Raw genomic sequence first — 56798 nt, 5'->3', positions numbered from 1 at the left:
ATGGACAGCCGCAAGCTCGACTTCGGCATGAATGGCATGTCGATCGGCGACGGCGATGGCAGGATCGAAGTCGCGGAAGCAAGCCTCAAGGGCTTTGACTGGAGTTCGACGATCAAGGGAATTTCCGAGATCATCGCGCTTGACGAGACGCAGATCGAGACCTTCCAGTTCAATCGCCTGATACCGGAACTTGGCCGGGTGCGCCTCGGCGGCATAAACGTCGATATGGCCGCGCCGGAAAAGCCGGAGGAAGAAACGGCCGGAACGCCGGAACGTATCAAATTCTCACTCAAGAATTTCGAGATGGGGCTGACCAAGCCCTTCAACGGCATTCCGACCGATATCGAGATCAGGCAGGACGAGCTCACGCTTCCGATCCCGGCGGACTCGACGGAGGAAGTTTTCGTCGAAGCCCGCAAGCTGGGTCTCGAAACGCTGGCCTTCTCGTATGGCCTCGCCGCCGGCTGGGACGAACCGAACAGCAATCTGGTGATCCGCGACATCTCGCTCAGCAGCAAGGATTTTGGCAGCGTCAATTTTGCCGGTCTGGTAAGTGGCTTTACCGAAGAGTTCTTCTCTTTTGACGTCAATCGCGCGCAGGCCGCGCTCTTCGGGCTCGCCGGCCGCGAGGTGAAGCTCACGATCAAGGACGAAGGTTTGATGGCCAAGGCGATCAAGCTCTATGCCCTGCAGAACGATATGACAGAGGATCAGGTGCGCGCCACGCTGACATTGGTGGCGAGCATGATGCTGCCGCAAGTGGCAGCTGAACAGCCCAAGCTACAAAACGCCGTGGAAGCGCTCGTCCAGTTCATCAGCAAACCCGGGACCCTGACAGTCACGGTCAAATCAACAGGCGCAAATGGCCTCGGCATTTTTGATCTGGTTGCGGCCTCCGATGATCCGATGGGGCTTCTCGACAAGGTCGATATTCAGGCGACGGCCGAATAAATCGCCCAGTCCGCGTCAAACGTCTCAAGCCCGGTTTTCCGGGCTTGAGACCGCCGGGAAGGATATCCTCATCACCATGGTCCGCCCGCTTTGTCCGTGACAAAACGGGAACCTCAGGGGAACTGCCGCTCCCTGCAGGGATTACGACAGGAACGGCTGACGATATCGCCCTCCTGTTTCAACCGGCCTTTGCCGGCGGGCAAAAACAGCGGGCCGAACCATGAGGAGCATCACATGAAAACCGAGCAACTCAATTTCGCTCCCAGCGGGCAGGTTCCCAATAATCAATGCTTTGCCGTCGTGATTTATAGAGAGGTCGGGCCGAATTTCGGTTCCCCCGATTTCGAGGCGCTGTTTTCCCGCAACGGATGGAGCGGCATCTGGCGCAATGGCGTTTTCGGCTACCACCATTATCACAGCGGGGCGCATGAGGTTCTGGGTGTGGGACGCGGCGAGGCGACGTTGCAGATTGGCGGACCGGAGGGGCAAGTCCTGGACGTCAGGCAGGGCGATTGTCTGGTTCTGCCCGCCGGTACGGGCCATATGAAGCTCAAATCATCCCCGGATTTCCAGGTGGTCGGCGCTTATCCGAAAGGACAGAGGGCCGATATTCAGACGTCCGCGCCGGACGACGAGATGCTTGCGAGGATAAAATCCCTGCCGAGACCGGATAGCGACCCCGTGCATGGGGCTTCAGGCGGCATCGTCGATCTGTGGCGTTGACGGCCGGACTGTAAGCGCACAGGAAAACCGCCCGAAGGTTCAATTCCCCGTCTCAGTCCAAGCCGGCAATCCGTGAAGGACGGCGGCAGGATGGACAATATTCATCCATCCCCCACCCTTTTGCCGGACCGCGCCTGCGCGCCGCCCGACGTTTGTGCCGGCGCTCCCGCCTTATCTGCCCTGTGCCGGCTTGCCGAGACCAAGCAGGTGATAAAAGGCGATGGCGCCGATTGTCGCCGTGCCGATGCCATCCAGCGTGAAGCCGGCCACATTGAGCTTGAAGTTGCCGGCGCCCAGGACAAGGGCGATACCCACGGTGATGAGGTTGCGGGGCTCGGAGAAATCGACCTTGTTTTCCACCCATATGCGCCCGGCGGTCGCCGCGATGAGGCCGAAGACGACGACGGACAGGCCGCCGATGACAGGTCCGGGTATCGTCTGTATCAGCGCGCCGAATTTCGGCGAAAAGCCGAGAAGGATGGCGACCAATGCCGCAACGACGAAAACGAGCGTCGAGAAAATGCGGGTTATCGCCATGACGCCCATGTTTTCGGCATAGGTCGTCATGCCCGTTCCGCCAAAGGCACCGGAGAAGATGGTGGCGATGCCGTCGCCGATGAAGGCGCGACCGAGATAGGGATCGAGGTTCTTGCCGGTCATCGCGCCGATCGCCTTGATATGCCCGAGGTTTTCCGCCACCAGAATGACGACGACCGGAGCGATCAGCGCGATTGCCGACGCGGAAAAGACAGGGGTGGTGAAAGTCGGCAATCCGAACCAGGCCGCGGCCGCGACACCTGAAAAATCGACGGGCTTGCCGAGACCGAGGCCGTTCGCCACCACGAGATAGGCAAGATAGGCGATCGCCCCGCCGATGAGGATCGGCAGGCGCCGCGCCATTCCGGGCGCATAGACGGCAATCGCACCGACGGAGGTGACCGTCAGTATGGCAATCCAGCGTGACAGCTGGTCACCGTCGGGATTGCCGGGACCGGAGCCGGAGGCGCTGGCTATGGCGATGGGTGCAAGCACAAGACCGATTGCGGCAACGATGGCACCCGTCAGAACCGGCGGCATCAGCCGTTCGATCCAGTTGTGGCCCGCAACCATGACGATGACGCCGATCAGCGCATAAAGCACACCCGCCGCGATGATGCCGCCAAGCGCGAGCGCGATATTGGGGCTCGCCGCGCCGGCGGCCGCCCCGGTTGCCACCAGAACGGGGCCGATGAAGGCGAAGGACGAGCCAAGATAGCTCGGCACGCGCCCGCCGACGGCAATGAAGAAGATCAGCGTCGAGATACCCGAGAACAGGATCGACACATTCGGATCGAAGCCCATGATCAGCGGTGCGAGAACCGTGGAGCCGAACATGGCCACGACATGCTGCAAACCGAGCACCGCGGTCTGCCCGGCGGGCAACCGCTCGTCCGGCATGATGCGCCCTTCGGTTTTCAGCCGCCAGCGAGGAAAATAACCACCCGTTTCGCTCATCGTCGTCCCCCACGAACCGGCGGGCGCGAGGCAGACGGTTTTTCCCGTCGCAGATCGCAGCCGCATAAAAAGATTTGCCATTTCATGATATGCGCCCGTCGCCCGAGATCGAATCGGTGGCCAGCGTATCTTTTCTCCGGTAGCGCGATTGCTCGCCGCTGTCATCGGGCATGGATTGTTTCCCACTACGTTGGTTTTCAGCCAGAGTGGCGGCAAGCGTGGATCCACAGCGCTCCCGGCCGTCGAGGCGACGTGCTCGCGCCGGTGCAGGCGGTGCGGCAACAATGAGTTCCCGCACCGAAATGATGGACGCCGAAATTCCGTCTGCTATCGCGCCTGTTCAAGCGCCGACAGAATCTCGAAAGCCGCCGAAACACGATCCTCATTGGGATAGTTTTTATTGGCCAGGATGACGATGCCGAGTTTCCGTTCGGGGATAAAGGCGACATAGGCGCCAAAACCATTGGTGGAACCGGTCTTGTTGATGAAGACATCCTGTCCGGGTTTCTCAGGCGGTGAGATTTCCCTGACCGGTACCGTCTTGAGGAGCGCGCCGGAATTCAACTCGACCAGCGTCTTCAGGGCGGCGGGATAGGCATATTGCTCCCAGACCAGATCCTGTGTCATCGCGCCAACGCCGAAATAGCCGGTATGGGTGTTTGCGATCGCCTGCCGGATTTTGCCGTCCAGCTTTTCGAGCCCCATATTCGCGTTCACGAAGCGGACCATGTCGGCCACCGTCGATCTGACGCCATAGGCCTCGGAAGCAAGAATGCCCGGCGTCACGCGGGCCGGCTCGTCATTTCGTTTGTAGCCCTGCGCATAGTCAGCCATTTTCGCCTTGGGCACAACAGTGAACGTGTTCTTCAGGCCGAGCGCGGGGAAGAGTTTGTCCTGCATGGCGCTGTCATAACTTTGCCCTATCGCCTTCGCGGTGATGTAGCCGAGCATGCCGATGCTGGGATTGGCGTAGGTTCTGTGCGTCCCCGCCTGGTAAGAGGGCTTCCAGCTCTTGAGATAGGCGAGAAGCTGCTTTTCCGTCTTGACCTTATCCGGCACCTGCAGCGGAAAGCCGCCCGCAGTGTGGGTGCCGAGATGCATCAGCGCGATGTCACCGAAGGGCTTGCCCTTCATGGAGGGAAGATAATCCGCGACCTTGCCGGAGAGCGAAAGCTGGCCATTCATTTCGGCATAGGTGCTGAGGGTGACGGTAAATGTCTTGGAGATGGAACCGAGTTCGAACAGCGTTTGCGCCGTCACCGGCTCACCCGTGGTCTTGGACATGACGCCATAGGTGAAGATGTGGCTCCCACCATCAACGGTGAGACCAACGGCAAGGCCCGGTATGGCGTTCTTTTCCATGACCGGCTTGATCGCGGCATCCGTTATCGCTTTCAGCCTGCCCTCATCGGCGGCAAAGGCCTGCGTGAACAGACTCGTCGAGAGCAAGGCAGCCAGTGCGATATGTCTGCGATTAAGGTTCATCTTTCGCATTCTCCAAAACCTTGAGTGGATTTTCGGCGTGTTCGCCATCCCCAGCGAAAGACGTTTAACCGCCCTACATTGCACGAACAAATCATGATATCTCGGATGAGATACAAGAAAATCTAGGTCTTATATGGTTCGGCAATTTCTTCCTCTGAACGGTCTGAGAGCCTTTGAGGCATCGGCCCGGCACCTCAGCTTCACCCGCGCGGCAATCGAGCTCTGCGTCACGCAGGCGGCGGTGAGCCAGCAGGTGAAAGGGCTGGAAAAGCGGCTTGGCGTCCCGCTTTTCCAGCGGCTTCCCCGTGGTCTGAAGATCACTGCGGAGGGCGAAGCGCTTCTGCCGACGGTGACCAGCTCCTTCGACCAGATGGCGACGACGCTTGACCGGATCGAGGCAGGACAGGTGCGGGAATTGCTGTTTCTCGGCGCCGTCGGCACTTTCGCGGTCGGCTGGCTGCTGCCGCGGCTGCAGGCGTTTCAAAAGCAGCATCCGTTTATCGACGTGCGGGTTTCCACCAACAATAATCGCGTGGACATGGCGGCTGAAGGGCTGGATTTCGCCATTCGTTTCGGCCAGGGCTCATGGCATGGCACGGATGCCTTCCGGTTGTTCGAGGCGCCTCTCTCACCGCTCTGCACGCCGAAACTGGCGGAGACGCTGAAAACGCCCGCCGATCTGATGGAAGCGACGCTGCTGCGCAGCTACAGGGCCGATGAATGGAGCAACTGGTTTGCGGCGGCTGGCGTCACACCTGCGGCACAGGTGAATGCCGGCATCGTTTTCGACACGTCTCTCGGCATGATGGAAGCCGCGCTGCAGGGGCTGGGGGTGGCGCTGGCGCCGCCATCGATGTTTTCGCGGCATCTCGCCTCCGGCGCCATCATCCAGCCTTTTCCCGTCACCATCTCGCTTGGCAGCTATTGGCTGACCCGGTTGCAATCGAAACCGCCCACACCCGCCATGCAGGCCTTTTCCGACTGGATGTTCGACAGCATCGGCACTGCGCGGTGAGGCCTATGCCAGCGCGAGCAGAACGCCGCCGGCCGCGCAGAGCAGCACCACGACCCATGGCGGCGTTTTCCAGATCGTCAACAGGATGAAGCCGGTGAGCGCCAGAGTGAAATCCTTTGGCGTGAAGATGGCGCTTGTCCAAACCGGATCATAAAGCGCCGCACCGAGAATGCCGACAACGGCGGCATTGGCGCCGCGCATGGCGGCCTGGGCCAGAAGGTGCCTGCGGAACCCTTCCCAGAAGGGCAGCGCGCCGATGAGCAGCAGCATGCCCGGCAGGAAAATGGCGACAAGGGCGATGGCCGCGCCGGCAATGCCGTTTGGCGGCGGACCCACCACCGCGCCGAGATAGGCGGCGAAGGTGAAGAGTGGGCCGGGCACGGCCTGGGTTGCGCCATAACCGGCGATGAAGGCATCTTCCGAGACCCAGCCCGTGGCGACGACTTCCGACTGCAGCAGCGGCAGCACCACATGGCCGCCACCGAAGACCAGTGCGCCGGCGCGATAAAAGGCATCGAACAAAGAGAGGCCCTGTGACGCCGCCACGGCCGCAAGCAGCGGCAGGAGGCCGAGCAGCAGGGCGAAGGTGACAAGCGCGATATATCCGGCGCTTTTCGGCACCCGGAAGGCGAGATGGGTGGCCTGCCGCGCGGCCTCGGCACGACAGAAGACAAGCCCGGCGAGTGCGCCCACGGCAAGCGCCAGGATTTGCCCGAAGGCGCCGGCGACAAAAACGACGCAGACGATACCGGAGAGCGCGATACTGGCGCGCTCACGATCCGGCGCGAGGTTTTTCGCCATGCCCCAGACCGCCTGCGCCACGACGGCCACGGCGACGATTTTCAGCCCATGCAAAAGGCCGGTGCCGACCGGCCCTTCGATGGAGGCGGCGACCGTGGCGAAGAAAAGCAGGAGAATGGCGGATGGCAGGGTAAACGCCGTCCAGGCCGCCAGCGCCCCGAGCGGGCCTGCCCGCAGCAAACCCAGCGCAAACCCCACCTGGCTGGAGGCCGGGCCGGGCAGAAACTGGCAAAGCGCCACAAGATCGGCATAACCGGCCTCATCGATCCATTTGCGCCTTACGACCAGCTCATCGCGAAAATAACCGAGATGGGCGATGGGGCCGCCGAAGGAGGTGACGCCGAGTTTCAGGAAGGCGGCAAAAACCTCGCCGGGCGTGCCGTGTTTCTGGCTGTGCACTTCGGTCTCGATGGTTCGCGTCGACGATTTCACGAAAGAACTCCCTGCGTGCAACGGCCATTCGTCAACACATATCGGCTTCAAAACGGTTCCGGTATCAGATACCATTATGACAGGGATATGAAGGGGCTGACCGCACCCGCCGCCGGAAAGTTAGGGCTCGCCCGGGTTCGAAATGCCGAACATCCAGCGCGAGCTGGCCTATCGGCTGACATTCCTCAGCTGGTGGGCGGGGATCGTGAAAGCCTCACGCTTTCAGTCTCCCGCCAACCCCGAGAGCCTGTCCGGCCGGAATGCCTCCAGCAATCCGTGATAGGGCTTGGCAAGCGGCGTGGCATAAGCGCCGCGCTTTGCGGTCGACAGGCCCATGGAGACCAGCGATTCCGCCTGCTTGACGGCGGCTGCGACGCCATCGACAACCGGCACGCCGAATTCATCGCGCAGTTCGGCGGCAAGGTCCGCCATGCCGGCGCAGCCGAGCACGATCGCCTCCGCCCGGTCCTCTTTCAGGGCGAGCGCGATCTCTTCGCGCAGCCTTTCGCGGGCATTCGAGCCGGGATCTTCCAGCGACAGGACCGGAATATCGGCGGCGCGTACATTGCAGCGGGCGGACATGCCATAACGATGGACAAGATGTTCCAGCGGCAGCCGCGAGCGTTCCATCGTCGTGACGATGGTGAATTTCTGCGCGATGAAGGCGGCGGCGGAGACCGCCGCCTCGCAGATGCCGATAACGGGAATATCGGCCAGAGCACGGGCCGCATCGAGGCCGGTATCGTCGAAACAGGCGATGACCGCCGCGTCGGCTCCAAGCGCCGGGGCCTTTGCAAGTTCCAGCAGGAGGCCGGGCACGGCGAAAACCTCGTCGTAATAACCTTCGATGGAGACAGGCCCCATGGAAGAGGTGACGGCCACTATCTCCGTATCGCGGCCGGCTATCCGCGTCGCGGCGTCGGCGATGGTCGCGGTCATGGATTGCGTGGTGTTGGGATTGATGACGAGAATGCGCATTGTACGTTTCTTTATCCGCGTAAATGGCGGCGATTGAGCGTGACGATCAGGCCGAGCGTGGCCGCGATCACCAGGAAGGAAAACAGGGTTGTAACAGCACCGAGCGCATAAAGCACCGGCGTCGTGACATTGGTGGTCATGCCGTAAATTTCCAGCGGCAGCGTGTTGTAGGTACCCGACGTCATCAATGTACGGGCGAACTCGTCATAAGAAAGCGTGAAGCCGAAGAGACCGACGCCGATCAGGCTCGGCGCGATCATCGGCAGCACCACATGGGCGAAGGTCTGCCAGGAGGATGCCCCGAGATCGCGGGCCGCTTCTTCATAGGACGGCGAAAAACGGTTGAAGACGGCGAGCATGATCAGCACGCCAAAAGGCAGCGTCCAGGTGAGGTGTGCGCCGAAAGCTGATGTATACCATGAAGGTTCAAGTCCAAGCTGCTGGAAAAGAACACCAATACCAAGCGATATGATGATCGACGGCACCACCAGGCTGGCGACCGACAGGTAGAACAACGGCGTCGCGCCGATGAATTTGCGCCGGAAGGCCAAGCCTGCCAGCAGCGAGACGAGCACGGTGACGGCCATGACCATCAGGCCAAGACCGAAGGACCGGCGGAAGGAACCGCCGAAATCGCCGACGGCCTGCTGTTCGAAGAGATTGCCGAACCAGTGCAGCGAAACGCCGTTCAGCGGGAAGGTCAGGCCGCCATTCGGCCCCTGAAAGGCAAGGATGAGGATGGCCGACAGCGGGCCATACAGAAACAGCACGAAGAGGGCGAAAAAGAAGGCGAGAATATAGAATTCGCGGCCGCGTTTTTCCTGATGCATGGGACTAGAGCTCCTTGCGGATATCGACGATGCGCAGAATGCCCGCGACCATCAGAAGAACGAGGATGAGCAGGATGACGGCATTGGCGGCGGCGGCCGGATATTGCAGCAGCGACATCTGGTTCTTCATCATCAGCGCCACCGAGGCGCTCTGGCCGCCGGACATGACCTGAACCGTGGAGAAATCGGCCATGACCAGCGTCACGACGAAAATGCTGCCGATGGCCATGCCGGGTTTGGCGAGCGGGATGATGACGTTGCTGAGCGTTTGCCAGCCCGTGGCACCGGCGTCCCGCGCCGCCTCGATCAGCGATTTGTCGATGCGCATCAGCGTATTGAAGATCGGCGTGACCATGAACAGCGTATAGAGATGCACCATGGCCAGAACCACGGCGAAATCGGAATAAAGCAGCCATTCGATCGGTTCGGGAATGATGCCGGTGCCGACCAGCGCACCGTTGATCAGGCCATTTCGCCCGAGGACGGGAATCCATGAGATCATGCGAATGATGTTCGACGTCAGGAAGGGCACGGTGCAGACAAGAAAAAGCACCATCTGCATCGTCGTGGTGCGGATGTGGAAGGCAAGGAAATAAGCCACCCAGAAACCGCAGAACAGCGTGATGGCCCAGACCATGGCGGCATATTTCAAGGTGTTGAGATAGGTCTGCCAGGTGACCCAGGAGCCTAACGTTTCGCTGTAGTTAAACGTCACGAAATCCGGATACATCTGGGCGAAATCGTAGTCCCAGAAGCTGACGACGGCGATCATCAGGATCGGCAGAGCCAAGAAAAAGCCGAGGATCAGCAAAAGCGGCGCGGCCTGCACATAGGAGACGAGCTTTTGCGGCAGCGCGAAGCTGCGGGGCGGCCTGTCCTTTTTGTCGCTGACGCCGATGAGTCTGACCGTCACCATGGTGGAGCCTTTCGCTGGATTTGCAGAAGCCCGGCGGCAAGGGCCGCCGGATAGCGTGTTGACAGGTCCTCCACACTCTCCACGTCATCCTCGGGCTTGACCAGAGGATCCAGGGCCACACCCGGTTGTGGATCCTCGGGTCAAGCCCGAGGATGACGGAGAGAGGTTTCGGCACCTTTGTCAGGCACCTGACCGGCGGCCCTCGCCGCCGGCGTCGTCCTTGAAAAGCACTAAGCCGCGATGAATTCGTTCCAGCGGCGGACCATGTAGCGGTCTTCGTCCATGACGGAGTTCCAGCACGCCACTTTGCCCATGCGTTCCTCGAAGGAGCCGCCGTCGCGCACGGCACCGGCCTTTTCCATGACCTTGCCGTCGGGCGCGATGATGTCACCCTCAGCCGGCTTGCCTTCGACCCAGTAACCCCACTCGTCGGCGGTCATGTGCTCCTTGGCCGTTTCCATGGCGGCGGAATAATAGCCCTGACGGTTGAGGTAAGCGCCGACCCAGCCGGAGGTATACCAGTTGATATATTCATAGGCCGCATCGAGCTTGGCGCCGGACAGGTGCTTCGCAAGGCCAAGACCGCCGCCCCAGGAGCGGTAGCCTTCCTTCAGCGGCTGGTATTTGCAGGCAATGCCCTTGGAACGGACCGCCGCGACGGCGGGCGACCACATGGACTGGATGATGACTTCGCCGGATGCCATGAGGTTGACGCTTTCATCGAAGCTCTTCCAGAAGGCACGAAACTGGCCATCCTTCTTGGCCTTGATGAGGAAGTCGATGGTCTTGTCGATCTCCTCCTTGGTCATGTTGCCCTTGTCGGCATATTTGATGTTGCCCATGGCTTCCATGATCATCGCCGCATCCATGATGCCGATGGAGGGGATGTTGAGGATCGAGGTCTTGCCCTTGAACTTGGGATCCATGATATCGGCCCAGCTGGTGATATCGCGGCCGACGAGATCGGGGCGGATGCCGAGCGTATCGGCATTGTAGATGGTCGGAACCATGGTGAAATAATCGGTCTCACCCTTGGCGAAGGTCTTGTCGCCGGGTTTTTCGACGAAACCGACGGTGTGCGGCGCGGTGCCCTGCGCCACCACACTGTCCGGCTTCAGCTTGCCGTTTTTGAACAGCGGTACGATCTTGTCGTAATATTTGAGCTTCTTGATTTCCATCGGCTGGATGACGCCTGCCGGATAGACCTTCTTCAGGATCCAGTATTCGATATCGGCGATGTCGTAGGAATTCGGCTGGGTGACGGCGCGCTGGGCGGCGGCATCGGAATCCGTCGCCGTCATTTCCAGCGTGATGCCGAGATCGGCCTTGCACTTTTCGGCAATGGCATTGAGGTTCGAGACGCCGGTGCCGAACTGGCGGATGGTGATGGGGTTCTGCGCCCAGATGGTCGGGAAGCCGGTGATGAGGCCGGAGCCGATTGCCGCACCCGTGGCGGCAGCGCCCGCCTTCAGGAGGCCGCGGCGGGACAGGCCCTTCTTGCTGTTGGTGGTATCGGTCATTTCAAAGTTCTCCTCTGGTTATTTTTGGGGTCACTTCTCTACCCGGCCGAGCACGATGGCATCGGCCGCATTCCATGAAAGCGGTATGGCGTCGCCGGCCTTGACCGGATTTTCGAAGAAGGCGGCATCGCTGAGGATGACGTTGAAATCCTCGATGCCCGCGCCTGTCACGGCGATCTTCACGCTCGCGCCGCGATATTCGACATTCGAGACGATGCCGGTGAAACCGAGACCCGGCTGCTCCGCCTCGCCGACACGGACGCGGTCGGTACGCACGGCGATATCGACCGCGCCGTCCTCCGGGGCCATGCCGCTTGCGGTGAACGTGCCGCCTCCCGCCACTTCCAGCGTGACGAGATCGCCGGCCTTTTCCCGGTAACGGCCGGAAATGACATTGTGGTCGCCCATGAATCTGGCGACGAAAGCGGTTGCCGGGCGCTCGAACACCTCACGCGGGGTGGCTGACTGTTCAATGCGGCCGTCATTCATGACGACGATGATATCGGCCAGCGCCATCGCCTCTTCCTGGCTATGGGTGACGTGCACGAAGGTGATGCCGAGCGAGGTCTGCAGCTTCTTCAGCTCGGCGCGCATGCGGATCTTGAGGAACGGGTCCAGCGCCGAAAGCGGCTCATCCAGCAGCAGCGCCTCGGGATCGGTGATGAGTGCGCGCGCCAGCGCCACGCGCTGCTGCTGCCCGCCGGAAAGCTGGGCCGGACGTCTGGTGGCATAGGGTTCGAGCTGCATCAGCCGCAGCATTTCGAGCGCCTTGGCCCGGCGGGTTTCCTTGTCCACACCCTTCATCTTGAGGCTGAAGGCGACATTGTCGACGAGATCGAGATGCGGAAACAGCGCGTAGGACTGGAACATCATCGCCGTGCCGCGCCGGGCGGGCGGCAGATCGGTCACCACCGTATTGCCGAGCCTGATATCACCGCTGGAGATGCTCTCGTGGCCGGCGATCATCCTGAGCGTCGAAGTCTTGCCGCAGCCCGACGGGCCGAGCAGGCAGCAATAGCTCCCGGCCGGGATCTTGAGGCTTATCGCATGCACGGCGGTGGTATTGCCGTAAATCTTGGATACGGAAGCGATGTCGATTGCTGCGGCTTTGCTCATAAACACTCTCCTGCGACGTCTTTGTCATGCAGGAGCCGTGCCAATTGGCTTAGCCTTTGATGTAAAATGATATTTTTTTGCGCTCCGGAAACCCGTGCGCGGACCTGCCCAATTTTACATCGATTGTTTTCGATTCATTGTAGAAATTGTATGCAATCTGAAAATCCGGGGTCGGGCGCGTTTTAACCGGCCTTGAACCGGTCAAAGGCCGTGAGATATTTGACCATCGGATCGGCATCCCAACGGTAAATTTCGGTCCGCAGGAAATGCAGTTCCTCTTCGAGTTTCTCCTCCGGCAGTTCCACCCACCAGGATTTCGGCCGCCCGTCGGAACCATCCGACCAGCGGTAAGCCCGCTTTTTCAGATGATCCTTCATATCGAACGGGCTGTTTTCCGCATAGATGCGCACCCTTGACCGCTGGCTCGCCTCGCGGAGTTCGGCAAAGGGCGTACCCTCATGACCGGGGCGTGTCTGTTCCAGCACCTCCAGCAGCGCGAAACAATCGTCCACCGCGCGATGGCCGTCGTGGAAATAGCCGGATTGCCCGATCAGGTAGCCAAGCTTGTTGCCCTCGAAACCCCGCGCCCGCCAGTCAATTTCTGAAACGGAACAGGCCCAGGCCTTGTCATGGAAGATGGGTGAGAAGGCCTCGCAAAAGGGACGGTCGAAGCCGGCATTATGGGCGATGATCAGATCGGCCCCGGCGATCAGAGGGGTCAGCCGGGCCATATCTATCGCCTGCCCCGCAACCATCTCATCGGTTATCCCCGTCAGACGGGTGATTTCTTCCGGAATGGCGATGGCCGGCTGCCGCAACCCGCCATAGATGCCGGTCACATCGCCGATCACACCCTGATCGTCGAATGTGAAGGTGATGACGCCGATTTCGATGATCTCGTCGGTGCGATGATTGAGCCCCGTCGTTTCCGTATCGAGGATCACACCCCGGCGGGAAAATTCCGGTCTCGGCCGGTCAACCACCGCGCGCGGCTGCAGCCTGCGCAGAACGCGATAATTGCCGGTCGCTTCCAGATGGCCGGCGAGCGCCTCGTCATCCATGCCGATCTTGGGCGTGGCCTCGCGGCCAGCCGATTTTCGCCCTCTTTCAGCCTGCGGAAGCCGCGCTGCCGCGGAAGCGAAAAAATCCAACTGGGAGGTCATTATGCGCCTGTCCGCCTTGCCCGGAAATCGAGATTCAGTACTGCAACATATGCGCAGAGGCTCACGGGAACAACAGCGCTCACTCTCATCCACAGAAACGGCATATCTCACGGGGTACAGTTGAGGGTTGCGGCTTCAATTTACGATGGTAAAAAAGCGCACCGTTCCCGTGTTCCAGGAGAGAAGAAGAATGCCGCTTCCATCGCCTTCCAACCCGAAAACGCTCGCTGACCAGAGCCGGCTGAAGCTGTTTCCGCTGCAAAGCGGGCCACATTTTTCCGATGCAGGCCTCACCAACGGCGCGAGCGGCATTGTCTTTACGGGCTATACACGCGATGCCAGCGTGGACAATGAGGCCTTCTCCTGCTGCGGCAGCTACACGCTGCGCAATTCCGTCCATGCCGCCATTGCCGGCACGACCAGCGACAATTGCACCGTCTTTGCCCTGAAGAGCATCATCAACCAGCGCCCGTGCCTCGCGGTCGGGAAGTTCGACCCGGATGGCAAGCCATTGGCATTGTCGAAGTCGGAATTCGAAGAGGTCACCAGACCGCTGTTCCAGTTCGCGGACAAGGTTTCGCCAATCCTCGGCAGCGAACCGGCGCCCGGCATTCAGATTCGCAGCGGCGACGCCTCCTATAATTATCAGGTGGATGCGCGCAGCGGCCGCTTCCGCTTCACCTATAAGGACGCCATGAACGGCGGACGTTTCGGACCTTCGGCCGACGGCAATTTTTCCCTCGAACATGACGGCCATCGCCTCGCCAGAATAAGTGCCGGCGGCAGCTATAGCAGTTCTGACAATTCGATTGCCGCCTCGGCCTATCGCGACATCGATTCCCGCGGTTTCGAGACGACGGTGCGCAGCGGCCAGGCCTCCGCCATGTTCGGAAGGACCTACACGGAAAATGCCATTACCCGCAAAATCGGCGTCGGTTACGGCAACACCTCGTTCCGGCGCGAGGATACGCCGGGTGGAACGATCAAGGAAAGCCTTGGGCACAAGGTGGACAAGGTCACGCTTGAAGTATCCCGCACGCGCGACCGGGCAAAGGGCACCGAATATATGCTGACCATCAAGATGGAGCTTTGAGGCGTTCCGCAATCCGGCCGGTCGCAGCAGCGTTTCTCAGGAAGCCGGGCGATTGAGCAGGTTTTCGCAATTGGCCGGATTGCCGATGATTTCGCTCGTCCTGATGGTGGAAGCGGCATCCGCGGTGATCTTGACGATGCAGTCGCGGCGATGTTCCTTGATCTTCATGCCCTCGGTTTCCGAAACCCGCGCCTGCCCGTCGACGGTCTTGATTTCGCGCCTGTTGCTGAGGCCGGCATAGGTCTCCACATCGACTTTCAGCCAGTAGGATTCGGTTTCGCCGTTTTCGATGATGACCTTGTTCGGGCGGCCAAGCCGGGCGATTGCGGCCTCGCGCGGTTGCCCCACGAAACCTGCGACCGTGCGGGAAATCTCCGTCTCTCCCGTGCCGGTACACGCCGCGACAACGACCAGCACAGCCGCCAGACATCCGGTTTCAAGCCATCTCATTTCCAGATCATTCCCTAAAAACGCCGCCGGCTCCGGTCATCGGCCACCGCCCGGGACAATCTAGGCACGATCCTTTTGCACCGAAAGATGGCGCGGCCCAAAAGCCGATCAACTTGTCATGATCGGCCTCCCCGCGGAAGATCACGCCAACATGCGCGACCACTACCTGTTGCGGAACACCGTGCAGGGAACGCCGGCCCGCCGGATATCGCCACAAAGCGTATTGGCTTCGGCTCTCGTTTCGCGGCCGATGCGGGCGGCATAACGCGGGCGCGAACCGAAATTTCCACCCCGCTGCCGCACGATCAGAGCCCGCTCGGCATTGAGCGGCTCCGACAATTGGCCGATCGCGCGGGTGAAAAGCCGGTTCGCCACCGCCGGATTATAATGCGCGGCAAGCTGCACGCCCCAGGGCGCCCAGTCTGCAGACGAGAGGAGGACGGGATCGTTCATGGTGCGGGTATCGGCCAGGCGTATGCAGGCATCGAGGAAGGAACGGCTGTCATCCAGCGCCGGAGCCGCCTTTTCCGGCGGATTGTCCTTCCAGTTTTCGACCGGATAACCGGTGATCGCAAACACATAATCCCGGGTTTCGGTCGGCAGGCGGCCGTTGGCGATGAAGTTGCGCAGGCCCGCCTCGCCCGCATTGTAAGCTGCGGCGGCAAGGCCGAAATTGCCGAACTGCGCGTTCAATTCGGAGAGATAACGCGAAGACGCCTCAAGGGCGGCGATGATGTTGAAACTGTCCTCGAGACCGCGCAGCCGCGCCGTTCCCGGCATGAACTGGGCAATGCCCTCCGCCCCCTTCGGACTGACCGCATTGGGCCGGAACAGGCTTTCCCGCCAGATCAGCCGGGCGAAATAATCCGGCGGAACGGCATGGCGGGCGGCGAGAACCTCGATGGCATGGCAAAGATCGTTATTGTAGCTGCCGGCATTGATGCACAGATCCGGCGCGACATCATGGGTATAGGCGCAGGCGGTTTTTTCCCTGGCGGGCTCTTCGGCTTGCGCCGCCCCCAAGACTGCGATCAGCAGACACAGGGCAAGGGCCATGCGGCTTGTCGATATCCCTGCCAAGCGAAAGTCCCCGAAAACTCCGAACGCCGATTATCGGCCAATCGGGAGGATATGCCCAGCTTTCCGGCTTGTCATCAGGTATCGAACCTCGAATGGACTGACGCCATCGGAGGGGCGAGGACGGCGGGCAGCCCCTTTCAAGTCAGTAATGGAGGGTCAACATTCTCTCGACGTCATCCTCGGCCCTGTGCCGAGGATGACGTCGAATAAAATCGATCGGTTGCAGATCCTCGGGACAGGCCCGAGGATGACGTCGGTGTGACTGCTCGAATTGTCTTCCCATCTGACGACGCTATTCTTCTTTGGTGTCCGGTTCGGCATTCAGGGCGACTGCAGCGTTTAGAAGTCCTGCCACTCCTCATGCCTGACGGCAACCGCAGCGGAACCGCGCGTCGCAAGCGGGCGGGATACGCTGCGATGCGAGGTCGCCGGCGCGGATTGCTGCTCGAAGCCACCGCGCGCGGAGGCGGAAGATCGCGGCGCATCCTCGAACCTGAATTGGCCGAGAAGCTCGAACAGGGCCGCCGCTTCCCGCGCAAGGCTGTGGCTTGCGGCGGTCTGCTCCTCCACCATGGCGGCATTCTGCTGGGTACCCTGATCGACGGTGTTGACCGCCTGATTGATTTCCGCAAGCGCCGTGGATTGCTCGCGCGCGGCATCGACAATCGCCACGACATTGGTGTTGATATCCCGCACCTGCTCGGCGATTTCCTGCAGGGCCGAGCCAGCCCGGGTGACGAGGCCGACGCCGTTTTCCACCTGCGCGCCGGAGGCGTTGATCAGGCTCTTGATCTCCTTGGCGGCGGTTGCCGAACGCTGCGCGAGTTCGCGCACCTCCTGAGCAACCACGGCAAAACCCTTGCCCGCCTCGCCCGCGCGGGCGGCTTCCACACCGGCATTGAGCGCCAGAAGATTGGTCTGGAACGCGATTTCGTCGATCACGCCGATGATGTTGGAAATCTCGCGCGATGATTTTTCGATCTGATCCATGGCGCCGATCGCATCGCGCACCACCTGGCCCGAATGTTCCGCATGGTCACGGGCGCGGGCGACGATCTTGCCGGCCTCTTCGGCGCGGCGGCTTGAATCGTTGACGGCGGTGGTGATTTCTTCGAGCGCGGCGGCCGTTTCCTCGATGGAGGCGGCCTGCTGCTCCGTGCGCTTGGCGAGATCATCGGCGGCAGATCGGATCTCGTTGGAACCGGACGAAATGGCGCCGGCATTTTCAGACACCAGTGTCATGGCCCTTTTGAGCTTCTCCGAAGCCGCGTTGAAATCCGTGCGCAATCTCTCAAGCGAGGGGATGAACGGTTTGTCGATGCTCTGCGCCAGATCGCCCTCAGCCAAATCGGTAAGGCATTGCGCCAGCTTTTCGACGTTTTCGACGCGGCCGGTCACGTCGGTGGCGAATTTGACGACCTTGAATACCTTGCCGTTGAGATCGAAGATCGGGTTATAGGACGCCTGAATGAAGACCTTGCGGCCACCCTTGCCAAGCCGCATGAACTCGTCCGCCACGAGATCGCCGCCAGCCAGCCTTGCCCAGAACTGCTTATATTGCGGCGACTGCGTATAGGCCGGTTCGCAGAACATGGAATGGTGCCTGCCCTGCACTTCCGAAAGCGAATATCCCAGCGCCGCCAGAAAATTCTCGTTGGCGGTCAGAACCTCGCCATCCGGGGAGAATTCAATGATCGCCTGCGCCCGTGACAGGGCGTCGATCTTGCCCGCATCTTCCGCCGCCTTCAGCTTGCGATCGGTGATATCGGTGGCGATCTTGACCACTTTCACCGGCTTGCCGCGACGAAACACCGGATTGTAGGACGCCTCGATCCACACTTCCCGACCGCCTTTGCCGATGCGCTTATATTGCCGCTGATCGAACTGGCCGGACGAAAGCTTGGACCAGAAGGCCTTGTAATCCTGCGAGGACACGACCGCGGGCTCGACGAACATGCTGTGGTGCCTGCCGACGATCTCCGAAAGCTCATAACCGAGCGCCCGACAGAAATTCTCATTGGCGGTGAGAATTTTTCCCGAAAGGTCGAATTCTATGATGGCCTGGGATTTGGAAAGCGCGGCGAGAACCGCAAAGGCATTGGCACCACGATCAAGAATACTCACGCGCGTTTCTCCGGTGAAAAGGGATGATTCCTATTCAAAATCATTCGTGAATATTATCATTACAGTATTAAATAATATTTAAGGATAAAGTTGATGTTCGTCATCTGAAGTTGCAGATACCGTGGCAGTGTGTTGCCTGCCGGTTTTCCCTCGCCGCCGTTTTTCGGGAACGTTCAGGCCCTTGGTCGCATTCTATACCGAGTGGGGGAATGGCAATGGCCGGCGCGTTTACGTGCCGGCGCGACGACGAGTTCAATTTGGGAGGAAAACGCAAATGGAAAAGAACACGATCTGTATCTGGTACGACAAGGATGCCGAGGCCGCGGCCAGATTTTATGCCGAAACCTTTCCCGATAGCGCAGTGACCGGCGTTCACCACGCGCCGAGCGACTATCCTTCCGGCAAGAAGGGAGACGTGCTGACGGTGCAGTTCACCGTCGCAGGCGTTCCCTGCATCGGCCTCAATGGCGGACCGGTCTTCAAACAGAGCGAGGCTTTCTCGTTCCAGATATCGACCGAAGACCAGGAGGAAACCGACCGTTACTGGAACGCCATCGTCGGCAATGGCGGTGAAGAAAGCGCCTGCGGCTGGTGCAAGGACAGATGGGGCGTTTCCTGGCAGATCACGCCGCGCGTGCTGATGGAGGCCATGGCCGCCGGTGGCGCTGAGGCCAAGCGCGCCTTCGATGCGATGATGGACATGAAGAAAATCGACGTCGCCGCCATCGAGGCCGCACGTCGCGGTTGACTGGCAAAAGCTGTTCAGCAACAAGTAGCGACGTGGGACAAGAACAGTAAGAATTTGATAAATAATCTCAAATTCCGATTTTTCGCATTTGTCGCACTTTTTCCGCCGCGCAGAATGGGCTGCGCGGCCAGTCATCATAAAACGTTCAACAAACTGTAAGCCATCCGTCAAAGACGGCTGTTAGCAGAGCCCGTGGCTTCGTGCCGGGGACATGAGGTCCTTGCCGAGCAGGCCATCATTCCATCAACGGGGCTCAACTCATGAAATCTTCCGCTCTGACTTCCTTCGTGGCCGGCGTCGCCATCGCCGCCGCCTTTGGCGCCACGGCTGCCCAGGCAGAAAAGACCAAGTTCGAATTCTGGTACGGTCTTTCCGGCGATCTCGGCGACCGCGTCCAGGAAACCTGCAAGAAGTTCAACGATTCCCAGGCCGAATTCGAGATCGTCTGCACCTCGCAGAACGATTACGAATCCACCCTGCAGAACACCATTGCCGCCTATCGCGCCAAGAAGCAGCCCGCCATCACCCAGATTTATGACGCCGGCACGCTGGACATGATGCTGTCCAAGGCTTTTGTTCCCGCCAAGAAGCTGATGGCCGACAATGGCTACAAGATCGACTGGAACAATTATTTCCCCGGCATCGCCAATTATTACGCGACCGCCGCCGGCGAATTGAACTCCTTCCCCTACAATTCCTCCACCGCCGTCTTCTATTACAATGTCGATGCTTTCGAAAAAGCCGGCATCACCTTCAAGCCCGACACCTGGGAACAGGTCGAAGAGGCCGCCAAGAAGCTGAAGACCGCCGGCTTCGAATGCCCGCTCGCCTTCAATTTCGACACCTGGATGCTGATGGAGCAGTTCTCCGCCATCCATAACCAGCCGATCGCCACCAAGGCCAACGGCTATCAGGGTCTCGACGCGGAACTTTCGATCAACAAGACCAAATTTGTCGACCACGTCAAATTCTTCAAGAAGATGCAGGACGAGAAGCTGTTCGTCGTCAAGACCAAGCAGCTCGGCATGGACATCCTGCCGTCCTTCACCTCGCAGACCTGCCAGATGTTCATGTCCTCGATCGCCAGCCATGGCACCGTCGGCAAGGGCATGCCTGAGGGCGTGAAGTGGGACGTCGCCATGCTGCCGATCTGGAAGGGCACCGAACGTCACAACTCGCTGGTGGGCGGCGCTTCGCTGTGGGTTCTCGCCGGTCGTCCGGACGCCGAATATAAGGGTGCAGCCGCATTCCTCAACTTCATCGCCCAGCCTGACATGGTTGAATGGTGGTCGACCGTCACCGGCTACATCCCGGTCACCAAGACCGGCTTCGACGCCATGAAGGCCAATGGTTTTTACGACAAGGCTCCCTATAAGGGCCGCGAAAAGGCCATCGAAAGCCTGACCTTCACGCCGCCTTCCGAATACACCCGCGGTATCCGCCTCGGCGGTTTCACGCAGATCCGCAAGGAAGTCGCCACCTCGCTCGAAGCCATCTTCATGCAGAACGCCGATATCCAGGCCGAACTCGACAAGGCCGTCGAGCGCTCCAACACCGGTCTGCGCCGCTTCGAAAAGACCTATGAAGGCGCCAAGCTGAACTAAGCGCGCTTTCATTGCTGTCATAAGGCCTGTCCGGACAGTCTCCGGGCAGGCCCGCCGAAATCTCGAACCCCGCCGGACTCCAATGGAAAAACGTACCGTCTTCAAAAGCACGTGGCTGCCTGTGCTCTTCGCCCTGCCGCAGTTCCTGCTGATCCTTCTGTTCTTCTATTGGCCGGTTGCGGCGGTGCTGAACTGGGCATTCACCCTGGAGCCGCCTTTTGGCGGCCCGGCGGAATTTGTCGGTCTCTCCAATTTCGTGGAAACCTTCGGCGATCCGCTTTATTGGCAATCGATCCTCACCAGCCTGATCTTTGCTGTCGCCGGGCCGTTTTTTGCGATCCTCATCGGCCTCGTGCTCGCCCTTGCGGTCGATCGCCAGCTTCCCGGCTCCGGCTTTTTCCGCGTGCTTTATATCCTCCCCTATGCCATTGCCGGCCCCGCCGCCGGCATGGCCTTCCGCTTCATCCTGTCGCCGGAACGCGGCCTCGCCGCCTCGCTGAATTCCTGGTGGCCCGACATCTGGAACCCGGCCAAATACGGCGAACACGCGCTCATCCTCGTCATCGTCATCTTCATCTGGAAATGGGCGGGTTATACCTTCATCTTCCTGTTCGCCGGCCTGCAATCCGTGCCGCGTTCGCTGACGGAGGCCGCCGCCATGGACGGCTCCGGCCCCATTCGCCGCGCCATCGACATCCAGGTGCCGCTGCTTGCGCCCACCCTGTTCTTCCTGACCGTCATCATGATGACCGAGGGTTTCGTCGGCGCCGATACGTTCGGCATCGTCGCCTCCACCACCGAAGGCGGCCCCAACCACGCCACCGAAGTGATGGTCTACCGCATCGTCAGCGAAGCCTTCGAGGGGCTGAACTATTCCGGCGCCTCGGCGCAGAGCCTCGTCCTCATCGGCCTCATCATGGTCTTCACCTTCATCCAGTTCCGCTTTGTCGAGCGGCAAGTCCACTACAAGTGAGGCGGCCATGATCCAGCGCACTCCCTATGCCGACGCCCTGACCTACGCGATCATGGTGGCCGGCTTCTTCCTGCTCATCGGCCCCTTCATCGTCGTCATTTCCGGCGCCAGCCAGAGCGTCCAGCAGGTCAACAGCGTCCCCTTCAACTTCATGCCGCAGGGCGAATTCTTCACCAATGCCGAGGCTGCCTGGCAACGCGCCAATCTCGGCAGCGCCCTCCTCAACAGCCTGATCATGGCGACGCTGGTGACGATCGGCAAGGTGGCCCTTTCGGCCTTTACCGCCTTTGCCATCGTATTCTTCCGCTCGCCGCTCAGGCATCTGTTCTTCTGGACGGTATTCATCACCCTGATGCTGCCGCTCGAGGTTCGCGTGGTCCCGACCTATTCGGTGGCCGCCGATCTGTTCCAGCCGTTCCGCTCCATTCTCGGCCTGTTCGGCATCGAGGTCACGCTCGAATGGAACCTCCTGAACTCCTATGCCGGCCTCACTTTGCCGCTGATAGCGACGGCCACCGGCACGTTTCTCTACCGGCAGTTCTTCATGACGATCCCGGACGAGCTGGCGGAGGCCGCCCGCATGGACGGTTCGGGCGCGGCGCGTTTCTTCGTGGACATGCTGCTGCCGCTGTCACGCACCAACATGCTGGCGCTCACCACCATCATGTTCGTTTATGCCTGGAACCAGTATCTTTGGCCGCTGCTGATGGTCACCGATCCGTCCTACAAGACGGTGATGATGTCGCTGAGGGCGCTTCTGCCCGCCGATGACGGCACGCCGGACTGGAACGTCACGCTGGCCGGTTCCCTCATCATCATCCTGCCGCCGCTTCTCGTCGTGGCCTTCCTGCAACGCTGGTTCGTCCGCGGTCTCGTCTCGTCCGACAAGTGACAGCGCGGCTCTCAACAACAAGGTTTTTATCATGGCTCAGATCGATATTCGTCAGGTCCGCAAATCCTATGGCAAGACGCCGACCCTGCACGGCGTGGACCTCTCTTTCGACTCCGGCGAATTCGTCGTCATCCTCGGCCCATCAGGCTGCGGCAAATCCACGCTTTTACGCATGATCGCCGGCCTGGAGGACATCACCTCGGGCGAGATCGCCATTGGCGGGCGCGTGGTCAATGCGCTGGAACCGCGTGAGCGCGGCTGCGCCATGGTGTTCCAGAATTATGCGCTTTATCCGCATATGTCGGTGGCCGGCAATATCGGCTATGCGCTGAAGGTCGCCGGTGTTCCCAAGGCCGAGCGCCAGCGCCGCGTCGAGGAAACCGCAAAGATCGTCGGCCTTTCCGACTATCTGGAGCGCAAGCCCGCGGCCCTTTCCGGCGGCCAGCGCCAGCGTGTCGCCATGGCCCGCGCCATCATCCGCGAACCTGCCGTGTTTCTTTTCGATGAGCCGCTCTCCAACCTCGACGCCAAGCTGCGCGTGACCATGCGCGCCGAAATCCGCAAGCTGCACCAGCGCCTCTCCGCCACCTCCATCTTCGTCACCCACGATCAGGTTGAAGCCATGACGCTGGCCGACCGGCTGGTGGTGATGAACAAGGGTAATGTCGAGCAGGTCGGCCATCCGCTGGATATCTATCACCGTCCCGCCAGCACCTTCGTCGCGTCCTTCATCGGCTCGCCCGCCATGAACCTGTTCAACACAAGGGTGGAGGTGGAATCCGCTACCGTGATGCTCGCCGGCACGCCGGTCAAACTTTTCCCCGAAACCGCGCTGGAACTGCGCGGCCGCGACGTGACGGTCGGCATCCGCCCGGAACAGTGCGTCGTCAGCACGGATGGCGCCGGCGTGCCGGCGATCGTGGATTTCGTCGAGGAACTGGGTTCGGGCCGCATCGTGCATGCCGATATCGCTGGCGAGACCTTCTCCGCCGCCATCGGTGAGGATCTCTCGGTCAAACCCGGCCAGCGCATCCATCTGGACCTCCCCACCGCCCACCTCCATTTCTTCGATCCGGCCACCGGCAAGCGGATCGAAACGGAGGGCGCCGTCGAAACCACCCGTACCGGCAACGAGAAATTGCTGGCGGTTTAGCGGCCGTGCAAGACGTCTCCGGTGCGGCCACCAATATGGTCCGTCCGCACCGGAACCGGGAACACTATATCCCCGGTGTCAGGCAGTCGGTCCGATCATAGAAATAAGATTAGGAAATTCAGTCAATATTCTGAATTTGCGATATTTTATCATAGACGGCCGCCTGCGGAATATCCGCCACCAGCCGCTTTGCTGTGGCCACCAGCTGTTCCACTTCGAAGATGACCGGCCGGCCGGCAGCCGTGACCAGCCCCCACTGGAACGGGATGTGGAACGAGAGCGGTATGACGCGGACACCCTCCACCGGCAGACCCCAGAGCGTGATCGATTCGACGATTGCGACACCGAGACCCATGCGCGCCAGCGAAAGCGAAACATAGGTCGCATTGCTGTCGATCACGGAGGAAAGGTCGACACCGAGGCCGGAAAGCACGTCATTGATCCGCATACGCAGGCGGAAGGGGTTTACCGAAGCGATAAGCCGGTTTCCGGCAAGATCTTCGGCGGAGATGACCGCCTTCCGGGCCAGCGGATGATCCTCCGCCACCACGGCCACGCAGGGCACTTCCCCCAGCCAGTGAATGTCGACACCGGGATTGTCGAGCGGAAGGCTGACGGCGCCGAGATCAGCCGTGCCCGCCATCACCGCCTGCACGACATTTTCCGAAGAAATGCTCTGGAGATGCACGTGATCGGGAAACCGGTCGGCCGGCAGGGCCGCGAGCGCCCGTGGCAGGAGACTTGCAGCGATCGCCGGAATGGAGGCGACCTCGATAGCCGTGCGGCGCGCGGCCTGAATGCGCCTTGCGCTTTCGCTGATGGTTCTGAGGCCGCCAAGAAACAGTTCCGCCTGCGCGAAAAAGGCCACCCCCTTTTCGGTGGGCGTGATGCGGGGGCCATTGCGATGCAGCAGCGCGAAGCCGATCTCGCCCTCCAGATCCTGAATGAGGCGCGTCACGACGGGTTGCGACTTGCCCAGCGCCTTGGCCGCGCCGGTGATGCTGCCGATCGAAACCACGGCCACGAAAGCCTCGAGCTGCCGCGTATCGAGATAGTCAGACGCCATTTTCCACTCCGCCCCGAGACATGTGCTTTTTCCTGAACCTCAGCAAGCGCTATACCGGCCCGTGATCCACATGACCAGCCGGGCGCCAAAGCGCCTCGCGCCCGTCGAAGGGATCGGGCACGACGTCAAATCCGGCCGGCCCTGCCCATAGAACCCCTGGGTTTTCGGCCTGATAAAGCGGCCAGTCGCCATTCGGCGCGGCCGGTCGGCCATCCCTGATGAACGAAGCCCACAGATCGTGGATCGCGCCGGCGAAGATCGCTTCCGTCACCCGCTGTCTTTCCGGCAATTCGTGGCTGTTTGCGCCATCGCGATACCAGACAAAGCCGACTTCCGCCCCGTGCGGCGCGCCCAGTTCATCGGCCTCCAGCGGGCCGTAGAGATATTTATAGACCGGGTTGCGGCGGGCCTGCAGCCTTGCAAAACGGATCGCCGGAAGCTGGAAGACCAGATCGCCGGCAACCGCGCGCCAGATGCCGCGCGGGCTGTGGCTCGGCAGAGCCCTGCGATAACGCTCGACAATAAGGGAGCCGGTGAGGCCACGCGGCAGAACCCGCTCATGCAGCAATTCCGCGCAGAGCGCGAAATCCATCTCCGGCTGCGCCGTCGCATGGGTCACATATTCTCCCGTCGTGCAGCCGATCATCATCGGCACGGCGGCGGTGCGGCCTTCGCGCGCGGCAGTTTCGGGATGTTCCGGCAGGCTTACCCCATCCATGACGGGAACGAAGGGCACGCCGAGCATCGAGGCTGCGCCGTCACGGGCAAAATCATGCTGCTCATAGGACTGGTTGCAGAGATCGCGCTGGATTTCGAGCAGCCGGTGCATGGGCAGGGCCGCCAGCAAAGTCTCATCGGCATTGGCGGCGGCCACGAACCGGCGCGTCAGCTTCGCGGCATCATCCATCGAAGCGACACCCGTGCTTGCGCCGCTTTGTGGCATCGCCCGGTGGAAAAGCCCCCGCGCGCCCGGCATGGCCATCAGCGCCGCAACGGCAAAGCCACCCGCCGAACGCCCGGCCAGCGTCACCCGGTCCGGATCGCCCCCGAAGGCGGCAATATTGTCGCGCACCCATTCGAGTGCGGCGACAAGATCGAGCAGACCGCGATTGTCGGGCCTGCCTTCAAGATGGAGAAAACCCAGCGCGCCAAGCCGGTAATTAACCGTGACCTCAACGATGCCGCTTGCCGCAAAAGCGCCGCTCTGCAGCACCGGCTCATTGGCCGAACCGACCGCATAACCGCCGCCATGGATCCAGAACAGCACCGGCGCCCTGCCCGCGGGATCGGGCGTGCGGATATTGACGGTGAGGAAATCCTCGCCGAAGGCCAGTTTCGAGGTTGCGGCCGTGCCCACCGGGCCATAGGTCGGGATTTGCGGGCAGACGGGGCCAAGCCGGAGGGCGTCCCTTATGCCCTGCCATGGCAGGATGGGCTGCGGGGCTTCAAACCGGCGCTGCAACGTGACAGGCGCGGCATAGGGCACACCGAGAAAGGCGTGAATTCCCTTTTCCGTGATCCCCTGCAGCACGCCGGTCGCGATTTTCACCATCGTCATGTCACAGCACCTTGCGCAGCCCGATCAGCCGCTCGACCGCCACCACGACGATGACCGAAATCAGGATGAGGATAACGGACAGGGCGGCAATCTGCGGATCGGTGGAATATTCCAGATAATGATAGATTTCCGTCGGCAGCGTCGAGGATTTGACCGAGACGATGAAGAGCGAGATCGTCGCCTCATCGAAAGAAATCAGGAAGGCGATGACCGCACCGGCGATGAGGCCGGGCCGGACCAGCGGCAGGGTGATGCGCCACAGCACCATGGCCGGCGATGCGCCATGAACGCGCGCCGCCTCCTCGATACGGCGATCGACCGCCATCAGGCTCATGGTGATGGTGCGCACCGTATAGGGCGTGGTGATGCCGAGATGGGCGAGGAAAATGCCGGTATAGCTGTCGAGCAGGCCAAGCGGCCCAAGCACCAGCATCACACCGACCGCAAGCACGATATGCGGCACGAGGAAGGGGGCGAGGATGAGGAAATTGATCGCGCCCTTGCCGCGGAATTCGTGCCGCGACAGCGCCAGCGACAAAAGCAGCCCGGCAAGGATCGAGACGAAACCGACGAGCAGGCCAATGCCGAGGCTGCGCCAGAAGGCGCCGATGAATTTGGCATTGGCGAAAACCTTGGCATAGGAGCCGAAGGACAGGCTTTCCGGCGGAAAGGCCAGATATTGCCGCGTATCGAAAGAAATGATCAGGACGACGATGATCGGCGCCAGAAGAAACAGATAGAGCAGCGTCAGCAGAAGCGCGTGGGCGAAGCGTCCGAATTTTGCGTCCATGGCCGGCCTCACGTCTCAAGCGCGCGCATGGCGCGCTGATAAATCACGATCACGCTGCCGAACAGCACGAGCAGCAACACCGAAAGCGCCGCCGCCAGCGGCCAGTTCAGCGTCACCGTCGCTTCATTGTAAACCTCCGTGCCGATGACGAAGACGCGGCCGCCGCCCATCAGGCGCGGCGTGACGAAGGAGGAAATCGCCAGCACGAAAACGAGAAGCGCTGCTGTGAGAACGCCGGGCAGCGAAAGCGGCAGCACGATGCGGGTGAAGACGCGCAGGCGGTTAGCACCCAGCATGGCGGCGGCCTCCTCGAGCTGCGTGTTCAGCCGGCCAAAACCGCTCAGCATCGCCAGGATCGCATAGGGCATCAGGATTTCGATCAGTGCGACGGTGGCTCCGAAATAATTATTGGTCAGCCGGATGACGCCGTCCGTAAGCCCGGAGGATTGCAGCGCCGTATTGATGACGCCCCGGTCCCCCAGAATGACCATCCAGCCATAGGTGCGCACCACCGAGGAGGTGAGAAGTGGCGCAACGGCAAGTGCCGTCAGCACCCCGCGCCAGCGGCTTTGGGTGCGGGCCAGAAAAAGCGCGATGGGATAGGAAAGAACGACCGCGAAAATGGCGACATTCACGCCGAGATAAAGCGTGTTCCAGGCAATCTTCCAGTAAAACGGATCGAACAGCACGGTTCTGTAGGATTCGAGCGTCCAGTCGCCGCCGCGAAGGGCGGCCATGGACGAGGATGCGAAGGAGGCGCGCACCAACCAGATGAGCGGCAACAGAAACGTCGTTAGCAGTGCGACGAGGCCCGGCAGAAGCAGGAGAAGCAAAACGCCGCGATGCGACGTGCCGCCACCGGAAGCATGGCTTGCCGCCGCCATCAGGCCGCCTCCCCGATCAGCGTCACATCCTCCGGCGCAACTGATAACGTCACGCGCTCCCCCTTCGCCGGCAAGGCGGCGGCATGGGTGGGCAGATCGGCCTGAAGGCGATGATCGCCGGCGCGCACACCGAGCGTCAGCATCTGACCGCGATAGGTGACATGCTCGACGATGCCGGAAAAAGCATTGACTCCATCGCCAAGGAGAAAACGATGCGGGCGAACCAGAAACCGCGCTTGTCGGCCGACCGGGACAGCACCCGAGAAATGCAGGAAACCGAGACCGGGAATCTCGGCGCGTCCCGGCGCAACCACGGTGCCCGCAAGAAACGAGCCGGCGCCAATGAAGGAGGCGACGAAATCGGTTTTCGGCCTATCGAAAATCTCGCGCGGCGTGCCGATCTGCTCCAGCCGGCCTTCGGACATGACGGCGAGCCGGTCGGCCATGGACAGGGCTTCGTCCTGATCATGGGTGACGAAAATGCTGGTGACGCCGGTGCGGTTCTGGATATCGCGGATTTCATCGCGCATCTCGTCGCGCAGCTTGGCATCGAGATTGGAAAGCGGCTCATCGAACAGCAGCAAAGCGGGTTCGATGACGAGAGAGCGGGCAATCGCCGCCCGCTGCTGCTGGCCGCCGGAAAGCTGGGAGACACGCCTTTCGCCGAAACCGGAAAGCTTGACCAGATCGAGCGCTTTCGCCACCCGCTCCTTGCGCTCGGACTTAGCGATACCGCGCATTTCCAGCCCAAAGGCGATGTTTTCTGCGACATTCATATGCGGGAACAGGGCATAGGCCTGAAACACCATGCCCATATTGCGCCTGTGGACCGGGATTGCAGAAATATCGCGACCGTCCAGCCGGATTTCACCCGATGTTACCGGAATGAGGCCAGCGATCATGCGCAGGATCGTCGTCTTGCCGCAGCCGGAAGGCCCCAGCAGCGCCAGCATTTCCCCGCGCGGCAGGGAAAGGCTGACGTGATCCACGGAGGGCTTGAGGGCGCCCGGATAGGTCTTCACGAGATTGTCGATCTCGACATGATGATCGGCCATGACGTCCTCTGCTTCCTGTCTCAATTCGCCGCGATGACCTCGCGGTTGATCCGCTGTATCCACGCCGAATATTTGTCCGCCACGAAGTTCCAGTCGAGGGAAGACTGCGCGGCCTGGGCTTCCTTGCTGCCATAGATGCGGGCAGCGACGGGTTCGCTCAGGGAAACCTTGCTGTTGACCGGACCGTAGAAGCTCTTTTCAGCGAAGGTCGCCTGCGCCTCGGCGCTCAGCGCATAGTTGACGAAGAGTTCGGCGGCCTCCTTATTGGCGGAGCCTTCGACCAGACCGATCGTGTTCGTCTGGCCGATGGAGCCTTCCTTCGGCAGGGCAATGCCGATCTTGCCGCCCTGCGTGTCGTGCAGATATTGCGCGCGGCCGTTCCAGCAAATGGAAAGATCGACTTCGCCGCTCTGCACCACCGCATAACAATCCGGCGCAGGTTCGAAGGTCGAGACGCTCGGCGCAACCTCCTTCAGGAAATCGATGGCCGGATCGATGGAGGTCTTGTAGTCGCCGCCCTTCAGCTTGGTGAGGATCGGCAGGAGGATGACGCCGCGCGTATCGGAAAGCTTGGCGGCGATCTTTCCCTTGTATTTCGGATCGGCAAGATCGGCCCAGCTTGTCGGCGGCTCCTTCACCGCGTCGGTATTGTAGAGAATGGCGAGATTGTCCTGCGAGAAGGCGACGGCGCGGTCACCGTCGATGCGCGCCCATTCCGGCTGTTCGGCAAGGTTCGGCACCTTGGCGGCGTCGAGCTTCGTGAACAGCTCTTCCTTGTTCGCCTTGATCGCCACCGAAACGTCGATCAGGGCGACGTCGACCTTCGGCTCGGCGCGCTGAAGGGTGAGAAGCGCCAGCGTTTCGGCCGAATTCTTGCTCTGCTGATAATTCACCTCGATGCCCGGATGTTTGGCCTTGAAGGCGTCGATGATGAATTTCTGATAGTTATCCGCAAAGACGCCGGAGAAACCGACGATGTTGACGGTGCCCTTCGTCGCATCCTGTGCGAAGACGGTACCCGAGAGCGATGCGATCCCGGCGGCAACGATGCCGACGACGAGAGCGGCCTTGCGGCGCTGATGAGCATTTTTCATTTCAATTGCCTCCGTTGTTTTTGATATTGTCAGTTTGCGGGCCGCCAGGCGGCATCCAGCACACGCAGCCAGTTCTGGCCGAGAAGTTTGAGGACGAGCGTTTCGCTCCAGCCGCGCGCCAGCATGCGGGCGGTGATGTTGGGCACCTCGCCGATGCGCTCGATGCCCTTCGGCTTGGAAATCTTGACGGTCGCGAATTCCGTCAGCGTGCGGGCCGTGCCCTTGTCGCGGTTGGCCCAGAGCTGCCAGGGGCCGGGGCGCGGCCGATCCTGCGAAAAATCCGTGCCGATGCCGACGTGATCTTCGCCGACGAGATCGATGACATAGGCCATGGCATCGAGATAATCCTCCACCGTCGCATCGTTTCCGGCGGCAAGGCCCGGCGCAAAAAGGCTGATGCCGATGATGCCGCCCTTTTCCGCGCAGGCCTTGAAGAGTTCATCCGGCTTGTTGCGCTTCACGTCGCGCAGCGCCCGCGGCAGCACATGCGAGATGCAGACCGGCGCTTGCGAGCGGGCGATGACATCCGCCGTGGTTCTGTCGCCAACATGGCTCAGATCGCAGAGCACGCCGACGCGGTTCATCTCCGCCAGCACCTCGCGGCCGAAGCCGGTCAGGCCGCTGTCGTTTTCTTCGAGGTAACCGGCACCGGAATAATTCTGGGTATTGTAGGTCAATTGCATGATGCCGACGCCGAGATCCTTGAAAATCTCGACGTAATCCAGCTTGTCCTCGAGCGGCGAGGTGTTCTGCCAGCCGATGATGATGCCGGTCCTGTTTTCGGCCTTGGCCGCATGAATATCGGCAACCGTGCGCACCGGGCGGATCAGGTCGTCGTTTTCCCGCAGGAAACGCTTCCATTCGCTGACATAACCGATGCCCTCGCGGAAGTTTTCCCAGATCACGCTGGAGACATTGACGGCGGTAAGGCCGCCGGCGCGCATGTCCTCGAATATCGACCTGCTCCACTGGCAGGTTTGCAGACCGTCGATGACGATGGCGTCATTATGGAGTTTTGCGGCATCGGTCATGCGGATGTCCTCACTGCGGATGATGAAATTTGATGTTTCAGGGCAGCGAGCGCGCGGCTCACGAATTCCAGACGGTCCTGCCCCCAGAAGAGTTCGCCATTCACCACATAAGTGGGCGTTCCAAAAATCCCGAGGCGTTCGGCTTCGGCGAGATTTCCCTGCCATTCCGCCACGATGTCTTGCCGTTGCGGATCGCGCACGAGGGCCGCGCCTTCCGAGCCGAGAACCGCCTGCGCGATGGCCCGGAGCGTCTCGAGATCGGCAATGTCACGCTCTTCGCTCCACAAGGCGCGCTGGATGGCGAAGGACAGGCTGATCGCATCGAGCCCGGCCTTCTGCGCAGCGATGATGAGCTGGGCAGCGCGTTCGATGGTGGCGCAGGGATAGAATTTCGGCGTCAGGTTGAGCGGCATGTCGAGATATCGACGCCACCGGTCCAGTTCCACGGCATGATAGCTCTGCCGGGCATCCGGGCGGCTGCGCAGCGGAATTCCGCCATTGGCCTCGATGATGCGGATGGGCCGCAGCACGATTGCGGCGCCATGTGTGCGGGCGACTTCGACGGCCCGTGGTGCGCCGAAATAAGCCCATGGCGAAGAAATGCCGTAAAATATCTCCAGTTTCAGCGCTGCTTCAGCCATTGGCATGCTCCTTGATCCTGTCCTGCGCGTCCGCATCGCGCCATTCCTCGCCGGTGATTTCAGCGGCGTCGTGGTTCATGAAAGTATCGAAATGACGGGCGCGGTCTTCGACGAAGAGAGACCGCGCGATGCCCTGCGCCAGCCGCTCCGCCCCCGGGCTTATGGCCGGAATGCCGCTGGTGATTTTCCCGTGGGATGGGACTGCCGGATAGGCGAAGCAATGGATGCGGGAAATCGCCTCCGCCTCGGCGGCCGGAATATCCGGTTTGGGCAGAAACTCGAAGGCCGGCCCGAGATAGGGATAGGACCCCAGCGCGTCATTCTCCTGCCCGGCCGGCGGCTGATAGGCATCGCGCCAGAGCAGGACACGGTCGCTCAGCGCGGTAAATTCCGGCCGCCGGGCAAAATCGACATCGAAGCCGGTGGCGAAAATGATGAGATCGGCGAAATAACGCCCCTTCGGGGTCTCGATCCCCATCGCATCGCCCACTTCCGTCAGGGTGAGAACGGGACTGCCCAGATGGAAAAACGCATTGTCATGACGCGAGACACGAAGGACGCTGTGGCGCGGCGGCGGGATCTGTGTGCGCTCCGCCTCGACCATGAAGGCCCAGCGGTCGGCATCGGGCAGGCCGATATAGCCGTGGGTCATGCCGAGGCTGGCGATACCGCCGAATTTTTCGACCCGGGGAATATCGGGCCTGCGAATGAAAAGATCGACACGGGCGGCCCCCGCTTCCAGCGCTGCAGCCGCATTGTCCATGGCCGAAGCCCCGGCGCCGACCACCGCAACGCGCTTGCCGAGCAAGGCGCTCACATCGAATACGTCGCCGCTATGGCGCACGAAGCGGGCGGGAACCGTTTTCGCCACATCTGGCAGGCGCGGCGCACCGAGACCATCGAGCCCCGTCGCCAGGATCACCCGGCGCGCCAGAACCTTGGCTGGACCTTCCGGACCCAGAAAATCGAGAGCGAGCAGGCCATCCTCGCGCAAAACGAGACCGGCAAGTTCGGTATCATTGCTCACCGGCAGTGCCAGCACAGTGCGATACCAGACCATGTAGGCCATCCAGGCTTCACGCGGTATCAGCCCCATCTCCTCATAGGCACGCGCGCCGAACTGCGCCTCGAACCACGCGCGGAATGTCAGGGAGGGCACGCCGAGCGCCGGCCCGGCCAGTTCCTTGCGGGTGCGCAATGTCTCCATGCGCGCGCTGGTCACCCACGGGCCTTCCCGCCCGCTGGGCGCCCTGTCGAAAGCCCTGACATTGTCGATCCCGGCAAATGAAAGAGCGGCAAGCGCGGTCAGCCCGCAAAGCCCGGCACCGATGACGGCGACGTCAAGCACTTCAGAGTCGTTGAGAGAGGTGCGTGGCACCCACGGCTTTGCCGGTCGCTCAAGCAGGGCGAGTTCCCGCGCAAGCCTCGCCTCCAGCGCCGGCAAGCCGCCCGCACTCACAGACACTGCGTCGGTTTTGCGATCTTTCATCATGTTATTTCTGAATTAATGAGCGTTAAAAATTCTATTTAAGCATTATAAGAAACACAGAAGCGGAGATCCGGAAAGCAAAATTCTTCTAATCATTCACGGTTTTCGGCAAATTTTGGCGCGGAAGGCTGGAATTGAAGTTCGACCCTTCGGTTTCCCGCTCAACAGCGTCGAAACAAAGCTGCACAGGTGACGGGACATCGCCAAATGCAGGATTTCGGCAAAAATCTTTCGGTTCGTAAATCATAATCGGAATAGTCTTTGCCGCGTCGATGCCCCGGCGGGGATATCGTCGCCACCAGCATAGGCATGCCTGCGTCCGCAGCCATCGGCGACGAGTCGTCGCATGCCAAAACATCAACGAAAGTGAAGCCCAATGGCAAATGATCGCAAACTGCATCTCGGCGCCTTCATGCGGCCCGTCAGTCTCCACACGGGTGCATGGCGTTATCCGGGCGCCTTTCCGGATGCGAATTTCAATTTCGCCCATCTGGCGCGCTTCGCACAACAGCTAGAGGCCGCGAAGTTCGATGCCTTCTTCATGGCCGATCATCTGGCGGTGCTGAACATGCCCACGGAAGCGCTGCGCCGCAGCCACACCGTCACCTCCTTCGAGCCCTTCACCCTGCTTTCGGCGCTCGCCGCCGTCACCTCCCGCATCGGGCTGGTCGCCACCGCCTCCACCACATTCGATGAGCCCTATCATGTGGCCCGGCGTTTCGCCTCGCTCGATCACCTCAGCAACGGCCGCGCCGGCTGGAACATCGTCACCACGTCAAATCCGGACGCCGCCCGAAACTTCGGCCGCGAGGAACAGCCTGATCATGCCGAGCGTTATGGCCGCGCGCGGGAATTTTACGATGTCGTCACCGGCCTCTGGGATTCCTTTTCCGACGACGCCTTTATCCGGGATGTCGATAGCGGGCTGTTCTTCTATCCCGAAAAGATGCATGTGCTGGACCACAAGGGACCCGAATTTTCCGTGCGCGGACCGCTCAACATCGCGCGTCCGGTGCAGGGTTGGCCCGTCATCGTGCAGGCCGGAGCTTCCGAGCCGGGACGCCAGCTTGCCGCCGAGACGGCAGAGGTGGTTTTTGCCGCAACACCCACGCTTGCGGCTGGAAAGGCCTTTTATAAGGACGTCAAGGACAGGACCGTCGCGGCGGGCCGTTCCCGCGACGGAATTGTCATCCTGCCGGGCGCTTTCGTTCTCGTCGGCGACAGCGTGGAAGAGGCCAAGGCCAAACGCGCCAGGCTCGACAGTCTCGTCCATTACGACAGCGCAATCGCCTCGCTTTCCATTGCACTCGGCCACGATGTTTCAGGCTTCGATCCCGATGGTCCCCTGCCTGATATTCCGGAAACGAACGCCAGCAAATCCAGCCGTGAAAGGGTGATCGAACTTGCCCGAAGCGAGGGCCTGACGGTGCGCCAGCTTGCCCAGCGGCTGGGCGGTTATGCGGGTCTTGCCTTCGTCGGCACACCAAAGACCATCGCTGATGAGATGGAGCAATGGCTCCATGAGGAGGGCTCGGATGGTTTCAACGTCACCTTCCCTTTCCTGCCCGCCGGTCTGGACGACTTCACGACGCAGGTGGTGCCGGAACTGCAACGGCGCGGGCTGTTCCGCAAGGATTATGAGGGGCCGACATTGCGCGACCATCTTGGCCTGCAACGACCGGCCAATCGATTTTTCAGCTGAATAAAGCGCCGTCGCGTCGATCCTGCTTGCGGTAGGGAGATTTTCCACGTCGGTCGCAAAGTTTGGCATGAGGTTCCAGAAGGGCGGATTGACCTTAAAAACACCCGCCCATACCCTTTAAATACACAAAATACATAAATTAGGTGAATTAATATGAAGGCTGAACATTCCCGCCGCCAGATCCTCAAATTCGGCATTGCCGGCGCTCTTGCCGCACCGCTCGCCACGGGCAAGGCGCTGGCCCAGAATTCACAGGAATTTCCTGCCGAGCTGAAGCTGGACTGGGGATTTTACTCCTCCCATACGCTGCTGATAAAGAACAAGGGCTGGCTTGAGGAGGCTTTCAAGGATGTCGGCACCAAGATCACCTGGGTGCAATCCCGCGGCAGCAACAATTCGCTCGAATTCCTGAAGGTCGGCTCGACGGATTTTGCCGGTTCCGCCGCCCTTTCCGCCTTTCTCGCCCGCGCCAACGGCGTGCCGCTGAAGGTGATCTATGTGGCGAGCTGGGGCGGTTCGTCCATCATTCAGGTACGCCCGGATTCGCCCATCAAGACCGTTGCCGATCTCAAGGGCAAGACCATTGCTGTCACCAAGGGCACCGCGCCCTATTTCACCCTCGTCCGTGCGCTTGACCAGAACAAGCTGTCCATCGACGACCTCAAGGTCGTGAACCTGCAGCATCCGGAAGGATTCAACGCGCTTCAGCAGGGTCAGGTGGATGCCTGGGTCGGCATCGATCCGCACACGTCCCAGGCCGAGCTTGCCGGCGACCGGGCGATTTTCGACGAGCGCAGCTGGCGCGACGGCAGCGTCTTCAGCGTCTCCGAGGCGTTTCTGGCGAAGCACCCGAAAGCGGTCGACAGGCTTCTCGGCGTCTGGGTGCAGACGCAGAAGTGGATTCGTGAAAACAACGGCGAATTCATCGATTTCGTCACGCAGGTCACCGGCAACGATCCCAAGATCACCAAGCTCACGATCGAGAAGCGCGACTGGAAGGATCCCGTTCCCGGCGAAGAATTGCTGAACTCGATCCGCATCGTCACGCCGCTTTTGGGCGACGACGTCCTGCGCCCCGGCGTCAATGTCGACAATGTCCTTTCCTCGCTGATCGATCCGGCACCGGCGAAAAAGGCACTTGGCGCATGAATTCCCATCCGCGCGAATTCCAGCGCGTGAAACAGACTGCTGATCAATTCCCTTCCCGATTGCCCTTTTTGCAGAGGGTGGGGAATTTCCTTGGCCGTTTCGACCTGCGCGGCGCAATCGTGCCCGTCGGCTCGCTCTTGCTGCTCGAACTTTTCGTTCGCCTCGGCTGGGTCAGCCCCTATGTGCTGCCGCCGCCTTCCGAACTTTACGATACGTTCCTGCGGCTTGCGGAAGGCCCCTTATGGACGAATGTTGCGGCCAGTACCACACGCGTCTTCGTCGGCTTTGTCATCGGCTCCCTGCTCGCCGTCATCGTCGGTTCGCTCGTCGGTCTGGTGATCGCCGCCGAACGTTATCTCGAGCCGACGTTTCAGGCGCTGCGGGCGGTCCCGAGCCTTGCATGGGTGCCGCTGCTGATGATCTGGTTCGGCATTGGCGAAACCTCGAAAATCGTGCTGATCGCCAAAAGTGCGTTTTTTCCCGTCTACCTCAACCTCTTTTCCGGCATCAGAAATGTCGACCGCAAGCTGGTGGAGGTGGGCGAGATGTATCGCCAGCCGCTGCCCGTGCTGGTGTGGCGGATTTTCATTCCCGCCTCGCTGCCGCATCTTTTCACGGGCCTGCGTTACGGGCTGTCGCTCGCCTGGCTGAGCGTCGTCGCGGCCGAACTTCTGGCCGCCTCGGAAGGTATCGGCTACATGCTGTCCGACGGGCGGGAGCTTTCCCGGCCGGATCTCGTCATGATCGCCATCATCTGCCTTGCCGTGCTGGGCAAGATTTCCGACAGCCTCTTCAAGATCGTCGAAGACCGTTGCCTGCGCTGGCGCGACACCTATCCGCTCCAGCAGGGAGGACGCCTGCGATGAGTTTGCTTAATGTCGATGTGCGCGAGAAGGCTTTCGGTGACACGGTGGTCCTTCAGGATATCCAGCTCACGCTGGGCGATGGCGAAGCGGCGGTTCTTCTCGGCCCCAGCGGCTGCGGCAAGAGCACATTGCTGCGCATCGCCGCCGGCCTCGACCGGCGTTTTTCTGGTGCGGTCAGGGTTCAGCAGGACGATGAGCAGGCATCGGGCTCACCGCCCATCGCCTTTGTCTTTCAGGAACCCCGCTTGATGCCCTGGCTGACGGTTGCCGAAAACATCGGTTATGCGGACGGCAGGAAATATGATGTCGGTCGCGTGGAAAGGCTGATCGACGATGTCGGTTTGAGCGGCCATGGCGGGGCGCTGCCGAAGGCCCTTTCGGGCGGCATGGCGCAACGTGTGGCGATCGCAAGGGCGCTCTATACCGAGCCGCGCATCCTGCTCCTCGATGAACCTTTCAGTGCGGTCGACGCTTTCACGCGGATGAAGCTGCAGGATCTGGTGCTGAAGCTCGTCGAACAGCGCGGCATCTCCTTCCTGCTCGTCACCCACGATATCGACGAAGCGCTCTATCTCGGCGACCGGATTTACATGATGGGCGCCCATGACGGCCGTATCCAGCAGCGGATAGAAGTGGACGTGCCGCGCCCGCGCGACCGGAGGGCGCCACAGCTCGCCAGCCTCAAAAACGAGGTGCTGACCGCCCTGCACAATGCCCATGTCATCTGAGGAACATCTCAGCCCTTCACACCCGACGAGATCATGATGGCCTCCGTCACGCGCCGCTGGAAGATGACATAGGCGATGATGACCGGCAGGGCCGCCAGCATGGCGACGGCCATCAGCCGCGCATAGGCAACCCCGAAAGCGTCGTTGACCTGGGTGATGCCCACCGGGATCGTCATCATGTTTTCGGAGGTGACCACGAGGAAGGGCCAGAAGAAAGCGTTCCATACCGTAATGAAGGTCACGATCGCCATGGCGGTAGTGATGCCCCAGTTGAGCGGCAGATAGACCCGGAACAGGATCGTGTATTCGCCGCCGCCATCCAGCACCACCGCCTCGCGCATCTCCTTCGGCACGCTGTCGAAAAACTGCTTGTAGACGATGATGACGATGGGCGTGATCAGCTGTGGCAGGATGATGCCCGCCCAGGTGTTGATGAGGTTGAGGTTCTTCATCAGGATGAACTGGGTGACAACAAGCGTCTGCGCCGGCACCATGAAGCTTGCCAGCACGATGCCATAAAGCAGCCGCCTGCCTGGGAAACGTATCTGCGACAGCGCATAGGCGCAGAGCATGGAAATGAACAGCACCGAGATCGTGACGATGACGGCCGTGCCGATGGAGTTCACATACCAGGTCATCAGCCGGGTATTGAATATCGCATTGAAATAAGCGCCGAGGCGAAACTCGTCCGGCAAAAGCGACATGTTGCCGGCAACGTTCTCATCGGCGCGAAGCGAGGTGACGAAGCTCCAGTAGAGCGGAAAAATCCAGACGAGGGCCGCCGAAAAAGTCAGCAGCGTCAGAACGAGGTTCTCGAGTTTTCTCATCGGGCTCATGAATTCCTCCGGATGCGCAGCAGCTGGAACTGGAAAACGGAAACGATGACGATCAGCAGAAAGAGCACCGTCGCCACCGCCGAGGCATAGCCGCCATTGTTCATCTGGAAGGCCTCGCGATAGACCTTGAGGAGCAGCACGAAGCTGGAATTGAACGGCCCGCCGCCGCTTAAAAGGTAGATCTGGTCGAATATCTTCAGTTGCAGGATCAGCTGCAGCGTCAGCACCAGCGCAGTGACCGGCCACAGAAGCGGCCAAGTGACACGGCGGAAGCGCTGCCAGGTCGTCGCGCCATCCAGAGCCGCAGCCTCATAAAGCTCGGCCGGTATATTCCGCAATCCGGCGATGAAGAGCAGCACATTAAAGCCGTTCGTCCACCAGATGGTGACGACGGCGACCATCGGCATGACCCAGTAGGGATTCTTGAAAACGGCGACGGGTTTGCCCGCCAGCAGCGATATGACCGGCTGGAGAATGCCGAACTGCAGATCGAGCATCCATGCCCAGATTTCGGTGACGACCGAAACCGGCAGCACATAGGGCAGGAAAAACAGGCTCATGGCAATCGTCTGCTTCACGCCCGAGAGGCGGCTGACGGCGAGCGCGATCATCAGGGCGATGACGGTCGTCGGCACGACGGTCAGAAGCACGAAATAGCCGTTGTTCTTGAGCGAGGTGACGAACAGGCGGTCGCCCAGCAGTTTCGCATAATTCTCCAGGCCGACCCAGTTTCCCTCACCGATCAGCGGCGCATCGGTGAAGCTGATGCGCACCATCTCAATCAGCGGATAAAGAAAGAAGGTGGTGAAGACCAGAACGAACGGCGTCACCATCGACAGCGCGATCAGCGATTTCTTGCGCCGGTTTTCAATCATAGCCATGGAATGTCTCCGGGAGCTTGCGCATTGCACCCTGCCCTCCGGGCTCAAACCGGAGGGCAGAGTGCCGATTACCTGAGCTTGCCCTGCAGCTCATCCTTGATCTGCTCCACGGCATCCGTGCTGCTCATGAAGCCCTGAATAGCCGGAGCGATGACGTTGAGCGCCGCGTCATAGGCGGGCGAAGCGACCCCGGTAATGGTCGTCTTCGGATCGAACACCGCCGCTTCCGCCAGCGAGGCATAGGTGGCATTCGGCTGCATTGCCTTGTATTCGCTGCTTTCGGTGATGGACTTGTAAGCCGGAATATGCCCGGCATCGGCCCAGCTGATGGCATGTTTTTCCATCCAGCCGATCACTTTCATGACCGCGGCGCGTTTTTCGCCGGACACCGTCTTGTCACCTTCGTTCGGAATGGCGAAAGCATGGGAATCCGCCCAGGTGGCGCGCTTGCCCATCAGGGGCGGCACTTCCACCGCACTCCATTTGAAGCCGAGCTTGCCGTTCTTTTCCAGATCCTTGTAGGTCGGAACTTCCCAGACGCCGTTCAGCTGGAACGCGGATTTGCCGGCGGAAAACAGCGCCACCGAGGCTTCATATTCCGCCTGTTCGGGAGCCCAGCCGTTTTCCCGCCATCTGGACAGGGTCTCGATGGCCTTTGCCGCCTTTTCGGCATTGTCGCCGGCGAGAACCTCTTTTTCGGTGACGAGTTCGCCGCCCTGTTGCGACAGCAGCGTATAAAACACGCGCCACACCCCGCCTTCGCCACCGGATTGATAGGTGATCGGCGTCTCAACGCCATTATCCTTCGCCCAGGCCAGCGCCTTCTCGAAATCCTCGATCGTCGTAATGCCGGTCAGCTTGCCCTCGGCGTCGAGATAGGGTGAGCCTTTCAGAAGATCGGCATTGTAATAAAGGACAAGCGCATGGATATCGAACGGCACGGCATAGAGTTTGCCGTTCTGGGTGGCCGCTTCCACGGGGGCGCTGAAAAAGTCTCCGGTCTTCAGCTCCGCATCCCCGAGATCCTTTTCGGTGATTTCGCTCAGCACTTTTTCTTCAAGGCCAAGCGGCGCGCGTGACAGGTGATAGGTCATGATATCCGGCCCCTCGCCCACTGCGGAGGCCGTGCGCACCTTGGTATAGAAGGGCACGCCCCATTCGAGCGTCGTTCCCTTGATCTGGATGTCCGGGTGTTCCTTGTTGAAGGCATCGATCAACGCCTTCATGCGGACACCGTCACCACCCGACAGAAAGTCCCACCAGATGATATCCTGCTTCGCGAAAGCCGGCAGGGCGCTGAGACCCAGAGCCGCACCAACAAGCAATGTCTTGATCAGTCGCATCGTTCACTCCTCCCGTTTGATCGAACATCCCGTTCAGGGATGGTTTGCTGTTTCGAAAGACGCCTCCTCGCGCCTATCGCAACCGTTTGCCGTCATCGTCGAAAACAAGGACATGGTCGGGCGAGGCGGTAAGCGATACCGACCGGCCATCCAGCCTTTCCCGCGAGCCCTGCCGCTGCACGATGATTTCCTTGCCGGTGCCGGTGCGGGTGTAAAGATAGGAAAGATCGCCAAGCTCTTCCGCGACCTCGATGACAACAGGCAGGGCGCCCTCTTCCGTAATCGTCAGATGCTCCGGCCGAATTCCGATCTCGACCCGCTGGCCGGGGGAAACGGACTGGGCAAGCCGGGCCTTGAGATGCCCTGCCCCGCCCTCGGGCGCGAGCGTCACGATGCCATCCCCCTGGGAGACGATATCGGCCCGCAGGAAGTTCATCGCCGGCGATCCGATAAAACCGGCCACGAAGCGGTTGTCCGGATCGTCGTAAAGGGTGAGAGGCGCACCCGCCTGCTGCACGATGCCGCCCTTCAGCACGAAAATCCTGTCCGCAAGCGTCATGGCCTCCACCTGATCATGCGTGACGTAGATCATCGTCGCGCCCAGCTTACGGTGGAGCCGCGTCAGTTCCAGCCGCATCTGCACACGCAGTTCGGCGTCCAGGTTGGACAGCGGCTCATCGAACAGGAATACCTTCGGCTGCCGCACGATGGCGCGGCCGATGGCCACGCGCTGCCTCTGGCCGCCGGAAAGCTGCGATGGCCGTTTGTGCAGATGCTCCTCAAGCTGGAGGATACGGGCAGCCTCGCCCACCCTCTCCGTCACCTCCGCCTTCGGCCGGCGGGCAAGACGCAGGCTGAAGGCCATGTTCTCGAACACCGTCAGATGCGGATAGAGCGCATAGTTCTGGAACACCATCGCAACGCCGCGATCCGCCGGTTCGACCGCGGTGACATCACGCTCATCGATGGCGATGCGCCCGCCGCTGGTTTCCTCAAGACCGGCGATCATGCGCAACAGCGTGGATTTTCCGCAGCCGGAAGGCCCCACGAAGACCGCGAAGCTGCCGGCTGGAATTTCCATCGAAACATCCCGGATCGCCGCGAAGGATCCGAAAGACTTGGCGACATTGTTGAGACGGACACCCATGGCCGCCTCACTGAACCTTCAGCCGCAGCACATGGTAGGACAGCGGCGGCACCGAACCCTTCAGCGCCCCGTCCTCGACGGCGACGCCGCTGCCCGGCACGGGCACGACGCGGTCCGGCTGATCCGGGCCGTTGCCGAGGCGTAGATCATATCCCGCCATGGCAAGATGCAGGCTGAGCGTGGCGGATGAATATCCGGTGAGGCTGACATCGATCTCGGCCGCTTCGGTGAGATGGCGGTTGAGCACGAACAGCGTCACCACGCCTTCCGCCTCGTCATAAACACCGGCAACATCGAGATATTTGACGTCATCGGCCGCGTTGCAATCGTAAGTCGGGCAATCGACGGCGACGTTCAGCGCCACGCCACGGCCATAAAGCGAGGCGAACTGATAGGGATAATAGATCGTTTGCCGCCATGCCGGCCCGTTCTTCTCCGCCCGGATGGGGGCGATGACATTGACGAGCTGGGCGATGCAGGCAATGCGAACCCGGTCCGAACGGCGGATGAATTCGTTGAGCAGGCCGGCGACAAACAGTGCATCTTCGAAGTTGTATGTCTCTTCCAGAAGTGCCGGCGCTTCCGGCCAGTCCCAGCTCTTGATGCGTTTGCCGTCTTCTTCGCGGATGTGATACCAGACGTTCCATTCGTCGAAGCAGATGGAAACCTCGTTCTTGGCGCGCTTCTTGGCCTTCACGTAGTCGATGACACCGGCAATCGTCTGGATATAGCGCCCGGTTTCCTCGATCTTGCCGAAATAATTCAGCGTGTCGCGGCTGTTATTGCCGAAATATTTGTGCAGCGAGATGTGGTCGACATTCTCATAGCACTCCTCCAGCACCTCGCGCTCCCATTCGGGATAGGTCGGCATGCCGTCATTGGAGCTGCCGCAGACAATCGCTTCAATCGTCGGATCGAAACCCTTGAAAGCCTTGGCGGTTTCATTGGCCAGCCGGCCATATTCCACCGCCGTCTTGTGACCGATCTGCCAGGGACCGTCCATCTCGTTGCCGAGGCACCACATTTTCACGCCGTGGGGTTTTTCCGCGCCGTGGCTGCGGCGCAGATCGCTGAGCGTGGTGCCGCCCGGAAAATTCACATATTCGAGGAAATTGCGGGCATCATCCAGACCACGGGAACCGAGATTGACGGCGAGCATCATCTCGATGCCGGCCATCTGCGCCCAGTCGGCGAACTCGTTGATGCCGATCTGGTTGGTTTCCTTGGAGCGCCATGCGAGGTCGAGACGGATGGGGCGCTGGTCGTGCGGGCCGATGCCGTCTTCCCAGCGATAGGCGGAAACGAAGTTGCCGCCGGGATAGCGAATGGCGGGAATTTTCAGATCCTGCACGAATTTCAGAACGTCCCTGCGGAAGCCGTTTGCGTCCGCCTGCGGATGGCCGGGCTCGTAGATGCCGCCATAGATGGCACGCCCCATATGTTCGATGAAGGCGGAATAAAGACGATCGTCGATACGCCCAATCCGGAAGTCCCGGTGGACTGAAACCCGCGCTTTCATAAGGCTCTCCTCCCCTGCGCATTTATATCTTAAAATATGATATAAACCATATTTGATAATATAGTTGCCGAGGGAATCCGCGCCTGTCAACCGCGAAAATCATACTTTTGAAAATTGGCTGGATCAGCCCGCGGTGCGCAGGCGCAGGACGATGTCCTGATCGTAATTCCCGAAACCGCGGCCAAAGATATTCAGCCCGCCGGGATGTTTCGCATCGGCCTTGACCTCGATGCGCAGGCGGATGGAACGGTGGCTGGTCAGATCGATATCCGCCAGCGTCACATCCGAAATCCGGGTTCCGTCGACATAGGTTCCCTGCGCGGTGATGCGCCAGGTCTTGAGCATGCCATATTGGGAACCGGAGAGCTTCCACCAGTCCGGCGTAAAGACACCGCGCTTGTCGCCGAAGTCGCCGGGTGAGGTCCAGACCCCGATTTCCCTGCCGTTGACGGATAGCGTAATATCGGATGGCCAGTTGCTGTGCGTTCCCGGCACTTCGGAGCTGACCTCCATCGAAAACTCGATTTCCTCGACTTCCCGCCCTTGTATCTTGGCATTATTGGGAAATTGATATTCCACGAAGCCTGAGGTCAACCACAGCAGCGCCGCCTTCATGCGGTCCGGATCCATGAACGTATCGGGCACATCGAGAAGGCCGATGATACCTTCCGGCGAGCAGATGCCGCAGGGCGCGGTGACCGAACTTTGGGTGTAAAGACCGAGCGGCATGGCGACCGCGATGTAATTCGATGCGACCGGCGCCTCGGGTTTCCGGAACGAAACAATGAGTTCGTCACAGGTGGCGAAGCAGATTTTCTGGTTGCCCTTGCGCGCCTTGCGCGTTTCGGTTCGCAGCAGCCCCGCTTCCTCGAGAACGGCCACGCCGGCGGAAACGGTGGATTGGGGGAGCTCCAGTCTCTGCGCGATTTCGTTGACGTTGAGGCCGCTCGCCTCATGCAGCAGCTTCAATATCTGCACGCGGATCAGCGATGCCGCCGCTTTCAGGACATCGAATTCTTTTTCAGCATCAACGAGGAGGAAATTGGGCGCCATATTCTAATCTTCAGATTTATCGATCCAGATCAGAATTTCTGGCTTAAATGCCATGCACTTGTCCAGTGCTGTTTGTCATGCGGACGCTTTTGAAAGGCGTGAAGCGCCATTCACCCCAGGCGCTTCGTGAAAAAAGAGCACCGCCACACGGTCTCGATACCGTATGGCGGTGCCCGTTTCGTCGTCAGCCGCGCTTGCGCAGGGTCCGCGTGCCGGTGTCGACGAGGTTTTGCGCCGCTTCGTCCACGCTGGCGCGGCCGAAGGCGAGCGAATCGGCAATGGGGCGCATCACGCCACGGTCGAACTCATTGGCGCCGATCGGCGCGGGTTCCGGATAGGAATCGAGCTTGCCCGACAGGCTTTCGATATAATCCACCGTTTTGCGCTCGGTCTCGTTGAGGCTCGGCAACAGGGCCTCGCGCACGACCTTGGCCGGCGGCACGCCACGCTCGACCCCGAGCACCTTGCCGGCTTCGAGATCGTTGACGAAGAAATTGATGAATTTCGCCGCCGCTTCCGCATTGGTGGAGGTGGAGGAAATGGACCAGATGAGCCCCGGCCGGTAATAATGCCCGGTCGGCTTGCCCGGCCCCTCACCCGGCAGCATGCCGATGGACAGCGTCTGTTTATTGAGTTTCTGATAACCGACAAGCTGGTTGGAATAGGCAAAACCGATGGCCGAATTGCCGAGCGTCAGGGCATTGGATTCGATGGTGTTGTCGTCACGCGTCTGGATATCGGCGGAAACGCAGAGCTTGTTCTCGCGCAGGTCCTCCCAATAGGCGAACCATTCCTTCGCATCTTCCTTGTTGAAGCCGATGGTGCCGTCCTGAAACAGCAGCTTGCCGCGCTGGCGCAGCCAGACATCGAAAACATAATGATAACGCGCGCCATAGGGAACCGCCCAGTAGTTCCGTTTTGCCGGAGCGTTCTTCTTGAAATCGCGCGCCAGTTCCGAGAGCGCCTTCCAGGTGATCTGCTCCTGCGGCACGGAGACGCCGGCTTCCTTCAGCGTATCGGCATCATACATCATGCAGAAGGAATTCAACCCGAGGCCGACGCCGTAAAGCTTGCCGTCGATGCGGCAGAGATCGACCTCGCTTTTGCCGAAGGTGGAAAGATCGAGCGACTTACCGACGAACTGGTCCAGCTCCATGCAGGCGCCACGGCCGGAATAATCGGCAATGGTGGAAGGTTCGAGCTGAAAGATGTCGGCAACGTTGCGCCCCGCCATCGATGTCGCAAGCTTGGTCCAATAGTCGGAACCGGCGATCATTTCGCCGCTGATCTCCGTCTGCGGGTTAGCCTTCTGGTAAAGGGCGATCACGTCGTTGGTGCGCTTGCTGCGGTCGGCCGATCCCCACCATACGCAGCGAAGCCGTGTTTCGGCTGCGGACGCGCGAAAACCACCCGCCGCCACACCGAGACCGGCCAGCGCCGCCGTCACCAAAAATCCACGTCTGTCGATAGTTTGCATCTGCTCCTCCCGCGTTTTGCAAATTTTTCACTGACTACTTAAATTCTTGCAAATTTTCTTAGTTTGCAATATTTGCATCATATCAGATTTTTTTGCAAGCGCAGGAGACGATATGAACGATACGCCCGACATCAGCCGCCCGCGCCAGTCGGATATCGCCCAGCGCGCCGGCGTTTCCATCAGCACGGTCTCGCGCGTTCTGGCAGGGGAAAAAGGTATCAGCGCGTCGATCCAGACCAAGGTTCTGGGGGTGGCGGCGGAGCTTGGCTATCCGTTGCGGCCTGTCACGACCCAGACCGGCGGCGTGCCGCTGGAGGGCAAGAAAATCCTTGCCCTCATGTCCGCCGAAAGGGCGACCGGCGATATCGGCGCTTTCTACCACGATATTTTCGACATGCTGCGCAGCCTTGCCCAGACGGATGGTTTCGAACTCGACATCCGGCTTTTGCACCAGAAACAGGTCGATGACGCGCTGACCCAGCGGGTCTGCGAGGTGGACGGCCTTCTCGCCATCGGCCTCGACCCCGAGGATGAAATCATCCACCGCATCACGCAGGGTGTGCTGCAGCCGGTTCTGGTCAACAGCGCCGATCCCTCAATGATGCTGGATTGCGTCTCGCCCTCCAATTTTTACGGCGGCGCTCTGGCGGCGCGGCGGCTGCTGGAACTCGGTCACCGCAAGGTCGCCTATATCGGCCCGCATCATCGCCACACCATAAGGGAACGTATGCGCGGCTTCCGCCATACCATCCTTGACGAAGAGGGAACGACCTATGAGGAGTTCCTGCTTTCGACGGCGGATAGCGGTTTTGGACAGGCCGGCGATGCGGTTCGCCAGCTATTGGCCAAAAACCCTGAACTGACAGGCATTTTCTGCATGAATGACGCGATTGCGCTCGGGGCGCTGGGGGCAGCACAGGAGCTTGGCCTCGCCGTGCCGGACGATCTTTCCATCATCGGCTTCGACGACCTGCCCTTTGCCGAACTCTCCACCCCCCGTCTCAGCACCATCCGCGTCGACCGCCGCGAAATCGCCCGCGAGGCGGTGGAGCTGATGCGCCGCCGGCTGACGGAACCTTCCGCCAATGCCCGTCAGGTGCAGCTTGGCGTGCAGCTGGTGGAAGGACAGACGGCCGGCAAGGCGAAAAAGACGGGAAAGGCGACACGCGATGCATGACACCATGACCAGATCCAACATGGCCAGACTTAATCCACTGCATGGCAATCCGCTCAAAAGCCGCGCCGATGTCCGGCGGGCGCTGGATGACAGTTTTGCGCCGCTTCTTCCCTATTTTTCGCCGGGTGGCGCAAGAGTGACGCTGAGCGGCACCGCCGCGCATTTCGACCGGGCGGCGGCCGATCTGGAAGGTTTTGCCCGACCGCTCTGGGGCATCGCACCGCTTGCGCTGAGTGGCGATCATTTCGACCACTGGCCGCTTCTGGCACGGGGAATAGCCAACGGCACCGATCCTTCCCATCCCGAATATTGGGGCGACGTGCGCCAAAGGGATCAACGGCTGGTGGAGCTTGCCGCGCTTGGTTTTGCGCTGCGGCTTGCGCCGCAGCACCTGTGGGAACCGCTGTCCGACGCGCAGAAAGACAATGTGCGCCGTTATCTGCTGACCGCGCGCGAGCGCAATTACGCCGATAATAACTGGAAGTTCTTCCGGGTGATGGTCGACATGGCGCTCGATCATCTCGGCATCGATTTCGACCGCAGCCTGACAGAAACATTCCAGAAGGAACTGGACGATTTTTATATAGCCGACGGCTGGTATCGCGACGGCAATTACCGCCGCATCGACCATTACATCGCCTTCGCCATGCATTTTTACGGCCTGATCTACGCGAAACTCAGCAAGCCTGACGATGCCTACGCCGCACGTTATCGCGAACGCGCCCGCCTCTTCGCCGGCGATTTCGCAAGCTGGTTCGACGAGGATGGCGGCACGCTCGCCTTCGGCCGCTCCATGACCTACCGTTTCGCCTGCGGCGGCTTCTGGGCCGGCCTTGCCTTTGCCGATGAGGAGGCGTTGCCCTGGGGCGAGATCAAGGGGCTTTATCTGCAGCATCTGCGCTGGTGGGCGAAAAAGCCGATTGCCGACCGCGATGGCGTGCTTTCCATCGGTTATGCCTATCCGCAGCTCACCATGTCGGAAAGCTATAATTCGGCGGGCTCGCCTTACTGGGCCTTCAAGGCCTTTCTGCCGCTCGCCCTGCCGGAAAGCCACCCCTTCTGGCAGGCGGAAGAAAAGCGGCCGGAGGCATCCGCAAAACCTAGGCCGCTCGTTCATCCCGGCATGGTGATGATGCGGACCAGCGGCAATGTCACAGCGCTTTCCAGCGGGCAGGAGAACCTCTCCATGCGCGGCGGGCCGGAGAAATATGCCAAATTCGCCTATTCCTCCCGTTACGGTTTCGGCGTGGAAGTGGACGAACGTGGTTTCAGGACCAACGGTTTCGACAATATGCTGGCCTTCTCCGAAGACGGCCTGCATTACCGCGTGCGCGAGACCAACCAAACGGCTCTGCTGGCCGGGGAAAGCCTGCGGGCTACGTGGAAGCCTTTCCCGGATGTGGCGGTTGAAACGACGCTGATTGTGGCAGACGGCTGGCATATCAGGCTGCACCGGATCGCCTCCGCCCGCCCCCTTTCGGTGACCGAAGGCGGCTTCGCCATCAACCGCAACGATGGCGACCGCGATGCCGTGCAGGAAGAGACCGGCCGGGCGACCGCCGATTGCGGCACGGACATCTCCGCCATTGTCGATCTCGGTTCGAGCGTGACCCGCCGTGGCGTGGCGCTGAAGGCGCTGCCCAACACCAATCTCATCAACGCCAAGACCACGGTGCCGCAATTGCGGGGCGAGATTCCGGTGGGCGAAACCCTGCTTGCCTGTGCGGTCTTTGCCGGGGTGACCGGGCCTGAAAGTGAAAAGGCGCTGGCGACGGTTCCAGCCCTTCCGGATATGGAGGCGCTCGACCGCCTGTTTGCGGAACGCGGCGTTCCGGTCAGCAGCATGGCGGCCACGGGAGAGCCGCAATGACGAACCCGCTTCCGCGTCTCAGCCTTGCCATGGACCCGGAGCGAACCCAGCATGTGCTGACACCGCAGGCGCTCGATAGGCTGTCGCGGAGCGTCGATATCATCGACACGGGGCGGATCTGCGATTTCCACGCCGCTTCGGTGAAGGAGCAGCTGGCGAAGACGGATATTCTTCTGACCGGCTGGGGCTGTCCGGATATTGGCGCGCGGGAGCTGGCGCTGATGCCGCATCTCAGGCTGATCTCCCATGCCGCCGGCACGGTCAAATATTTCCTGTCGCAGGCGGTGTTCGATCGTGGCGTTACCGTGTGCAGCGCGGCGGAGGCGAATGCGCAGCCGGTTGCCGAATTTTCGCTGGCGATGATCCTGCTGGCCGGCAAGCGTACCTTCGGTTTCCGGCGCCTTTATCTGGAGCATCGCGACCGCGCCCCTGTCGAGCGACTGCAGGCGCAGGCCATCGGCAATCTCGGCCTGACGGTCGGCATCGTCGGCGCATCGCGCATCGGGCGTCGCGTCATCAATCTGTTGCAGCCCTTCGATCTCAACCTCATCCTTTTCGATCCGCTACTAAGCGCCGCGGAGGCGGAAAAGCTCGGCGTGCAGCTTGTGTCGCTCGAGGAGCTGATGGCGGTGAGCGATGTTATTTCCCTGCATGCACCTTCCCTGCCGCAGACACGCCATATGATCGGCGCGGCAGCGCTTGCCCGCATGAAGGACGGTGCGACCCTGATCAACACGGCACGCGGCGCGCTGGTGGATGAAGACGCGCTTCTGGCCGAACTGAAAACCGGGCGCATCGAAGCCGTCATCGACGTGACCGACCCGGAAGTGCCGCCGGCGGCTTCCCCCTTCTACAGCCTGCCGAATGTATTCCTCACACCGCATATCGCCGGCGCCACCGGCCTTGAACGCGCAAGGCTCGGCGACATGGCGATTGCCGAGATCGAACGCTTCTGCCGCGCGGCACCCTTGCAACAGCAGGTGCGGCCGGAACATCTGGAATTGATCGCATGAGATTTTTCGAGCCGGGCCTCTGCTCCGTCACCTTTCGCTCCCTGTCGGTGCAAGCCGTCATCGACCTTGCAGCCGTAAATGGCATCAAGTCCATCGAATGGGGTGCGGATATCCATGTGCCGCCCGACGACCTTGCCAATGCAAGGGATGTGGCAGCGCGGACGGCGGAAGCCGGCCTCTCCGTCTCGTCCTACGGCTCCTATATCTTTGCGCCGGATTTTACGCCGGAAGATGTGGCTGCCGTGCTCGAAACCGCAAAGGCCCTCGGCGCCGGCCATATCCGCATCTGGCCCGGCAGCCGCAAACGCCCATCGGCCGATTACTCCCCCGGCGAACGCCGCGCGGCGACGGAGGCGCTGGCGACAATCGCCCACCGGGCGGACGACCATGGCATGACAATCGGCCTCGAATATCATCCCAACTCACTGACGGACACTCTCCCCTCCGCGCTGGAGCTGGCGCGGGATTTGGACGCACCCAACCTCTTCTTTTACTGGCAACCCGCCCCCGGCCTGCCGCTGGACGACGCACTGGCGGAAATATCCGCACTCGGCTCCCGCATCTGCCATCTGCATGTCTTTGCCTGGCTCGCCGATGCCAGCCGCCTGCCGCTTGCCGAGCGCGCGGATTATTGGCGGGCGTGCATCGCTGCATTGCCGGAAAGCGGCTGGAAAAAACCGGCTTTCGCGATGCTCGAATTCGTAAAGGGTGACGATGTCGGGCAGTTTACCGAGGACGCGGCGATTCTCAGAGACATTCTTTATAGAACATAGAACCCGCCTTCTACCTGCCCACTGGCTGAAAATAAGCTCCATCCCCTCTCTTCACATAGTGAAATTTATGCACTATGTTTTATTGGTGGCGTGGGGGCTGCATGGGCAAACTCATTCAGATCGGGAACATCATCATACGCGTCTATGCGAACGATCATTTGCCGCCGCACTTTCACATCATAACACCGGATGCCGATGCCCTTGTCGGCATCGAAACTCTGGAAATCCCGCGCGGCAAGTTATCCCGCAGGGCTGAAGCCGAAGCTTTGGCATGGGCGAGAGCCAATGGGAACCTGATTGTCGATGAATGGAATCGGACAAACCCGCGTTTTCCCATCATAGCAAAGGGAAAGAAATCATGACACCACGCGTCAAAACCATCCTGCCCAATCCGCCCTGCACGCTCACCATCGACTGGGCCGACGGAAGCCAATCGACCGCCGATCTGACTGGATGGATAGCGACCGGAGGAGAATTCCTCAATCCGCTCCGTTCGGCAGATATCTGGAAGACCGCGACAGTCGCCGATTATGGCGCGACTGTGGAATGGGACGGAGACGACTTGGCGATCGATGCCTATCACCTTTACCAGATCGCAGAGGACCAGCGGGACTTCGATGTGGAGGATCTGCGCAAATGGCAGGAGGAAATCGGCCTTTCCAATAATGAGGCGGCGGATTTTCTCGGCGTCACTTTGCGGACGTGGAACAACTATCGTGCAGGCACGCCTGTAAGCCACGCGGTCAAGATGTTGCTGCGGGCAACCCAGCGCGACCCGCTTCTGATGCATGCGCATTTCCGGCCACGCCGTCCCGGACGCCCGAAACACGCGGCGTAAGGCGGCTGCCGGCAGCGCTATATCCGCCGCCCATCCGCCCCGAACAGATGCGTCTTCGAAAGATCAAACGCAAAGGGAATGGTCTCGCCGATACGGATATGGCGCTGGCCATCCAGCAGCACGGTGGCGGGCTGGCCGTCAGGGGTCGCGGTGTAGACCACCGTTGAGCCGCCGAGATGTTCGACGAGCTGGATGGAGGCCTCACCCAGCGAGGCGGATTGCGCCTGCGGGTTCACATGTTCGGGACGCACGCCGAAGGTGAGCGGTTCGCCCTGTTGCGCGGCGACGGGTTTTTCCAGCACGATGCGCTGGCCGGCGACTTCGATGGTGCGGTTGGAACTGTCGCCCGAGGCCACCTTTGCGGAGAGGAAATTCATCTTCGGCGAGCCGATGAAGCCGGCGACGAACTGGTTGGCGGGATTGTTATAGAGATCGAGCGGGCGGCCGACCTGCATGATGCGGCCGTCACGCAGGACCACGATCTTGTCGGCCATGGTCATGGCTTCCACCTGGTCATGCGTCACATAGATCATGGTGCTGCCGAGCGTCTGGTGCAGCTTGGCGATTTCGACGCGCATCTGCACGCGCAGTTCCGCATCGAGGTTGGAAAGTGGCTCGTCGAACAGGAAGATTTTAGGCTCGCGCACGATGGCGCGGCCGATGGCGACGCGCTGGCGCTGGCCGCCCGAGAGCGCCTTCGGCTTGCGCTGCAAGAGCGGGCCGATCTGCAGGATATCGGCGGCCTTCTGCACCCGCGCCTGAATTTCCGGCTTCTTGTAACCCGCCGTTTCGAGACCGAAGGCGAGGTTCTTGTAGACGCTCATATGCGGATAAAGCGCATAGGACTGGAAGACCATGGCAATGCCGCGCTTGGAGGCCGCCGTTTCGTTGACCCTTTCGCCATCGATACGCAGATCGCCTTCGGAGATTTCCTCAAGCCCGGCGATCATGCGCAGAAGCGTGGATTTGCCACAGCCCGAAGGGCCGACGAAGACGGTGAATTCGCCCGGCTCGATCTTGAGATCGATGCCATGGATGACCGGAAAAGCGCCGAACCGCTTGACGATTTTTTCGAGCGTAATGCTGCTTGCCATGCTGTTTCTCCCGACTGCCGCGCCGCATGTTGGGCGGCGGCGACAGTGTTGATTGTCTTAAAATGCGTTCCCGATCCCGGTTCCGTTCAGCGTTTCATTCCCGTCGTGGCGATGCCTTCGATGAGCAGCCGCTGGAAAAACAGGAAGAACAGGAAGACCGGCACCAGCGACAGGTTGGACATGGCGAAAAGCGAGGTCCAGTCCGAGCTGCCGGTGGAATCCACGAAGGAGCGGAGGCCGAGCTGCACGGTGTAGGTATTGATGTCGTTCAGATAGATCAGCGGACCGAAGAAATCGTCCCATGTCCAGATGAAGGAAAAGATGGCGGCCGTCGCCAGCACCGGCAGCGACAAGGGCAGCATGATCTTCCAGTAGATGCGGAAGGGTGAACAACCATCCATGACTGCCGCCTCGTCCAGCTCGCGCGGGATGCCGCGGAAGAACTGCACCATCAGGAAGATGAAGAAGGCATCCGTCGCAAGGTACTTCGGCACGATCAGCGGCAGCGATGTGTTCACCCAGCCCATTTCCAGAAACAGGATATATTGCGGGATGAGCACGACGTGATAGGGCAACATCAAGGTGCCGAGCATCAGCGCGAACCAGAAATTACGCCCGCCGAAGCGAAGCCTTGCAAAGGCGAAGGCGGCAAGCGAGCAGCCGACCACGTTTCCTATCGTGGCCAGCACCGAGATGAAGAAGGAGTTCCAGAAGAACTGCCCGAAACTCACCTGCAGCCCGGTCCAGCCGCGAATATAACCGCCGACATCGACCGCCGAAGGGATGAGCGAGGAGGAGCCGAACAGCTCGTCCTGCGGCCGGAAGGAGCCTGATATCATCCACAGGATCGGATAGAGCATCGCGAAGGAGGCGATGATCAGCGCCGTGTGGAGCATCACCGATTTCAGCGGCGTGCGTTGCGGGCCTTGTCCGGGCCGGGGAGCGGTAACAGCGTCAGTCATCGTAATGCACCCAGTATTTCGCGCTGAGGAACGAGAAGGCCGTGAAAAGCGAGATGATGATCACCAAAATCCAGGCAAGCGCCGAGGCATAACCCATGCGGAAGAAACCGAAGGCTTCCTGGTAGAGATAAAGCGTGTAGAACAGCGTCGAATTGATCGGCCCGCCGGTGCCTTCGGAGATGATGAAGGCGGGCGTGAAGGCCTTGAAGGCGTCGATCGTCTGGATCACCGCGTTGAAGAAGATCACCGGCGTCAAAAGCGGCAGGGTAATGCGGAAGAACTGCCGCACCTTGCTTGCGCCGTCGATTTCGGCGGCTTCATACATATCCTGCGGGATCTGTCTCAGACCGGCGAGGAAGATGATCATCGGCGAACCAAACTGCCAGACGGACAGGATGACCAGCGTGTAGATCGAATAATCCGGATTGGAAATCCAGCTCGGCCCTTCGTAACCGAAGGCCTGCCACAGGATCATGTTGACGAGACCATCGGAGGCGAAAAGCTGGCGCCAGAGAACGGCAATCGCGACGCTCGAACCCAGCAGCGACGGCAGGTAGAAGATCGCCCGATAGAGCGTCAGGCCCTTGATGCCGCGGTTGAAGGCGAGCGCCACCAGCAGCGCGAAGATCAGCTTCAGCGGCACCGACAGCAGCACATATGTAAAGGTGACCTGCATGGCTGCGGCGAATTTCGGATCGGCGGTGGCGATGCGCACGTAATTGGCCGCCCCCACCCAGTCCGGCGACTGCAACAGGTCGTAATTGGTGAAGGACAGATAAAGCGACGCGAGCGCCGGACCAAGGGTGAGGCCGAAGAAGCCTATCAGCCAGGGCAGAAGAAACAGATAGGCGTGAATGTTGCGGTCGAACATCCGCTTCACGCCGCCCCGCTTCGGGAGAGCCGCGCCACGGCTCTCCCCCACAAGAGTTTCAGATCGAAAGGCCATAAACCATCACTTCCGTTTGATAACGGTTTCGGATTCCTTGACGAGGCGGTCACCGCCCTCTTCCGGCGTGATCTTGCCGAAGCCAACTTCTTCCGCCGTGCGTTTCAAAACGAAGGCGAATTCGCCCGCGCCCGGAGGCGGCGCCGGCGGCAGATCGCCGACGCCGGGGGTAATCTCGGCGATATAATCCACCATGGTCTTGCTGACCTCATCGAGCTTGCTGCTCAACTGGCTGCGCATGGATTCCGATGCCGGAACGCCGCGTTCGACGCCGAGAATATCGATACCCTGCGGGTCGGCGACCAGGAAGTTGATGAAACCGACCGCCTGCTCGATGCCGGCGCTGCCATTGGCGACGCTGATGAGCATGGAGGGCTTCAGATAATGGCCGGAAGGGCCATCCTTCGTGCTCTTCGGATAGGAGCTTATGGCAAGTTTCGCCTTGTTGAGCTTCTGGTAACCGACGAACTGGTTGGAATGGGCAAATGCGGTGGCCGCCTTGCCCGTCGTCAAAGGGTTGGTTTCGATATTGAGCTGGTCCAGCGCTTGCACATCGGCCGGCACGCAGGCGCCGCTCTTGCGAAGGTCCGCCCAGAGCGTGAACCATTTGGTCGCATCGGTCGGATCGAAGCCGATCGCGCCATCCTGGGTATAAAGCGACTTGCCGTTCTGGCGCAGCCAGTTTTCAAAGCTCGGCTCCACGCCGCTGGCATCGGCCGTGGCGTAATAACCGGGTTTCGGCTTGTTCTTGCTGAGCTTGGCGGCGTTTTCGGCAAACTCCTCCCAGGTCTGGCCGATCGCCGGCGGGGTGGCGCCGGATTTTTCCCAGGCCGCCTTGTCGAAGAAGACCGCGCTGGAATTGACCCCGAGATTGATGCCGTAAAGCTTGCCATCGACCCGGCCGGAATCGATGTTCATCTTGCCGAAATCCTCGATCTTCAGGCCCTTGCCGATATAGTCGTCGAGCGGCGCCAGCGCGCCGCGACGGCCATATTCGAAGATGTAGCGATAATCCATCTGGATAAGGTCGGGCGCATTGCGGCCGGCAACCTGCGTGGCGAGACGCGGCCAATAATCACTCCAGCCGGCAAATTCGCCGGCAATATCGAGATCGGGCTTGACCTGTTTGTAAGCCGCAATCGCCTTGTTGGTGCGATCGGCGCGCTCCTGCGACCCCCACCACAACATGCGAAGGCGCGCGGCCTGCGCCTGCGCTGACCCTCCTCCCAATGTTGCGAGCGACAGGGCCGCAAGCCCTGTTGAAAGCACAGTTCTCCTCTGAAGCATCACAGGCATTGGCAACTCCTCCCTATTGACTGCCAATTGATGATGAACGTAAACGACACTTGCCGTTTTATAACTAATTGGTTACATGGGAACACTGATCGCAAACATTGTCAAGCGGGTGCTGAAATGGAAGAAACGGCAAAGAACCAGCCACTCGATACGGCGACGGAGGAAACACCGTCGCCCAAGCGCAAACGCGCGACGACACAGGTGAGAAACCCTGAAAGAACCCGAGCCGCCATCCTTGAAGCCGCCCGCCGCGAGGTGGCGGCGAAGGGGCTGGCCGGCGCTCGAATCGATGTCGTGGCGCGCCGCGCCGGCACCAACAAGCGGATGATCTATCATTATTTCGGTGACAAGGACGCGCTTTACCTCGCCGTTCTGGAGGATACCTATCGCCATATCCGCCATACTGAACGGCGGCTCGACCTCACCCGCAAGGCGCCATCGGAGGGCTTGCGGGAACTTGCGCTTTTCACCTGGCATTATTTCCTCGACCACCCCGAATTCCTGAGCATACTCGCCACCGAAAACCTCAACAAAGCCCGTTACCTCAGGCAATCCCCCACGATTGCGGCCATGCATTCGAATTTCATTTCGGAGCTTGAGGAGGTGTTGCGGCGCGGTCGCGATACCGGCGAATTCCGCGACGGTCTCGATCCGATCGACGTCTATCTGACGATCGCTTCACTCGGCGCTTTTTATCTCTCGAACCGGTTCACGCTGTCGACGATCTTCCAGCGCGACCTGACGGCCCCCTCGGAACTGGAACGATGGGGTCAGCATATCGTCGACACGCTGCTTGCTGCAGTGCGGCCAGCCTGAGACAACAGGGCCGGATTCTCCTTTAACAACAGCAACGACGCATTTTCGCATCTGCGAAGTGCGTCGTTTTCTTTTGCGGCGCGGCGAAGACGGCCGGCTGCGGCGGCTTTCCGGACTTGAATTTTTCCTGCCAAAAACACCTTGACAGATCGCATCCTTCACG

52 protein-coding genes (1 of these 52 running past the window's edge) are annotated in these 56798 nt (G+C 60.7%); 20 read left to right on the top strand and 32 right to left on the bottom strand.

The features are described from left to right. Both ACIQUH_RS22490 and ACIQUH_RS22485 read left to right on the top strand, forming a co-directional pair. A protein-coding gene (locus ACIQUH_RS22490) for a hypothetical protein (RefSeq protein ID WP_400819157.1) crosses the window boundary here: on the top strand, positions 1-951 show its 3' portion. The gene continues 1053 nt to the left of window position 1, outside the view; the window shows 951 of its 2004 coding nt (coding positions 1054-2004); the start codon falls outside the window, past its left edge; its stop codon occupies positions 949-951. Between the two features lie 234 nt (positions 952-1185). Beyond that, on the top strand, positions 1186-1674 hold the full coding sequence (locus tag ACIQUH_RS22485; RefSeq protein ID WP_400819154.1) for a cupin domain-containing protein: 489 nt from the start codon (positions 1186-1188) through the stop codon (positions 1672-1674). Positions 1675-1845: 171 nt separating this feature from the next. Here the strand turns inward: ACIQUH_RS22485 and ACIQUH_RS22480 are convergent, their stop codons facing one another. Both ACIQUH_RS22480 and ampC read right to left on the bottom strand, forming a co-directional pair. Further along, positions 1846-3168, bottom strand: coding sequence for a solute carrier family 23 protein (locus tag ACIQUH_RS22480; protein WP_400819151.1), 1323 nt, complete (start codon positions 3166-3168; stop codon positions 1846-1848). Positions 3169-3495: 327 nt separating this feature from the next. Continuing rightward, on the bottom strand, positions 3496-4653 hold the full coding sequence (gene ampC, locus ACIQUH_RS22475; RefSeq protein WP_400819149.1) for a class C beta-lactamase: 1158 nt from the start codon (positions 4651-4653) through the stop codon (positions 3496-3498). Between the two features lie 133 nt (positions 4654-4786). Between ampC and gcvA the strand changes: the two genes are divergently transcribed. Then, positions 4787-5668, top strand: a complete 882-nt coding sequence (gcvA, locus tag ACIQUH_RS22470) for a transcriptional regulator GcvA (RefSeq protein ID WP_400819147.1) — start codon at positions 4787-4789, stop codon at positions 5666-5668. Positions 5669-5671: 3 nt separating this feature from the next. Here the strand turns inward: gcvA and chrA are convergent, their stop codons facing one another. The 7 genes from chrA to ACIQUH_RS22435 all read right to left on the bottom strand — a co-directional run bounded on the left by chrA (position 5672) and on the right by ACIQUH_RS22435 (position 13424). Continuing rightward, complete coding sequence (gene chrA / locus ACIQUH_RS22465; protein WP_400819145.1) at positions 5672-6901, bottom strand: chromate efflux transporter; 1230 nt, start codon at positions 6899-6901, stop codon at positions 5672-5674. Positions 6902-7123: 222 nt separating this feature from the next. Further along, complete coding sequence (locus tag ACIQUH_RS22460) at positions 7124-7879, bottom strand: aspartate/glutamate racemase family protein (RefSeq protein WP_400819142.1); 756 nt, start codon at positions 7877-7879, stop codon at positions 7124-7126. Positions 7880-7890: 11 nt separating this feature from the next. Further along, the gene (locus tag ACIQUH_RS22455) at positions 7891-8709 is read right to left on the bottom strand and encodes an ABC transporter permease (RefSeq protein ID WP_400819139.1); all 819 of its coding nucleotides are present in this window, start codon (positions 8707-8709) and stop codon (positions 7891-7893) included. A 4-nt stretch (positions 8710-8713) separates the two neighbouring features. After that, the gene (locus tag ACIQUH_RS22450; RefSeq protein WP_400819137.1) at positions 8714-9625 is read right to left on the bottom strand and encodes an ABC transporter permease; all 912 of its coding nucleotides are present in this window, start codon (positions 9623-9625) and stop codon (positions 8714-8716) included. A 230-nt stretch (positions 9626-9855) separates the two neighbouring features. Beyond that, the gene (locus tag ACIQUH_RS22445) at positions 9856-11145 is read right to left on the bottom strand and encodes a PotD/PotF family extracellular solute-binding protein (protein ID WP_080796270.1); all 1290 of its coding nucleotides are present in this window, start codon (positions 11143-11145) and stop codon (positions 9856-9858) included. A 30-nt stretch (positions 11146-11175) separates the two neighbouring features. After that, positions 11176-12261, bottom strand: coding sequence for an ABC transporter ATP-binding protein (locus ACIQUH_RS22440; protein WP_400819135.1), 1086 nt, complete (start codon positions 12259-12261; stop codon positions 11176-11178). Positions 12262-12443: 182 nt separating this feature from the next. Then, on the bottom strand, positions 12444-13424 hold the full coding sequence (locus ACIQUH_RS22435; protein ID WP_400819133.1) for a 3'-5' exonuclease: 981 nt from the start codon (positions 13422-13424) through the stop codon (positions 12444-12446). Between the two features lie 190 nt (positions 13425-13614). On the opposite strand from ACIQUH_RS22435, the gene ACIQUH_RS22430 reads away from it, so the two are divergent. Then, positions 13615-14517, top strand: a complete 903-nt coding sequence (locus ACIQUH_RS22430; protein ID WP_400819130.1) for a hypothetical protein — start codon at positions 13615-13617, stop codon at positions 14515-14517. Positions 14518-14553: 36 nt separating this feature from the next. Here ACIQUH_RS22430 and ACIQUH_RS22425 read toward each other — a convergent pair whose 3' ends face one another. The 3 genes from ACIQUH_RS22425 to ACIQUH_RS22415 all read right to left on the bottom strand — a co-directional run bounded on the left by ACIQUH_RS22425 (position 14554) and on the right by ACIQUH_RS22415 (position 18171). Beyond that, positions 14554-14967 (bottom strand): hypothetical protein, encoded by a 414-nt coding sequence (locus ACIQUH_RS22425; RefSeq protein WP_400819127.1) that lies wholly within the window; start codon positions 14965-14967, stop codon positions 14554-14556. 162 nt (positions 14968-15129) lie between these two features. Further along, complete coding sequence (locus ACIQUH_RS22420) at positions 15130-16023, bottom strand: transglycosylase SLT domain-containing protein (RefSeq protein ID WP_400819125.1); 894 nt, start codon at positions 16021-16023, stop codon at positions 15130-15132. A 363-nt stretch (positions 16024-16386) separates the two neighbouring features. After that, entirely contained in the window at positions 16387-18171 is a 1785-nt protein-coding gene (locus tag ACIQUH_RS22415; protein ID WP_400819122.1) for a methyl-accepting chemotaxis protein, read from the bottom strand. 274 nt (positions 18172-18445) lie between these two features. Here ACIQUH_RS22415 and ACIQUH_RS22410 point away from each other — a divergent pair, with 274 nt between their 5' ends. The 5 genes from ACIQUH_RS22410 (at position 18446) to ACIQUH_RS22390 (ending at position 23541) form a co-directional block, all read left to right on the top strand. After that, positions 18446-18919, top strand: coding sequence for a VOC family protein (locus tag ACIQUH_RS22410; protein ID WP_400819120.1), 474 nt, complete (start codon positions 18446-18448; stop codon positions 18917-18919). 260 nt (positions 18920-19179) lie between these two features. Next, a complete protein-coding gene (locus ACIQUH_RS22405; protein WP_400819117.1) occupies positions 19180-20523 on the top strand; it encodes an extracellular solute-binding protein in 1344 nt (447 codons plus the stop codon). 82 nt (positions 20524-20605) lie between these two features. Continuing rightward, positions 20606-21496, top strand: a complete 891-nt coding sequence (locus ACIQUH_RS22400) for a carbohydrate ABC transporter permease (protein ID WP_400819115.1) — start codon at positions 20606-20608, stop codon at positions 21494-21496. A gap of 7 nt (positions 21497-21503) precedes the next feature. Continuing rightward, on the top strand, positions 21504-22388 hold the full coding sequence (locus tag ACIQUH_RS22395; RefSeq protein ID WP_400819112.1) for an ABC transporter permease subunit: 885 nt from the start codon (positions 21504-21506) through the stop codon (positions 22386-22388). 31 nt (positions 22389-22419) lie between these two features. Beyond that, positions 22420-23541 carry a sn-glycerol-3-phosphate import ATP-binding protein UgpC gene (locus ACIQUH_RS22390; RefSeq protein ID WP_400819110.1) on the top strand — a complete coding sequence of 374 codons (1122 nt, stop codon included), beginning with the start codon at positions 22420-22422 and terminating at the stop codon, positions 23539-23541. A gap of 118 nt (positions 23542-23659) precedes the next feature. Here ACIQUH_RS22390 and ACIQUH_RS22385 read toward each other — a convergent pair whose 3' ends face one another. Genes ACIQUH_RS22385 through ACIQUH_RS22345 form a run of 9 tightly spaced genes read right to left on the bottom strand, consistent with a single transcriptional unit; the run spans position 23660 to position 33152 of the window. After that, positions 23660-24607, bottom strand: coding sequence for a LysR family transcriptional regulator (locus tag ACIQUH_RS22385; RefSeq protein ID WP_400819107.1), 948 nt, complete (start codon positions 24605-24607; stop codon positions 23660-23662). 49 nt (positions 24608-24656) lie between these two features. Continuing rightward, entirely contained in the window at positions 24657-26165 is a 1509-nt protein-coding gene (locus ACIQUH_RS22380) for a carboxylesterase/lipase family protein (RefSeq protein ID WP_400819105.1), read from the bottom strand. A 1-nt stretch (position 26166) separates the two neighbouring features. Beyond that, complete coding sequence (locus ACIQUH_RS22375; RefSeq protein WP_400819102.1) at positions 26167-26955, bottom strand: ABC transporter permease; 789 nt, start codon at positions 26953-26955, stop codon at positions 26167-26169. An 8-nt stretch (positions 26956-26963) separates the two neighbouring features. Beyond that, positions 26964-27839: an ABC transporter permease gene (locus ACIQUH_RS22370; RefSeq protein ID WP_059757192.1), complete on the bottom strand. Its 876-nt coding sequence runs from the start codon at positions 27837-27839 to the stop codon at positions 26964-26966. Next, positions 27839-28894 carry an ABC transporter ATP-binding protein gene (locus ACIQUH_RS22365; protein WP_400819100.1) on the bottom strand — a complete coding sequence of 352 codons (1056 nt, stop codon included), beginning with the start codon at positions 28892-28894 and terminating at the stop codon, positions 27839-27841. Before ACIQUH_RS22365 ends, ACIQUH_RS22370 begins: the two co-directional genes overlap by 1 nt. A gap of 20 nt (positions 28895-28914) precedes the next feature. After that, positions 28915-29988, bottom strand: coding sequence for an ABC transporter substrate-binding protein (locus ACIQUH_RS22360; RefSeq protein WP_400819098.1), 1074 nt, complete (start codon positions 29986-29988; stop codon positions 28915-28917). 29 nt (positions 29989-30017) lie between these two features. Beyond that, the gene (locus ACIQUH_RS22355) at positions 30018-31019 is read right to left on the bottom strand and encodes a dipeptidase (protein ID WP_400819096.1); all 1002 of its coding nucleotides are present in this window, start codon (positions 31017-31019) and stop codon (positions 30018-30020) included. Then, on the bottom strand, positions 31016-31660 hold the full coding sequence (locus tag ACIQUH_RS22350) for a 2-hydroxychromene-2-carboxylate isomerase (protein WP_400819094.1): 645 nt from the start codon (positions 31658-31660) through the stop codon (positions 31016-31018). Before ACIQUH_RS22350 ends, ACIQUH_RS22355 begins: the two co-directional genes overlap by 4 nt. After that, entirely contained in the window at positions 31653-33152 is a 1500-nt protein-coding gene (locus tag ACIQUH_RS22345) for a SidA/IucD/PvdA family monooxygenase (protein WP_400819091.1), read from the bottom strand. Before ACIQUH_RS22345 ends, ACIQUH_RS22350 begins: the two co-directional genes overlap by 8 nt. 373 nt (positions 33153-33525) lie before the next feature. On the opposite strand from ACIQUH_RS22345, the gene ACIQUH_RS22340 reads away from it, so the two are divergent. The 4 genes from ACIQUH_RS22340 to ACIQUH_RS22325 all read left to right on the top strand — a co-directional run bounded on the left by ACIQUH_RS22340 (position 33526) and on the right by ACIQUH_RS22325 (position 37594). Beyond that, complete coding sequence (locus ACIQUH_RS22340; RefSeq protein WP_400819088.1) at positions 33526-34851, top strand: LLM class flavin-dependent oxidoreductase; 1326 nt, start codon at positions 33526-33528, stop codon at positions 34849-34851. Between the two features lie 153 nt (positions 34852-35004). Further along, a complete protein-coding gene (locus ACIQUH_RS22335) occupies positions 35005-36000 on the top strand; it encodes an aliphatic sulfonate ABC transporter substrate-binding protein (RefSeq protein WP_400819085.1) in 996 nt (331 codons plus the stop codon). Beyond that, entirely contained in the window at positions 35997-36866 is an 870-nt protein-coding gene (locus tag ACIQUH_RS22330; RefSeq protein ID WP_400819083.1) for an ABC transporter permease, read from the top strand. The genes ACIQUH_RS22335 and ACIQUH_RS22330 overlap by 4 nt, the downstream gene beginning before the upstream one ends. Further along, positions 36863-37594, top strand: coding sequence for an ABC transporter ATP-binding protein (locus tag ACIQUH_RS22325; protein ID WP_400819080.1), 732 nt, complete (start codon positions 36863-36865; stop codon positions 37592-37594). Before ACIQUH_RS22330 ends, ACIQUH_RS22325 begins: the two co-directional genes overlap by 4 nt. Positions 37595-37602: 8 nt before the next feature. Here ACIQUH_RS22325 and ACIQUH_RS22320 read toward each other — a convergent pair whose 3' ends face one another. The 7 genes from ACIQUH_RS22320 to ACIQUH_RS22290 all read right to left on the bottom strand — a co-directional run bounded on the left by ACIQUH_RS22320 (position 37603) and on the right by ACIQUH_RS22290 (position 45850). Continuing rightward, positions 37603-38430: a carbohydrate ABC transporter permease gene (locus ACIQUH_RS22320; protein ID WP_020811697.1), complete on the bottom strand. Its 828-nt coding sequence runs from the start codon at positions 38428-38430 to the stop codon at positions 37603-37605. Beyond that, entirely contained in the window at positions 38427-39311 is an 885-nt protein-coding gene (locus tag ACIQUH_RS22315; protein WP_020811696.1) for a carbohydrate ABC transporter permease, read from the bottom strand. The genes ACIQUH_RS22320 and ACIQUH_RS22315 overlap by 4 nt, the downstream gene beginning before the upstream one ends. Before the next feature lie 68 nt (positions 39312-39379). Further along, the gene (locus tag ACIQUH_RS22310; RefSeq protein ID WP_400819077.1) at positions 39380-40654 is read right to left on the bottom strand and encodes an extracellular solute-binding protein; all 1275 of its coding nucleotides are present in this window, start codon (positions 40652-40654) and stop codon (positions 39380-39382) included. A gap of 73 nt (positions 40655-40727) precedes the next feature. Then, complete coding sequence (locus ACIQUH_RS22305; protein ID WP_400819074.1) at positions 40728-41801, bottom strand: ABC transporter ATP-binding protein; 1074 nt, start codon at positions 41799-41801, stop codon at positions 40728-40730. A gap of 7 nt (positions 41802-41808) precedes the next feature. After that, positions 41809-43320: an alpha-N-arabinofuranosidase gene (locus ACIQUH_RS22300; RefSeq protein WP_400819071.1), complete on the bottom strand. Its 1512-nt coding sequence runs from the start codon at positions 43318-43320 to the stop codon at positions 41809-41811. Between the two features lie 123 nt (positions 43321-43443). Then, positions 43444-44373, bottom strand: coding sequence for an ArsR/SmtB family transcription factor (locus tag ACIQUH_RS22295; RefSeq protein WP_400819069.1), 930 nt, complete (start codon positions 44371-44373; stop codon positions 43444-43446). A 184-nt stretch (positions 44374-44557) separates the two neighbouring features. Then, positions 44558-45850, bottom strand: coding sequence for an ABC transporter substrate-binding protein (locus ACIQUH_RS22290; RefSeq protein ID WP_400819066.1), 1293 nt, complete (start codon positions 45848-45850; stop codon positions 44558-44560). A gap of 112 nt (positions 45851-45962) precedes the next feature. On the opposite strand from ACIQUH_RS22290, the gene ACIQUH_RS22285 reads away from it, so the two are divergent. The 6 genes from ACIQUH_RS22285 (at position 45963) to ACIQUH_RS22260 (ending at position 51521) form a co-directional block, all read left to right on the top strand. Continuing rightward, positions 45963-47027 (top strand): LacI family DNA-binding transcriptional regulator, encoded by a 1065-nt coding sequence (locus tag ACIQUH_RS22285; RefSeq protein WP_400819063.1) that lies wholly within the window; start codon positions 45963-45965, stop codon positions 47025-47027. Next, complete coding sequence (locus ACIQUH_RS22280; RefSeq protein ID WP_400819061.1) at positions 47020-48897, top strand: DUF2264 domain-containing protein; 1878 nt, start codon at positions 47020-47022, stop codon at positions 48895-48897. Before ACIQUH_RS22285 ends, ACIQUH_RS22280 begins: the two co-directional genes overlap by 8 nt. Further along, complete coding sequence (locus ACIQUH_RS22275; protein ID WP_400819059.1) at positions 48894-49910, top strand: hydroxyacid dehydrogenase; 1017 nt, start codon at positions 48894-48896, stop codon at positions 49908-49910. Before ACIQUH_RS22280 ends, ACIQUH_RS22275 begins: the two co-directional genes overlap by 4 nt. Then, entirely contained in the window at positions 49907-50683 is a 777-nt protein-coding gene (locus tag ACIQUH_RS22270) for a sugar phosphate isomerase/epimerase family protein (RefSeq protein WP_400819057.1), read from the top strand. The genes ACIQUH_RS22275 and ACIQUH_RS22270 overlap by 4 nt, the downstream gene beginning before the upstream one ends. 101 nt (positions 50684-50784) lie before the next feature. Further along, entirely contained in the window at positions 50785-51045 is a 261-nt protein-coding gene (locus ACIQUH_RS22265; protein WP_400819055.1) for a DUF4160 domain-containing protein, read from the top strand. After that, on the top strand, positions 51042-51521 hold the full coding sequence (locus ACIQUH_RS22260) for a hypothetical protein (protein WP_400819052.1): 480 nt from the start codon (positions 51042-51044) through the stop codon (positions 51519-51521). The genes ACIQUH_RS22265 and ACIQUH_RS22260 overlap by 4 nt, the downstream gene beginning before the upstream one ends. A gap of 17 nt (positions 51522-51538) precedes the next feature. Here ACIQUH_RS22260 and ACIQUH_RS22255 read toward each other — a convergent pair whose 3' ends face one another. The 4 genes from ACIQUH_RS22255 to ACIQUH_RS22240 all read right to left on the bottom strand — a co-directional run bounded on the left by ACIQUH_RS22255 (position 51539) and on the right by ACIQUH_RS22240 (position 55819). Continuing rightward, a complete protein-coding gene (locus tag ACIQUH_RS22255; RefSeq protein ID WP_400819049.1) occupies positions 51539-52615 on the bottom strand; it encodes an ABC transporter ATP-binding protein in 1077 nt (358 codons plus the stop codon). 86 nt (positions 52616-52701) lie between these two features. Further along, on the bottom strand, positions 52702-53577 hold the full coding sequence (locus ACIQUH_RS22250; protein ID WP_127757510.1) for a carbohydrate ABC transporter permease: 876 nt from the start codon (positions 53575-53577) through the stop codon (positions 52702-52704). Next, positions 53570-54448, bottom strand: coding sequence for a carbohydrate ABC transporter permease (locus ACIQUH_RS22245; protein WP_285277765.1), 879 nt, complete (start codon positions 54446-54448; stop codon positions 53570-53572). The genes ACIQUH_RS22250 and ACIQUH_RS22245 overlap by 8 nt, the downstream gene beginning before the upstream one ends. A gap of 81 nt (positions 54449-54529) precedes the next feature. Further along, positions 54530-55819 (bottom strand): ABC transporter substrate-binding protein, encoded by a 1290-nt coding sequence (locus ACIQUH_RS22240; protein WP_400819046.1) that lies wholly within the window; start codon positions 55817-55819, stop codon positions 54530-54532. A 117-nt stretch (positions 55820-55936) separates the two neighbouring features. Here ACIQUH_RS22240 and ACIQUH_RS22235 point away from each other — a divergent pair, with 117 nt between their 5' ends. After that, a complete protein-coding gene (locus ACIQUH_RS22235; protein ID WP_400819044.1) occupies positions 55937-56635 on the top strand; it encodes a TetR/AcrR family transcriptional regulator in 699 nt (232 codons plus the stop codon). The last annotated feature ends 163 nt before the right edge of the window (positions 56636-56798 follow it).

It is taken from the genome of Agrobacterium sp. NPDC090283, assembly GCF_044769685.1.
Taxonomy (GTDB): domain Bacteria; phylum Pseudomonadota; class Alphaproteobacteria; order Rhizobiales; family Rhizobiaceae; genus Agrobacterium.
Note: the sequence above shows the minus strand (reverse complement) of the source record. Positions and strands in the feature narration are given on the sequence as shown.

What these genes read in the sequence shown, in the direction of transcription:
- ACIQUH_RS22390 (WP_400819110.1), top strand. Translation starts at nt 22,420, where the DNA reads ATGGCTCAGATCGATATTCGTCAGGTCCGCAAATCCTATGGCAAGACG.
- ACIQUH_RS22275 (WP_400819059.1), top strand. Translation starts at nt 48,894, where the DNA reads ATGACGAACCCGCTTCCGCGTCTCAGCCTTGCCATGGACCCGGAGCGA.
- ACIQUH_RS22345 (WP_400819091.1), bottom strand. Translation starts at nt 33,152, where the DNA reads ATGATGAAAGATCGCAAAACCGACGCAGTGTCTGTGAGTGCGGGCGGC.
- ACIQUH_RS22340 (WP_400819088.1), top strand. Translation starts at nt 33,526, where the DNA reads ATGGCAAATGATCGCAAACTGCATCTCGGCGCCTTCATGCGGCCCGTC.
- ACIQUH_RS22265 (WP_400819055.1), top strand. Translation starts at nt 50,785, where the DNA reads ATGGGCAAACTCATTCAGATCGGGAACATCATCATACGCGTCTATGCG.
- ampC (WP_400819149.1), bottom strand. Translation starts at nt 4,653, where the DNA reads ATGAACCTTAATCGCAGACATATCGCACTGGCTGCCTTGCTCTCGACG.
- ACIQUH_RS22235 (WP_400819044.1), top strand. Translation starts at nt 55,937, where the DNA reads ATGGAAGAAACGGCAAAGAACCAGCCACTCGATACGGCGACGGAGGAA.
- gcvA (WP_400819147.1), top strand. Translation starts at nt 4,787, where the DNA reads ATGGTTCGGCAATTTCTTCCTCTGAACGGTCTGAGAGCCTTTGAGGCA.
- ACIQUH_RS22335 (WP_400819085.1), top strand. Translation starts at nt 35,005, where the DNA reads ATGAAGGCTGAACATTCCCGCCGCCAGATCCTCAAATTCGGCATTGCC.
- ACIQUH_RS22245 (WP_285277765.1), bottom strand. Translation starts at nt 54,448, where the DNA reads ATGTTCGACCGCAACATTCACGCCTATCTGTTTCTTCTGCCCTGGCTG.
- ACIQUH_RS22420 (WP_400819125.1), bottom strand. Translation starts at nt 16,023, where the DNA reads ATGGCCCTTGCCCTGTGTCTGCTGATCGCAGTCTTGGGGGCGGCGCAA.
- ACIQUH_RS22280 (WP_400819061.1), top strand. Translation starts at nt 47,020, where the DNA reads ATGCATGACACCATGACCAGATCCAACATGGCCAGACTTAATCCACTG.
- ACIQUH_RS22360 (WP_400819098.1), bottom strand. Translation starts at nt 29,988, where the DNA reads ATGAAAAATGCTCATCAGCGCCGCAAGGCCGCTCTCGTCGTCGGCATC.
- ACIQUH_RS22485 (WP_400819154.1), top strand. Translation starts at nt 1,186, where the DNA reads ATGAAAACCGAGCAACTCAATTTCGCTCCCAGCGGGCAGGTTCCCAAT.
- ACIQUH_RS22450 (WP_400819137.1), bottom strand. Translation starts at nt 9,625, where the DNA reads ATGGTGACGGTCAGACTCATCGGCGTCAGCGACAAAAAGGACAGGCCG.
- ACIQUH_RS22440 (WP_400819135.1), bottom strand. Translation starts at nt 12,261, where the DNA reads ATGAGCAAAGCCGCAGCAATCGACATCGCTTCCGTATCCAAGATTTAC.
- ACIQUH_RS22435 (WP_400819133.1), bottom strand. Translation starts at nt 13,424, where the DNA reads ATGACCTCCCAGTTGGATTTTTTCGCTTCCGCGGCAGCGCGGCTTCCG.
- ACIQUH_RS22350 (WP_400819094.1), bottom strand. Translation starts at nt 31,660, where the DNA reads ATGGCTGAAGCAGCGCTGAAACTGGAGATATTTTACGGCATTTCTTCG.
- ACIQUH_RS22375 (WP_400819102.1), bottom strand. Translation starts at nt 26,955, where the DNA reads ATGGACGCAAAATTCGGACGCTTCGCCCACGCGCTTCTGCTGACGCTG.
- ACIQUH_RS22385 (WP_400819107.1), bottom strand. Translation starts at nt 24,607, where the DNA reads ATGGCGTCTGACTATCTCGATACGCGGCAGCTCGAGGCTTTCGTGGCC.
- ACIQUH_RS22260 (WP_400819052.1), top strand. Translation starts at nt 51,042, where the DNA reads ATGACACCACGCGTCAAAACCATCCTGCCCAATCCGCCCTGCACGCTC.
- ACIQUH_RS22310 (WP_400819077.1), bottom strand. Translation starts at nt 40,654, where the DNA reads ATGCGACTGATCAAGACATTGCTTGTTGGTGCGGCTCTGGGTCTCAGC.
- ACIQUH_RS22270 (WP_400819057.1), top strand. Translation starts at nt 49,907, where the DNA reads ATGAGATTTTTCGAGCCGGGCCTCTGCTCCGTCACCTTTCGCTCCCTG.
- ACIQUH_RS22480 (WP_400819151.1), bottom strand. Translation starts at nt 3,168, where the DNA reads ATGAGCGAAACGGGTGGTTATTTTCCTCGCTGGCGGCTGAAAACCGAA.
- ACIQUH_RS22445 (WP_080796270.1), bottom strand. Translation starts at nt 11,145, where the DNA reads ATGACCGATACCACCAACAGCAAGAAGGGCCTGTCCCGCCGCGGCCTC.
- ACIQUH_RS22315 (WP_020811696.1), bottom strand. Translation starts at nt 39,311, where the DNA reads ATGGCTATGATTGAAAACCGGCGCAAGAAATCGCTGATCGCGCTGTCG.
- ACIQUH_RS22240 (WP_400819046.1), bottom strand. Translation starts at nt 55,819, where the DNA reads ATGCCTGTGATGCTTCAGAGGAGAACTGTGCTTTCAACAGGGCTTGCG.
- ACIQUH_RS22425 (WP_400819127.1), bottom strand. Translation starts at nt 14,967, where the DNA reads ATGAGATGGCTTGAAACCGGATGTCTGGCGGCTGTGCTGGTCGTTGTC.
- ACIQUH_RS22430 (WP_400819130.1), top strand. Translation starts at nt 13,615, where the DNA reads ATGCCGCTTCCATCGCCTTCCAACCCGAAAACGCTCGCTGACCAGAGC.
- ACIQUH_RS22455 (WP_400819139.1), bottom strand. Translation starts at nt 8,709, where the DNA reads ATGCATCAGGAAAAACGCGGCCGCGAATTCTATATTCTCGCCTTCTTT.
- ACIQUH_RS22325 (WP_400819080.1), top strand. Translation starts at nt 36,863, where the DNA reads ATGAGTTTGCTTAATGTCGATGTGCGCGAGAAGGCTTTCGGTGACACG.
- ACIQUH_RS22365 (WP_400819100.1), bottom strand. Translation starts at nt 28,894, where the DNA reads ATGGCCGATCATCATGTCGAGATCGACAATCTCGTGAAGACCTATCCG.
- ACIQUH_RS22250 (WP_127757510.1), bottom strand. Translation starts at nt 53,577, where the DNA reads ATGACTGACGCTGTTACCGCTCCCCGGCCCGGACAAGGCCCGCAACGC.
- ACIQUH_RS22305 (WP_400819074.1), bottom strand. Translation starts at nt 41,801, where the DNA reads ATGGGTGTCCGTCTCAACAATGTCGCCAAGTCTTTCGGATCCTTCGCG.
- ACIQUH_RS22400 (WP_400819115.1), top strand. Translation starts at nt 20,606, where the DNA reads ATGGAAAAACGTACCGTCTTCAAAAGCACGTGGCTGCCTGTGCTCTTC.
- ACIQUH_RS22380 (WP_400819105.1), bottom strand. Translation starts at nt 26,165, where the DNA reads ATGACGATGGTGAAAATCGCGACCGGCGTGCTGCAGGGGATCACGGAA.
- ACIQUH_RS22370 (WP_059757192.1), bottom strand. Translation starts at nt 27,839, where the DNA reads ATGGCGGCGGCAAGCCATGCTTCCGGTGGCGGCACGTCGCATCGCGGC.
- ACIQUH_RS22395 (WP_400819112.1), top strand. Translation starts at nt 21,504, where the DNA reads ATGATCCAGCGCACTCCCTATGCCGACGCCCTGACCTACGCGATCATG.
- ACIQUH_RS22405 (WP_400819117.1), top strand. Translation starts at nt 19,180, where the DNA reads ATGAAATCTTCCGCTCTGACTTCCTTCGTGGCCGGCGTCGCCATCGCC.
- ACIQUH_RS22355 (WP_400819096.1), bottom strand. Translation starts at nt 31,019, where the DNA reads ATGACCGATGCCGCAAAACTCCATAATGACGCCATCGTCATCGACGGT.
- ACIQUH_RS22255 (WP_400819049.1), bottom strand. Translation starts at nt 52,615, where the DNA reads ATGGCAAGCAGCATTACGCTCGAAAAAATCGTCAAGCGGTTCGGCGCT.
- ACIQUH_RS22320 (WP_020811697.1), bottom strand. Translation starts at nt 38,430, where the DNA reads ATGAGCCCGATGAGAAAACTCGAGAACCTCGTTCTGACGCTGCTGACT.
- ACIQUH_RS22285 (WP_400819063.1), top strand. Translation starts at nt 45,963, where the DNA reads ATGAACGATACGCCCGACATCAGCCGCCCGCGCCAGTCGGATATCGCC.
- ACIQUH_RS22330 (WP_400819083.1), top strand. Translation starts at nt 35,997, where the DNA reads ATGAATTCCCATCCGCGCGAATTCCAGCGCGTGAAACAGACTGCTGAT.
- ACIQUH_RS22300 (WP_400819071.1), bottom strand. Translation starts at nt 43,320, where the DNA reads ATGAAAGCGCGGGTTTCAGTCCACCGGGACTTCCGGATTGGGCGTATC.
- ACIQUH_RS22295 (WP_400819069.1), bottom strand. Translation starts at nt 44,373, where the DNA reads ATGGCGCCCAATTTCCTCCTCGTTGATGCTGAAAAAGAATTCGATGTC.
- ACIQUH_RS22460 (WP_400819142.1), bottom strand. Translation starts at nt 7,879, where the DNA reads ATGCGCATTCTCGTCATCAATCCCAACACCACGCAATCCATGACCGCG.
- ACIQUH_RS22290 (WP_400819066.1), bottom strand. Translation starts at nt 45,850, where the DNA reads ATGCAAACTATCGACAGACGTGGATTTTTGGTGACGGCGGCGCTGGCC.
- ACIQUH_RS22410 (WP_400819120.1), top strand. Translation starts at nt 18,446, where the DNA reads ATGGAAAAGAACACGATCTGTATCTGGTACGACAAGGATGCCGAGGCC.